Genomic DNA, 49700 nt, shown 5'->3' on the forward strand with positions numbered 1-49700 from the left:
ATTTTTTATAGTATAATATATAATATATTTTAACTTATTTATACGTATTACTATTATTTATATATTATTTTATGTATATTTAATAAAATAATCCGTATAATACTTTAATGATTGAAACAAGTGATATATTTAATTTGCTTCACAATGCAGTTGAGGCGAAAAATATCGGTAAGAAAATTTCACAAGCAAAAATGGCAGAAGAGCTTGGCGTGCCTATGAGGACATATCAAGATTGGAGGCTTGGCAACTCAAAGCCACAAGCTGCTGCTGCAGTTTGCAAACTTCTTTGTGAGCTTGACGACGATGAAATATTATTTGTTATCAATAAGATGAGAAAGTTGCTAGGAAAATAGATGGAAAATTTGACACAAAAAGAGAGAATAGACCTTGAGAGCGTGTTTGCAGCTATCTGCACTAAGAAAGAGCCTAAATTTTTAGGTTTCTATAAAGACTTTTACTCGAGTGCGATTTTAAAATTTTACGTAGTTAAAAACAGAATTAAAAAAATAAAAATCAAGAAAAATTAGTTTTATATTATTTGAGCAGAAAACAATTTTTGCTGCATTTAAAGGTTAATAATTTAGATAAATTCTCCTTAAATATTGACTTTATTTAAAGAGAATTTGCCGACTTATTTCTTACCAAATTTAGCTAGCGCTCTTTGGTAGTCCTCTTCGCTATCAATGCCGATACTTTGGCTCTCAACCTCTAGCATCGCTATCTTTTTGCCATTTTCTAGGGCGCGCAGCTGCTCGAGTTTCTCGGTATTTTCAAGGCTTGAAGGCATGAGCGCGCAAAACTCTTTTAGGCTTTTTACGCTGTATCCGTAGATACCAAGGTGAGCCTTGTAGCTTTTGCACTCGCTTCTGTTAAATGGTATCCTTGATCTTGAAAAATAAAGCGCATAGCCCCCGTGATCCGTCACCACTTTGACTAAATTTTTATCATCCGCAAACTCATCGTCCATCTTTTTATAGCAAGAAAACATAAAGGCTTTCCCTTTGTTTTGCTCGCAAAATGCCCTAAATTTAGCGATATTTTCAGGCTCGATAAATGGTTCATCAGCCTGAACATTTATGATGATCTCACTCTCGCTTAGCCCCAAAATTTGTGCCGCTTCGTTTATCCTATCAGTGCCACTTTGATGATCTTTGCTGGTTAGCACAGCTTTTATGCCGTGAGCCTTGGCGATACCAAGCACGCTTGGCTCATCCACCGCAACCGCCACATCGTCCACACCACTTACTCTAAGAGCCGTCGCCACAAACATCGGCACGCCGTTTATCTCTTTCAAAATTTTGTTACTAAACCTTGTTGAGGCAAGGCGAGCTGGGATGATTATCATCGCTCGATCCATTCTAGGACGCACTTTTCGATCTCGTCCTCTTTTATAATATTTTTGTGTAAAATTTTCGCACTAAATAGCGAGTTTATCGAGCTTGGCACGCTATCATTTAAGATTTTAGCGGTCTTTGCCAGCGCATCTTTTTCATCTTTCGTATCTTTGATCTGGCACGCTTTGATCATGCTTGGCGTAAATTTCACCCAGTGCGCAGTCGATGTGATGACATTTATGCGGCTAGCATCCACCATTTTAAAACAAGTAGCCGTATGCGGATCGATCGCGTAGCCGCTCTTTGCGAGCTTTGCGATATATGCCTCGCACTCTTCATCGTCGCACCAGCTAGCCTCAAAGTCCTCTTGTAGCGCTCCAAGCTCTTGCTTGCTAAGCTTATAAAATTTGTTTTTAGCTAGGCTTTGCATGAGTTCATTTGCTCTAACGCTACCAAATTTATCAAACAGCAAGCGCTCGACGTTTGAGCTTATCAAAATGTCCATAGCTGGGCTTATCGTCTTAACCAGCTTTTTATCTCTTAGGTCATAAATGCCGGTGGTAAAAAACTGCGTCAAGATGTTGTTTGCGTTTGAGGCGATCTTGATCTTGCCGATCTTTGCGCCCATTTTTTTAGCGTAATACGCCCCAAGAGCGTTGCCGAAATTTCCACTTGGCACTATGATGTCAAAGCTCTCGTTTGCCTTAAGCGCCTTTTGCTTTAGTAAATTTGCGTAGGCGTAGGAGTGGTAGATGATCTGAAAGAGAATTCTGCCAAAATTTACCGAGTTTGCCGCACTTAGTTTAAGACGCTTTTTCTTAAGCTCAGATTTAAATTTATCATTTGCAAGCAGCATCTTTAGCGCTCTTTGAGCGTCGTCAAAGTCACCTTTTATGCCAAAAACCTTTAAATTTTCACCCTGCATGGTCTGCATCTGCAGCTTTTGCACCTCGCTCGTGCCACCGTCTGGGTAGAGGCAGACGACCTTGATATTTTCATCATTTGCAAAGGTTTGAAGTGTCGCAGGGCCCGTGTCACCGCTAGTTGCACACATGATAAGGTATTTTTCGCCTCTTTCCTTTGCTAGCTGGCTAAGAAGTGAGCCAAAAGGCTGAAGCGCCATATCCTTAAATGCCCTAGTTGGGCCGTGATATAGCTCACTTACATATAAATTTTTATCTATTTTTTTAAAAATGACTGGGTGCTTTGGGTCATCAAAGCTTGCGTATCTCTTGACTGCCTTTTTGAAAAACGCCTCTGGCACATCAAATTTAAATAGTGATATGATATAAAGTGCGAGTTTCTCGTAGCTTAATTGTGAGAGCTCTTGCCACTTTGGTTTTGTTATTTTTGGAAGCTTTTTTGGCGCGTAAAGTCCGCCATGAGCGGAGCTTGGGCTAAGCATGGCTGTGCTTAAATTTACATTTTTTACCTTCTCATCTTTCACGCTTCTAGTTGGTGTTAGTCTCATTTTTTACCTTTTTTGGTTGATTTTTTTATCCATTTTTCGTATTTTTCAAATACCTCTTTTGGCTTAAGTGCTAAAATTTCTGGAGTTTCGTAGCTGTGGTGCTTTTTTATAAATTTAGCTACTTTTTTAAATTTAGCGTCCGTTTTTATGAGTAAAATTTGCTCTTTTTCATCACAAAGCTTCTCTTGCCAAAGATAAATGCTCTTTGCGCTAAAGCTACTCACACAAGCTGCAAGTCCCTTTTCCACGAGTTTTTTGCTTAGTTTTTTTGCCTCTTTTTTCTTTGCGACTGAGGTGATTAAAATTCTCATTTTGATCTAAATTTTCCTTTTAAAAAGTGGCTCATTATAACAAAATGGGCTTAAATTTGCTTCGCCAAAACCTTTTTAAACTCCTCGCTTAGCGTAACTTCAAGCGTGATAAGCGATACTCTCAGCCCAAAATCCTTTACCTTTACATAGTCCTTTTGCGTCATCAAAAGCGAGGTGGCGTCGTAGGTTTGTAAAATTTCGCTTAGCTCTTCTTTTGAAAAGTCGTAGTGATCAGGGAAAAAGACCTGTCCCACGCACTCGCCAAAAAATGCCTCAAGGCGCGCTGGGTTTGCTATGGCGGTTACTAGCACCATTTTTTCGCTTTTGTTTAAAATTTCGCTCTTTCTAAAGTGAGTTTGCCCCTCGCACGCTATAAAATCACCAAATTTATAAAAGCTAAATGGATATCTATAAGCCCCGCTTGGCAGGCAAAGCTTTAGCTTTGGCTCTGGGTTTGGACGCACCAAGATGTCAAATTTAGCTATGTCAAATTTAGAAAATCCATCATCCAGCAAGATATACTTTGCGCCATGCTCTTTGGCGTAGTTTATGGCTATTTTTCTATCTTCGCTTACGATCACATTTGCGTTTTTGATGCTTGTGGCATATATCATCGCCTCATCGCCACTTGCTGCTACGTCAAGTAAAATTTCGCCATCCCTAGCGACAACTTGCATGCCCTTGCTCTTTCTTTTATAGCCTCTAAGAATGATAAAAGCGCCTTCGAATTTCTTAGCGATAGCGACGCAAAGTGGGGTCTTGCCGCTTCCTCCAAGGGTTAAGTTTCCAACGCTTATTATCTTTATGCCTAGATCTTTTTTTTGCGCGCTAAATTTCTTACAAATAACGACTAGAGCGTAAATAAGACTTAACGGCAGAAGTAAAAAAGCTAGTAAAATTTGAAAGAAATTTGGGCGAAAGAAGTAGTCATTCGCCCAAGAGTGTAAAAGGATGTTAAATTTCTTAAACACGAGATTTAGAAATTTCTTTTACCGTGTTGCAGATGTATTGCACCTCTTCGTCGCTCAAACTATGATATATAGGTAGCGACAAGACTTGTTGATACGCTTTTAGAGCATTTGGGAAGTCATTTACTTTAAGCGAATATTTATTTTTATAATAGCTTAGCAAATGTATCGGTATGTAGTGCAGCGAAGTGTGAATTCCACGCTCCAAAAGCTCTCTAGCAAAGCTGTCGCGGTTTTTATTTATCTTGATAATGTACTGAGTGTAGATGTGCTCGCGTTTTTTGACTGGAGTTGTGATGTTGTGACACTCTTTAAGCTCTTTATCGTAAATTTCAGCGATCTTTTTTCTACGTTTTATAAGCTCGTCTGTCTTTTCAAGCTGAGCGATAGAAAATGCCGCATTTATCGAGTTTATATCATATTTTAAACCGATATCAACGACGTCGTAGATGTAGCTTAAACTACCAAATTTATCTATACCATTTACAAGGGCGTAGTTACGAAGTAGTTTTGCTTTTTTATAGACCTCTTCGTCATTTGTCGTGAAAAATCCAACTGTTGAGATAGGATTTTGCACGCGTGAGTTTGTCTGAAAGCATGATAAAAACGAGTCTGAACCAACTTTTTTGCCATTGTATGTTAGTCCTATGCCTCGATTTGCGTCATCTAAAACGACGATGCCGTATTTTTCGCAGATAGCCTTTATCTCATCAAGCCTAGCGCTTTGTCCAGCGATGTGTGAGATAAAAGCGCATTTTAGTTTTTTGTGATTTTGCTCTTTTAGCACCTTTTCAAGGGCTTCTGGGCTGATGTTAAAGTCCTCTTCATCGATATCAACAAAGATAGGCTCAGCATCAAAATGTCTAACAGCCTGAGCCACGCTAGGGAAGGCATTTACTGAACAGATGACCTTGTCACCGCGCTTTGTATCCATAGCGCTTAGAGCCAGATGATGCGCTGCTGCGATGTTGTTTGTAGTGACAACAAATTTAGCACCAAAGTATTCTTTTAGCTTTTCTTCAAATTTAGCAACCGTATCAGTAGCATTTTCAGAACGCAAAGCCTCCCCTATGAGCTCACTTTCGCGCTCAGTGATAGTTGGTTTGTAAAACGGAATTTCTCTCATCTTTAATCCTTTAAATTTTCACTATCAACGGCATTTGTCGTTTAAACCTGTTTGACACAACTCTATTTTCTATATCCAAGACCGCTTTTAATCCAAACTTTTTGATGGCTTGCTCCTTGTTATTTTCTAAATTTTGTAAAATCTCGTCGATAACAGCATAGCTGTAACCTATGTCGCCCTCGTCACTTTGCCCATCCCAAAGATCGGCTGAAGGTGCCTTATTTATAAAATTTTTATCAAGCCCAAGATATTTTGCAAATTCAAAAATTTCACTCTTATAAAGCTCTCCGATAGGATTTATCGCGCACGCCAAATCCCCAAATATCGTGCCATAACCAAGCATAAGCTCACTTTTGTTGCTTGTGCCGATGACTAGAGCGTTTATACTAGATGAATAATCATAAAGCAAGCTCATTCTAACTCTAGCTGCTAAATTCCCTTTTCTTAAATTGCTTAAATTTACATCTATCGTTTCGTAAAAGGCATTTAAAATGCCCTCTATGGATAAAACCTTATATTTTATGTTTAGTTTTTCACATAAATTTAAAGCATCGTCCATATTTTCTTTGTTTGATGACGCTGTTGGCATGATGAGTGCATGAGTTTCATCTGGTTTTGCTCTCGCACAAAGTGTCGCAATCACAGCAGAATCAATACCGCCGCTTACGCCTAATAGTAGTTTTTTACCTTTAGTTTTATCTTTTAAGCTAAAAACTAAAGTTTCTTCTATTTTTTGATACCCCTTCATTGTCCCTTTGCCTAAAATTGCTTCCTTTTGCAAAAATTATACTAATTAAATTTAAAATTTTTCTTTAAGTTTAAGTAAAAAGATGTAAATATTTAAGAAATGATAAATTTGAGGTAAGAAATGAGAGTAATACACAAAAGTTTTGGAGATTTTGGCACTAATTGTTACATTGTTACAAAAAATGATTCATCTTTAGTAATAGATCCAGGAGATGGGGCAAAAGAATGGGTTTTACAAAATGCTAAAAATTTAAAAGCCATCCTTTGTACTCATGGGCATTTTGATCATATTTTTGATGCTGGAAAATTAAAAGATGAGCTAGAAATTCCAGTTTATATTAACAAATTTGATACTTTCATGTGTGAGAGTGATATTTTTGGTTATATGAAAAGTACTTTTACTCCAGATGTTTTAGTTGATAATGATGAAAATTTTAACATTGATGATTTTTGCATCAAATTTCATCATTTTCCAGGACATACACCAGGCTGCTCGATGATAGAGATAGATGACACGATGTTTAGTGGGGATTTTTTATTTAGAGGAAGCATAGGACGCTGGGATTTTCCTTTTTCAGACAAAAATGAAATGTTAAAAAGCCTAGAAAAGTGTAAAAATTTAAAAGGCAACTTCACGCTTTATCCAGGACACGGAGAAGGCAGTACACTAAAGGCCGAGCAAAATAATATTGATTATTGGATAGATATAGTAAAAAATAGCTAAAAATTTCGTTGGTATTAATTTCAAATTTCAAGCTTCTAGAATACACTTAATCACTATTAAAAATTTATATTTTTTATAAAGCTAAGAGTCAATCAAAAAAGATAGATAAATTTTGTATGGGGTCTATTTAAATTTTAAAAAATCCGAGCGAAAGCTCGCTCGGATAAAGGTTTTAGAAGCTATATTTTGCTTCAAATCTTATACGATTTTGTTTAAAGCTTTCGCTATCTTTTTTATCTTTAGCAGCTGCATACCAAGTTAGGAAATTAAGTTTTTTGCTATATTTGTAGCTAGCTTGTGTATACCACTCATTTCTTTTTGCTCTCTCTTTATCAAGAGCATAGCTTGTGCCTTTACCTTGAGTATAGCCAGCACCAAGACCAAATTTATCTATATCATATCCAGCATTAACAAACCAGTAATCGTTGTCGCCTTTGATATTATTGTAGTATTGTTTACCATCACCACTCATTACACTATTTAGTATTTTAGCTGGGTTGATTAGCTGACCATTTGCATCGATTGAAGTAAATGCGATTTTACCACTATTTCTAGCATCATTATCTTTATTTTTAGCGTCAAATTCTAAGTAGCCAGCATTAAATTTAGCACCAAATAGTTTTGTTCCGGCTTGAACAGCCCAAAAATCAGCATCAGCTACTTTTTTGTGATCTGAATCGCTATAAACATATTGACCTTTTAGATTTAGGTTTATATCGTCGGTTACATTAAAACTAAATGCTGCCTCAGCACCATAAAGTGTAGCTATTTCTTGTAGATTTGCAATAGCTGCCTTAAATGATACTGGATCATAGCTACCAACTGCACCTAAATAATAAAGATTAGCAGGAGCGTCATGGAATTTTGTACCATTCGTTACTTCTTTTAGGAAAGGTCCATCTACTTCATCACTATTGTTTTCTATGGCATCATAAGCAGCAGCTGTTAAAGTAAGACCAGATACATCTGTACTTACCACTTTTAGACCAGTAGCTGCTATATCACCATCATCATAGAAAGTTTTGATAAGTTGTTTACCAGCTGTAATAGTAGTGTTAGATACTTTGTATCCTAGATACATCTCATATACACCAAAAGAATTTGTTGTATTTGTTTTATCTGTACCAGTTGCTACTTTATCGCCTGAATCATCAGTAGCAGCATATCTTAGTGTCAATACACCAAAGAAATTATCATCAATAGCGGCTTTAAATGATGTTTGCATTCTAAAAGCATGGCCTGCATTATTACCCTTTACAGTACCAGCTGTAGTTTTCTTAGTGCTATCATTTGTATAACGATATCTTGCAAATCCTGAAAGATCTACATTTTTTATAGCTTCTTCAAGTGGAGTTGCACTTGCAACGCTTGAAAATGCACCTAAAGCAACCAAAGCAGCTAAGCTAACTTTTGTAAGTTTCATCTAAATCTCCTTTTGATAAAAAGTTTTGAAAGGATATTATCATAGAAAATTAATTTTATTGCTTAATTTTCCTTAAAATTTTAAAAAATGTTACCAATTATTTACCAAAATAGGATAATGAGATAAAGATTGTCTTTTTAAAATTTCGTTTTATTTGGGATTAAAAATCAAAAGTTTTTACTTTCTTTTAGCTATTAGCCTTAGCTTCTTCCCGCTCTTTTTTCTGCCTTATAGCAGCTTCTTTTTGGATATTTTTTTGTTGAGCCAAGAAGATATGCTCATCAAGTGTGACAAGTTGAAATACTCCTTCAAAAATTTTTATATCTTTAACATATCCAAGCACTTTTACTTCCCTTTTTCTGCTCTCTTCAAACCTTGCTTGTGCGTCAAATTCGACCACATCACCAAGCTTGAGCGGTCCAAAGAAATTTATCCTAGCACCGATACTAACGCAAAATTCTTCATTAATAGCTAAAAGCGCAGCATGATTTGCGCCCATAAAAATAAATCCACTATGAATAAGCCCCTCAGTGTCGCACACCATATCATCTGTAGTAAAAAATCTAGTCTTTGCATGGTTTTTTTCAAGCAAAAATGCCGTTCCGCTAAAATTTAGCTTTGTAAGTGGAGCGGTTTTGATCTCATTTCTTAATGGGTTTTCATCTTCTGGTAAGATTATTTGCGATTCGTCTTTTACATCATAGATATTTTCTTCTGCCATTTTTATCCTTAAATTTTAACTCTAACATATGCTCTTTTTGGCGCTGGGTAGCCCTCGATGGTTTTTGTGCTGTCATCTGGATCTAAGAAATTTCCAAGACTCTCACCATCTATCCACTGCGTTTTTCGCTGCTCATTTAGATCAGTGGCCTTTGTTTCAAGTAGAGTAAAATCCCTAAACTTAGCTCTCTCGCACCAGTTTTGAAGTGCCGAGAGTGTCGGTACAAAGTAGATATTTGAAATTTTTGAGTATCTATCTTTCGGACTCAGCGCAAAGTCGCCATCCATATCTATATACATTGTATCTAAATATAGCTCGCCTCCAGGATTCAAAGCCATTTTTAGCTCTTTTAGCATCTTGATAGGATCACTTCTGTGATATATCACTCCAAGACAAAAAATCGTATCAAATTTAGCTCCATACTCAGGCAAGTTCTCAACGCCAAGAAGCTCATAAGTGATATTTGAGCGGATAAATTTGTTTAAAAATTTAAACTGCAAATATGTATGCACACTAGGATCAAAGCCGGTTATGCTTTTTGGGGCATATTCAAGCATCTTAAACATATAATAGCCATTATTACAACCCACATCAGCCAAGCTTTTGCCAGCTAAATTTAGGTGTGGGGTGAGGATATTAAATTTAATAAAACTTTGCCACTCGCTATCTATATATATATCATCAATTTCAAATGGCCCTTTTCGCCAAGGCTTTAGGCTAAGGGCGAGGTCATAAATTTCATCTTTTTTAGCTTGGTCTAAATTTTTAAATTTCACATTTACACTATCTTTTAGCTCAAGCTCGCAGTCAAAATTTGCTAATTTTTCTATCCTATTATAAATTTGCTTTTGCTGCTCGTTAAATTTGCTAAGATCCACGCTATTTCCAGTCGACGATGTTGTGCGGACACTCTTTTTGGTAGGTGCCAGTCGCGTCATAATACTCTTTACAATCATTATAATATTGCGTCGAAACTCCTCGCTCGTTCATATAAAGACAACCATTGCAAAATAGCGCTATAAAGCCTAAAAATATAATCTTTTTCATGTGGCGGATTTTATCATAAATAAAATTTTTATGCTAGAATAGCAGGCAGTTTTAGAGCCAAGTTTGGCTAAGATTAAGCAAAAAAGGCATTTTATGCAAAGAAGAGATTTTTTTAAATTCAGTAGTTTTTTAGGCGCAGCAAGTCTGCTTCCAAGTGTCACTCTAGCTAGCGATGAGCCAGCAAATCCAGTTGTTAGAAATTTCGATGTAATTTTCAAACACCAGCTGCTCGAAAAGGGCAAAAGCTCAAGAATTTGGTTGCCACTCCCACTAAGCACCACTTATCAGCAACTAACCCAAGACTACGTCATAAACACAACCGCTAAAAACGTCTATATTTCAGATACGCTAATACCTACAATGTATGCTGATTTTGAAGAAAACGAGCCAAGACCTATCTTAAATGTGCAGTTTAAGATCCAAACAACAGAGCGCAATACCGACTTTAGTAAGGTAAATTTCGATCCAAATGAGAAGGTCGATCCTGCTGTTTTGGAATTTTTAAAACCAACTTCACACATCCCAACTGACGGCGTCGTAAGAGCAAAAGCGCTAGAGATTATCGGCAATACTAAAGGCGATTTGGAGCGTGCAAAGGCTATTTATACTTGGGTTGCAAACACTATGCAGCGTGATAATAGCGTCCTTGGATGTGGCACGGGCGATGTTAGAGCGATCCTGGAAAGTGGCAAGCTAGTTGGTAAATGCACCGACATAAACTCAGTTTTTGTGGGACTTTGCAGATCAGTTGGCATCCCTGCAAGAGAAATTTTTGGCATTAGAGTTGGTCAGTCTAGATTTTCAGACCAAATGGGCAGCGCAAAAGACGGCATAGCTAAAATTTCAGGCGGACAGCACTGCAGGGCTGAGTTTTACTTAAAAGGATATGGTTGGATACCAGTTGATCCAGCAGACGTTACAAAGGTAAGACTTGGCGAGAAATTAACAAACGATGACGCTAAGATCGTAGCTGTTAGGGATTATTGCTTTGGCAACTGGGAGATGTGCTGGATAGGCTTTAACTACGGACGTGACTTTATCTTAAAACCAGAGCCTGAGCAAACTCCGCTAAATAACTTTGGTTACCCATACGCTGAAGTTGATGGCAACACACAAAACTACTATTCGCCAAAAGAATTTAGCTACGACTACGTTTCGACAGAGCTAAAATGAGAGCCTTTTGGCTTATACTCACATCCATAGGTAGTGCTATAGGTGCTACCTTATGCTGCTTGCCAGCACTTCTTTTTTTGCTTTTTGGCACATCTTTTTCTTTTTTATCTTGGACACAAAATTTATACGAGTACCGTGCCCCTTTAAGCGTTATAGCCGTCATTTGCTTTGTGATTTCAGGTGTAGCTTTATTTTACAAGCCAAAAAGCTGCGACCTAAGCTATAAAAAGAAAAAATGGATACTTATATATATTCTTTTTGGGGTAATTTTGCTTTTACTCCTTACATATCCAGAGCTTTTAGGAGAAATTTATGCGTAAAATTTTAGTTTTAACCCTTCTTGCACTTAGTTGCTACGCTGATAAAAAGATAGAAATTTCAGTACCTAGCATGCACTGTCCGCTTTGCACAGCGATAGTAAGAAAGGCCGCACTTAGCGTTGAGGGCGTCAAAAAGGCAGATGTTTCGCTAAAAGAGCGAAAAGCTGTCGTTGTAGCAGATGATAATGTCGATGAAAAAGAGCTTTTAAAGGCGGTCGATGCGACTGGCTATAAGGGCGAGATAAAATAAATTTATGGAGGCAAATATGTCAAAGAGCGAAATTCTAACGAAATTTGAGACACTTGCAGCGATACCGCACTGCAGTTACGATACTGATAAGATGCGTGATTTTTTAGCTAGTTATGCAAAAGATAAGGGCTGTGAGGTCGTGGTCGATAGCTTTGGCAACGTTCATGCATATAAGGGCAAGCCAAAAATTTGCTTGCAAAGCCACTACGATATGGTCTGCATGGGCGATGCGCCAAAGATCGAGATCGTTTATGGCGATGATGGCTACATGAGGGCTAAAAACTCATCTTTGGGTGCTGATAACGGCATAGGCGTAGCTATAATGATGCAGATGATAAGCGAATTTGATGATATAGAGTGCCTATTTACAAATAACGAAGAAGTTGGCATGATCGGAGCTGCTGGCTTTAGCGGTGATCTAAAAGCCAATAAGCTTTTAAATTTAGACAGCGAAGAAGACGATAGAGTCACTATTGGCTGTGCTGGCGGTGTAAATTTATTTGCTACTATCGCACTAAATAGTAAAAAAACAAAGGAGAGCACGCTTTATGAAGTAAAAGTAAGCGGTCTACCTGGCGGACACTCTGGCAACGAGATACATAAAAATATCCCAAATGCGATCAAGGTTTTGGCGGCATTTGTAACAAAAAATGGCTGCAAGCTTGTTAAATTTGAAGGTGGCGAACGAAGCAACTCTATCCCAAGTAGCGCAACTGCGCTTGTGCTAAGCGATAAAGAGCTAAAGAGCGAGTGTGAAAATTTAAGCGTGAAAAAGCTTGGCACGGGTGAAGAAATTTTAGAAAATGGCGAGAAAATTTTAGCTTTAATTAACTCATTTTCACAAGGCGTAAGAGCCTATAACTGCGAGCTAGGCATACCGCAAGATAGCGTAAACCTCTCACTTGCAAAGATCAAAGATGATGGCGTGCTTGAAGTGGAGTTTTTTGCAAGGTCAATGAGCAAAGATGGACTAAATAGGATGGAATTTGAAATTTCTGAGCTTGCAAAAGCGCTTGACTTTAGCGTCATTGCAAAAGATAGGAATCCTGCTTGGAAGCCTATAAATGATAAATTTGCAAACGATATCTTAGAAGAGCTAAAAATTTATAAGCCAAATGCAAGGATAACAGCTGTGCATGCTGGACTTGAATGCGGCGTGCTTTTGGAGAAAAAAGCGGGTCTTAGCGCTTGCTCAATAGGACCAAATATCCACTCACCTCACTCAACAAGAGAGTGCTGTGAGATTGAATCTGCGCTTTTTATAGAAAAAGTCGTTCGCGGTATCGTTAAAAAATATAACTCATAAAAAATAAAATTTGCTAGAAATTTCTAGCAAATTTTATATCTCAAAGCATCTAAGCCAAATTTGCCCGCAAGTACGAGCAAATTTAGATTATTTTTCAAACTCATAAACGATCTTGCCACTTTTTATAGTAGTAGTCGCCGCACCTTTTAGCTTTTTACCAAAGAGTGGAGAGTTTATTGATTTTGAGCGGTTTATCTTTTCGTCATAAACATACTCGATCTCAGGATCTATCACTGCTATATCAGCTAGCATGCCAACTGCCAGCCTGCCTTTATCTTTTAAATTTAGCATCCTAGCCGCATTTGTCGAGGTTAGCTCCACCATGCGCTCTAGGCTTATAATGCCCTCATTTACGAGCTTTAGCGTAAGTGGCACAAGGGTTTGAAGTCCGATGATACCAAATGGTGCCTTGTCAAATTCCACTATCTTTTCATCTGTGTGGTGTGGCGCATGGTCGGTGGCGATAACGTCTATAAGGCCGCTTTTTAGCGCCTCTCTCACCGCTTTTACGTCGCTTATCTCACGAAGTGGCGGTGACATTTTGAAATTTGTATCATAGGCATTTTTCAAAATTTCATCGTCGCTAAAGCTAAAGTGGTGAGGTGTTGCCTCACAAGTGATGTTTATGCCCTCTTTTTTGCCCATTTCGATGATCTTTAGCGAGTACTCAGAGCTTACATGAGCGATATGGATGTGTGCTTTAGTAAGCTTTGCTAGTAGCATGTCACGGCTCACTGCGATCTCCTCTTTCTCCCTTGCCATGCCACGAAGCCCAAGGATCGCCGAGACCTTGCCCTCGTGCATGACGCCCTGCCTGCAAAGCGAGCAATCCTCTGAGTGACTTATACAAAAGCTACCAAACATACTTGAATACTCAAGTGCTGCTCTCATCACGCTTGAGCTAGTCACTGGTAGGCCATCATCACTAAATGCAACTGCGCCAGCTTCTATAAGATCGCCCATTTCAACGATCTCATTGCCACCAAGTCCTTTGCTGATGGCTGCTATTGGCAAAAGATCGATCAGTCCGCAGTTTTTAGCCTTTTCTATCATTGCCCTTGTGATTGAGGCGTTGTCATTTACTGGGTTTGTGTTAGCCATGCAAAGGCAGGTGGTCACTCCTCCAGCTACGGCTGCCTGCGAGCCTGAGATGATGTCGTCTTTGTACTCTTGACCAGGATCGCGAAAGTGCACGTGCATATCGATAAGTCCTGGCATGACTAGCTTGTTTGTAGCGTCGATGACCTTATCAGCCTCAAATTTCTCACTTCCGATTTTGGCTATTTTGCCGTTTTCTATTAGGATATTTGCCTTAAATTTCTCGTCGCTATTTACGATAGTGCCGTTAATTATTGCTATTTTCATCGTTAGCCCCTATTTTTTGCAAGCGTATTTAGTATCGCCATTCTTATAGCAACGCCGTTTTCAACTTGATTTAGTATGACTGAGTGCGTGCCATCAGCCACGTCAGAGTTTAGCTCTACACCCCTATTTATCGGTCCTGGATGCAGTACGATCGCGTCGGGTTTTGCTAGCTTTATCCTATTTTTATTTAGTCCAAAGAATTTTGAGTACTCCCTCGAGCTCGGAAATGCCACGTCTGCACCGCCGCGCTCTAGCTGGATGCGAAGCATGATGATGACATCACTGCCCTCGCAGGCTTCTTCCATATTTTTGCAAATTTGAGACTCAAAGACCTCAGCATCTTTTGGCATCATCATCCTTGGCGCAAAGAGCTTTAAATTTATGCCAAATTTCTTCATCGCCCAGATGTCAGACCTTGCCACGCGGCTTCTAGCGATATCGCCGATGATCGCCACGTTTAGGTTTTTATCCAAAATTTTGCCATGCTCTCTTAACGTAAAAAGATCAAGTAAGGCTTGGCTTGGGTGCTCATTTGTGCCGTCTCCTGCATTTACGACGCTAGCCTCTGTTCTATCAGCTGCAAATTTTGCTGCTCCAGAGCTTGGGTGACGAAGCACGATGATGTCACTTCTCATAGCAGCCATGTTATTCATCGTGTCATTTAGGCTCTCGCCTTTTGTCACGCTTGAGCTTGATGAGCTGAAATTTATCGTATCAGCTCCAAGCCTCTTTGCTGCGATCTCAAAGGATGTCCTCGTTCTTGTCGAGTTTTCATAAAATGCGTTGATCGTGGTCTTTCCACGAAGATAGTCATTTTTTTTCACTTGGCTTAAATTTAGCTCCTTAAACTCTTTCGCCGCCTCTAAAAAATATAAAATTTCTTCTTTGCTAAGCTCTCTAGTTCCTATCAAATCTTTATGTTTGTAGCCCATTTTAAGCCTCTTAAATTTATTTTGTCACAAAGTCGCAAGCTGGTTGGTAGCCGTTATCACAAGCTTTTTTAAATAAAGCCTTTGCTTTTTCTTCGTTCTTTGCTTCGTTTGCGTCTTTATCTTTTACAAGGCCATAAGCGATCATTTCACCTAGTTTTTCGCAAGCCATGCCCTCATTTTCGTCACACATTTTTGTAAAAATTTTCTCAGCCTGGACTCTATCTTTTGCCACGCCGTCGCCGTTAAATAGCATGATTGCATTCATTGTGCAAGCTTTTTTCTCGCCCTCTCCACAAGCCTTATTAAAATAAAGATAAGCTTCATTAAAATTTTTCTTTGCATAAAGCTCGTTTGCTTTGTCTAAATTTTCATTTGCCATAGCATTTAACGCAAAAACCGCTGCCACTAAAACTAAAATTTTCTTCATTTTCTTTCCTTACTTAAATAATTTTGAATGATGTTTTTTCATATATTCAACTATCTCTATGACCTCGTCGCTACCGCTAGCGTCAGAATTTTCTAACGCATCATCGATGCACTCGACATAAAGATTTGCCGCCTCTTCAAGCTTGTCTTTTTTCACTCCAGCATAGTAAAACATCGCCTCAAGCACCATACTAAGCTCATAGCTAAGTTCTTCTACGCTTACCTCTTCTTCTTTCATATTTCCTCCTGTGTTTTTTTGGTTATTATATCTGCTATCTGTGCTTTAATTGGCTCGTAGCTAAAGCCATCTTTGAAATTTGCGAATAGCCCACCACTAGCGTTCACGTGGCCGCCTCCGCCAACTAGGTGCTTTGCCATGGCGCTAACGTCAAGCTTGCCATTTGCGCGAAAGCTTAGTGTTTTTTTATTTGTCACATCGATAAAGAAGTCAAATTCAGGATTTGCCACCAAAAAGTCGTTGCCGATAACCGAAACATTGCCAATATTGTAGGTTAAAATTCCTTTATGATCTTTATAGTTTATGCTAAATTTCTCTTTATTTTCACTAAGTTTTTTTACGACGTAGTTTGAGATTAGATTGCTTAGCGTGTCGTCTTTATCCTCTTTGAAAAATGACTTCTTAATAGCATGCACCTGCATATCAAGGCCGATATAGTCGTTTTTTTCGTTAAAAAATTTGCTTGCTTCTTTTAGGATGTGATCCATATAGAGGTTGTTTTCAGCTTCAAACATCACTTTATTTATCTCTTTAGCATTTGCCACAAGCCCCAAGCAGACCTTTCCCATCTCAAAATTTTTATCATCTTTTAGCCAGATATCTACGGCATTTACGACGTCACTAAAAATTTCAAGCTCTTTGTTTTTGCCAAAAATTCCTGCAAAAAAATCATAAGTGATCTTTGTAGCGCACCTTGAGCTATCTAAAAAATACCATGGATAGGCACTCGCACACTCTGCACCGCTTTGGTGATGATCTAGCAAAAATAGCTTTATATTTTTACCCCTTATCATATCTTCAAAGCTCTCACACTGAGCTAGGCTTAAATTTAGATCAGTGATCAAGATGATGTTTTTATCATCATTTGAAGCATCTATCTCAGCTAAAATTTGAGCAAATTTATCATCTATCTCCCTGCCGTAGTTTGAGTTTAGAAATTTCACATCTTTGAAGTAAAAATTTGTTATGTATTGCGCGCCGTATCCGTCAAGATCAGTGTGTGAGAGGTGATAAATTTTCATCGTTTTCCTTTATAAATTTTCTATTTCTATGACGCCAACCGTTTCAAATGGCGTATTTGCCGAAATCTCAGCAAAACTTAGCACCACGATGTCGATGGCAAAATTTGCGCAGATATTTGCTATAAATTTTCTTAGGCTTGGTTCCACGCAAAGAACCATTTCGCCATGCTGACTCATCGGACGTTTCTCTTTTTCATGCCTTAGAGCCTGAACGATCGATGAAGTTTGAGCCACATTTATCATCAGGTGATACGCGCCGTCTTTATACTGCACCGCGTCCATAAGCTTTTGCTGCACAGCACTATCTAAAATGTAAAAATTTAGTTGTCCTTTCTCATCGACATAAAGCGAAGTGATGACACGTGAGAGCGCTGCGCGTACGTGCTCGATGATCATATCTAGGTTTTTACTAACCTCGGCGATGTCGCTAATTGATTCAAGTATGCTAAGCAGATCTTTGATCGGGATATTATCTTTAAGCAGCGCTTTTAAAACCTTTTGGATCAAATTTATAGGTGCGATCCTTAGCGTATCCTCGACCACAACTGGGTAGTCGATCTTTAGTTTGTCTAATAAATTTTGCGTCTCTTGGCGAGTTAGAAGCTCGGCTGCGTTTTGCTTGATAAGCTCACTCATGTGCGTTGAGATGACGCTTGCAGGATCAACTATCGTGTAGCCGCTAAGTATGGCGTCCTCTTTGACGCTAGCATCGATCCAGAGTGCGTCCAGCCCAAAAGCTGGCTCTTTTGTCGGAATTCCCTCGATATCTTCGCTAACTAGACCACTATCCATCGCTAGAAATTTATCAGCATAAATTTCACCCTGACCGATCACGATGCCTTTTAGCTTAAAGCGGTATTCGTTTGGCGGTAATTGAAGGTTATCGCGGATCCTTATCTTTGGCATCAAAAAGCCAAGACTTGAAGCGATATTTCGCCTCATGGCGCGAATTCTCTCGATTAGATCCACATCAGCTAGCTTTAACAAGCCATATCCAAGGTCAAGCTCTAAAATTTCAAGCTTTAAGATGTCGTTTATCTTAGTCTCTTCTTCTCTTGCGATCTCTTCGTCGCTCTTCTTTGGCACCTTAGTAGTGGCACCACTAGCAGCTGCCCCTGCTCCACCTTGCGTAGCGGCTCCAGCTTTTTTAGAAGCAGCTTTATCTTTTGGCGTAAGGTTTAAATTTAATCCACCATCTTTGGTCTGCTTGATGATGTAGCCAAGCCCCAAAAACAGTAATGCAATAAATCCAAGAGATAATGTCGGAAGTCCAGGAACAAGAGCAAACATGAATAGTATGAAGCCCACTATTAGTAAGGTTTTATAGTCTCCCAAGAGTTGATTTAGAGTGCCTTCTGCAAAGTCCTCATCGTCTTTGCTAGCCCTTGTGATGATGATAGCAGTTGCTGTTGATGTGATAAGTCCTGGGATCTGACTAACAAGACCGTCACCGATAGTTAGGATCGTATAATACTGGGCCGATGTAGCCATATCAAGGCCGTGTTGAAATGAGCCGATAGCAAAGCCGCCGATGATGTTGATGATAGTGATGATGATTCCAGCTACGGCGTCACCTTTTATAAATTTGGACGAACCATCCATCGCGCCGTAAAAATTTGCCTCGCCGATGATGGCTTGGCGTCTTTCACGTGCTGTTTTTTCATCAATCAAACCTGCGTTTAAGTCCGCATCTATCGCCATTTGCTTACCAGGCATCGCATCAAGTGTAAAACGCGCTTGCACCTCGCTCACACGGGTTGAGCCCTTTGTTACGACCATGAAATTTATGAGTACTAAGATACAAAAGACGATGGTGCCGATAACGAAGTTGCCGCCAACTACAAAATTTCCAAAGCTTGAGATGATCTCACTAACCGCTTCTGGGCCGTTGTGACCTTCGCTTAAGATCATACGCGTGGTTGCGATGTTTAGCGAGAGGCGAAAAAGCGTAACGATAAGAATTAGTGTCGGAAATGTACTAAGATCGGTTGGTTTTGGCACATAAATCGAAATTAAAATTATAAGAACAGAAATAGAAATAGAAAGTGCCAGAAAAAAGTCAAGCACCGCGCTTGGAAGCGGTACGATGATGATAGCAAGGATGGCAACAATGATACCAACAATGCTAAGACTTTTAAACTTAACAATTGGCGCAAGAAACGGCGCAACAAGAGTTAAGATGCTATTTTTTTGCTTTGCCAACTTTACTTCTTAACGATGTCACTTAGTTTTATCGCATCAAGCATCTCGTCGATCTTGCCTTGAAGACCGCTAAACATCGACCAAATTTGACAGCTCGAGGCTTTGTTTGACGGGCAGCCATCCGCAGAAGATGAGCACTCAAAGACGTTAAGTTCACGTTTTTCAGCGCACTCTATTATCTTTTTTATGCTTAAATTTTTAGGTTCGTTATTTAGCGCGAAACCGCCATTTGCCCCTTTAAACGACTTTAAAATTCCATCTTTTGCAAGATTTTGTAAAATTTTGGCTAAAAAGCTTTTTGAAATTTTAAGTTCATTTGAGATCGTATCAACATCAACTGGAGATGATTTTTGAGATATTAAAATAAGTGAAAGTAGAGCGTATTCGCTTGCCTTTGTAAAAAGCATTTATCTTCCTTAGGTCTTTAAATAGCCCTAATTTTATTAAATTTTTACTGCATTTTTCATTAATTTTTAAAAAGCGTAGTTTTATCTAACTTTATGTTTTAAATGCTATAATCGCTCTTCCAAAATTCACCAATCAGGAGGTCATTATGGCTTTGGATTCGGCTAAAAAAGCTCAAATAGTTGCGAAATTCGCTAGAAAAGAGGGAGATACAGGCTCTCCAGAAGTTCAAATAGCTCTTTTAACAGCTAGAATAACTGAACTTACAGAACACCTTAAAATTTTCAAAAAAGACTTTTCATCACGCTTAGGTCTTTTGAAACTAGTTGGTCAAAGAAAAAGACTTTTAAAGTATCTTAAAAACAAAGACTATACTACATATTCAAAACTAATCTCTGAGCTTGGCTTAAGAGATAAATAATCCATCGGAGAGCGATCTGCTCTCCTTATTAAATTTCCTTCATCCATATTTTTATTCAAAAATTTACAGTCTATTTTAAAATTTTTCCATCTTTAGTATTAATTTATCTACTCACAATATGACTAACCTTTTTAAATAAAGTAAAATTAGAATTAATTTATTCATTTTATATAAAAAGCTAAATCTCTATATCTTTATTTCTTTTATAATAAATTTATCAATTTTAAATAAATTTTAAAATCCCTAGATAATTGACTTTAGTAGAACTATATTAATTTTAACTTAGAATATAAATTTATTTTTAATAATAAAGAATTTTTATTAAAGATTAAGAATTCGGCTAGTAATATTACTCATATAGAAATATGCAAATATTGCATAGTAAAGGAGAAAATGATGAAAGAGGGCAAAGTCATCTGTCCTTATTGTGGGACGGGCTGTCAAGTAACCTTGCATGTGGAAAATAACGTCGTTCGTGCTGCAACTGGCGTTGAAGACAATCCGGTTAATCAAGGAAATTTATGCTTAAAAGGCTTTTATGGCTGGGATTACGTTGCAAGTCCAGATAGACTCACAAAACCACTTATCAGAAAGAAAAATGGCGTATTTTCAAAGGATGGTGATTTTGAGGAAGCCAGCTGGGACGAGGCACTTGATCTTGTCGTAGAGAAAATGAAAGAAACCAAAGCAAAATATGGCCCAGACGCATTAGCCGGAAATTTCTCAGCACGTTGCACACTTGAGGACAACTACGTTGCTCAAAAACTAATGCGTGCTGTAATTGGCACAAATAACGTCGATCACTGTGCTAGAATTTGACACGCTCCGACAGTAGCAGGACTTGCTAAAACAATCGGAAACGGAGCTGCCACAAATAGCTTTACAGAGATTGGCACTTATAGTAACTGTATATTAATGATAGGCTCAAACCCAGAAAATGGCCACCCAATAGCAGCTATGCACATCCAAAGAGCACTAAACCGCGGTGCGAAACTGATCGTTATTGATCCTATTAAGACTGAGTTTGCAAGCAGAGCTGACATCCACTTGCAGCTAGAGCCTGAGCACAACATCCCTGTTATCAACGCACTTCTTTACACTATCATCGAAGAAGGCCTTGTAAATGAGGAATTTGTAAGAGATCACACAATCGGCATTGAGTATGTCAAAGAGGCTGTAAAAGACTATGCTCCAGAGGTTGTAGCTAAATATACAAGGCTAAATCCAGAGGATATCAGAGCGGCTGCTAGAATGTACGCTACCACAAAGCCAGCTGTCATCACTCACGGCATGGGTGTAACTCACTTTAACCACGGCGTTGGCGGAGTTTGCGATGTGTCAAATTTATTCTTGATCACTGGCAACATCTGTGAGCTTGGCACAGGCGACTTACCACTAAGAGGTCAAGAGAATGTTCAAGGCTGCTGTGATATGGGCGTTTTGCCAAATATCTTCCCAAATCTTGGCTCAGTCACTGATCCAGAACAAAGAGCTTGGTTTGAAAAAATGTGGCACCTAGAACCTGGATTTTTGAGCTCAAAAATAGGCGTTCATAAAACCGAAGTACCTGATGCGATCCTTGATGGCAAGGTTCATTTCTTCTGGACTATTGGCGAAAATCCAGTCATCTCTGAGCCAAATACAAACCACTTCTTAAAAGGTATCGCTCATGTTGATTTCTACGTCGTGCAAGATCTATTCTTAACCGAGACTTCACTAAAAGCTGACGTCATACTTCCAGGCGTTGCAAGTAGCGAGAAAGAAGGACTTTATACAAACGCAGAGCGCCGCGTACAGCACAACGAAGCAGTCATCACACCTCCAGGAGATGCTAGACAAGACTGGTGGATCGTTTGCGAGATCGCACGCCGTTTAGGAGCAACTGAGGGCTTTAACTTCAACTCACCAGAAGAAATTTGGGAAGAAGTTAGAAAATGCGATCCAAGACGATATGGTGGCATGAGTTATTACCGTATCAAAAAGTATCACGGACTTCACTGGCCATGTCCAAACGAAGATGATATGGGCGGTCAGAGCTTGTATCTTGATAAGAAATTTTTCACACCTGATGGCAAGGGTCGTTTTGTGCCATGCCTCTTTGTGGATAAGGCCGATAAGATCGAGAGCGCAAAACTTGAGTTTGCTAAGAAGATGAATATGTCGCCTGAGTATCCTATCATGGCTGGCTCAGTCGATGAAAAGACTGACGATGAGTATCCGATACAGCTTCTAACCACTAGAAAAGTCTATCAATACACCGTTGGCACTATGACAAGACGCTCACGAGCGATCGAAGAGGGTGGAGATAGTATCGGACCTATCGCCGAGATGAATCCAGCACTTGCGGCAAGATATGACTTAAAACAAGGCGACTTCATCAAAGCATGGAGTAGATACGGCTACATCGTCGTAAAAGCCGAAGTAACAGACATCGTGCCTGACGGCATCATCCAGATGACTTTCCACTACTGGGAGAGCTCTTGCAATGAGCTAACAAGCAGCGGTTGGGACTACATCAGCAAGACTCCGACATTTAAAGCAGCTATTCAGATCAAAAAGATCGATGAAGAAGAATTTTTACGAGTTCGCGAACTAAAACGCATAAAATTCCAAACTTCAAAGATCATCTATGATGACTTCCACCATCACGGAAACGCAGCGATAAATGAGTAAATTTAGCGGGTAACTCCCGCTAAATTTCTTTACTACTAAATTTCATAATCCAAAAATTTCGACACTGCAAAGCCAAAAAATCTAAATTTTAACTTCACTATTTGTGATTAAATTTTATATTTAAATACAAAAGCAGATATTTTTAAATTTATTTAAACGCCAAAAAACTCATAAAATTTCCCCACTTAAATGTGCTCTCGACTCGCTTAAAGCCAGCGTTTAGGGCTAAATTCCTATTTTCTTCTTCGGTGTATGGCACCAGCACATTTTCAAGCGCCTCTCTCTTTTGAGCGATCTCGTAGCGTGAGTAGCCTTGCGCCTGCTTGTAGTCTTCATAAATTTCTATGACGCTTTTAGTAAGCTTTTTATCTTCAAAGATGATCTTTTCACTAAACAAAAAAACTCCATTTTTATTTAGTCCGTTATAAATTTTTTGCACCAGATCAGCCCTTTTTGGCGGTCTGATAAACTGCAAAGTATAGTTTGCCAAAACCGCGTCAAAGCCCACTAGCTCACACTTTAAAATATCATCAAGCAAAAATTTTATCTTTGCCCCATAAGCCTTTGCCTTATTTTTGGCATTTGCTAGCATCGCCTCAGAGTTATCCACGCCACTTAGCACGAGGTCATTTCTAAGATTATTTAGTAAAAGTAAGCTATTTGCCGTCGAGCAGCCAAGGTCGCATACACTTGCATCTTTTGGCAAAATTTTAGCAAGCAGCTTTGCATTTAAATTTGAACTAACGTCGTAAAATGGCACCGAGCGCGAGATCATATCGTCAAAAACGCTCGCCACAAAGTCATCAAATTCAAACTGCTTGCTTATAGGCTCCTTAAAAATTTCATCTCTCATATGCCAGCTCCGTATCCGTCAAAGTATCTCATCGTCTCTCCAAAAAAGAGATCGCACACGCCCACGCACTGTCTAGCCTCGTTTATATCACGCTTTATCTGCTCTTTTAGCTCGCCAAGATTATTAAATTTTTTATTATCTCTTAAGCGTTTTATGAAGCAAACGGCAACGTGCTTCGTCACTTTTGGCGCTACCTCGTCTAAGATGTGTGTCTCGACACTAAAATTTCCATCCGTACTAAGTCTGTTGCCTATAAAAGTAACCGAGCCATAGGTATATGAGCCCATCCTCGTTCTTGTCGCATAGACGCCCTCGCGCGGCAAAAGATAGCTTTTTATATCTAAATTTAGCGTAGCAACCAGCTCTTTTGCGCCGATGCCCTGCCCTTTTATCACGTTGCCCTCGATCGAGTACTCCCTGCCTATTAGCCTGTTTGCCTCATCGATGTTGCCTTGGCGTATCAGCTCTCTGATGGATGAGCTATGCACACCCATGCCGTCATAACAAACCTCATCAACAACGACTACCTCGCCATCAAAAATTCTTTTCAGATCGTGCTTGTCCCATGCTCTGTTTCTGCCAAATCTAAAATCAAAGCCAACAACGATCTTTTTTAAATTTTTAAAATCCCTCTTCAAAAGTGCGATAAATTCCTCGCCGCTAAGCCCTTTTATACTCTCAAAATCATATAAGAAGCAAGGATAGTTTGAGTACTCCGCTCGCTTTAGCTTTGGCGTTATGTTTGCCTTATTTTTGTCGATGACAACAAGCCCGCCAAACTCGCCAAGCTGCTTTAAAAGCTGCTTGTGCCCTCTATGCACGCCGTCAAAATGCCCGATCGCAACAGCAGTGATATTATCTTTTGTTAAAAGCGTAGAAAAATTCGGCATTTCCCTCTTTCCCTCTTACTTCGCACTCTTTGCAAACTATCATTTTAAATCCTAAGCTATTAGCCATCACTTCAAATCTCTTCATCGCTAAATTTATAGCTTTCATATCAGTGACGACACCTTTTTTATTTCGTTTTACACCGACGCCCACTTCAAACTGCGGTTTAAAAAGCGTTATGATAAGCGAATTCTCGCTTGCTAGCTCGCCAATGGCTGGTAAAATTTCAGCCAAAGAGATAAAGCTCACGTCACAAGTTATGAGATCAAATTTATTTTGATGCGATTTTACAAACTCCCTGACATCAGTTTTTTCATAAATTTTTACTCGCTCATCGCTTCTTAGGCTAGCATCTAGCTGATCAGTGCCCACATCTACGCCAGTCACGCTCTTTACGCCACGCTCAAGCAAAATTTGCATAAAGCCGCCAGTTGAGCTGCCGATATCAAGTGCGTTTTTGCCAGCTAGGTCAAATTTCATCGCCTCCAAAAAGCTCTTTAGCTTCAAAGCGCCTCGCCCAACGTAAATTTCATCAAGCAGTGAAATTTTAGCCTCGCTAACCTCGCTTGAGACCTTAATGCAAATCTCTCCGTCCGCTAGCACCTTGCCAGATTTTATTAGCTCGCTCGCCTTATTTCTACTTATGTTTAAAACGCTTGCGACGTAGTTATCAAACCTCAAGTTTTAGCCTCTCATATTCGCTCTCATCGATCACCAGCACTCCTAGCTCATTTGCTTTGTCAAGCTTGCTGCCAGCCTCCTCGCCAGCTAGGACAAAGTCCGTTTTTTTAGAAACTGAGCCAGAAACCTTTGCGCCAAAGCTCTCAAGCTCGGCTTTTATCTCATCTCTTGGGCGACTTAGCGTGCCAGTTATAACGACCGTCTTGCCACTTAGCGCGTTTGAGATGCTCTGCACCTGCGTCACGCTTGGCTGCACGATCTGACTTAAAGCTAAAATTTCATCTCTATTTACCTCGGCAAAATCGGTTAAACTATTTGCCATCTCCGCGCCAAAGCCCTCAAGCGAGGTTAGCTCATCAAAGCTAGCATCAAGCCAGCTTAGTCCAAAGCTACTTGCTAGCTTTTTAGCCGCCACTTCGCCGATGTGCTCGCAGCCAAGGCCCGTGATAAAGCGCGATAGCTCCGCACCTTTGCTAGCCTCTATCGCATTTAAAAGGTTATTTACCTTTTTCTCTTTAAAGCCCTCAAGCGCCATGAGATCATCAAATTTAAGGCTGTAAATGTCTTTTATGCAGGAAATTAGCCCCTTGTCAAATAGCAAATTTACGATCGCGTCGCCAAGGCCGTCGATATTTAGGCATTTTTTCGATGCGTAGTGAATTATTGAGCCCACCACTCTTGCCCTGCAGCTTAAATTTTGACACTTTACAAAGACCCCTTCATCAAGCAGGTGTGAGCCGCAAACTGGGCAAAATTTAGGCCTCTCAATCGCTTGCTCGCTGCCATCTCGCCTATCTTTAAAAACCTTTGTGATCTTTGGTATCACATCTCCTGAGCGGATGATGCCGATGTAGTCGTTTTTCATAACGCCAAGGCGCTCTATCTCGTCAAAGTTGTGAAGGGTGGCGGATTTTACATTGGCTCCGTCTATATTTACCTCATCAAGCACGCCAACAGGCGTTACTACGCCGCTTCTGCCAACCTGAAGTGCGACATCTTTTAGCCTAGTCACCTTTTCTATGGCTGGAAATTTAAACGCCACCATAAATTTTGGAAATTTGACCGTGTAGCCTAGCTCTTCACAGCGCGCAAGGTCATTTACTCGTATCACCATGCCATCCATCATCACGCTCTTTGCCTCACGGCTGGCTAGTAGCTCATTATACGCAGCCTCAAGCTCATCTTTTTTTAAAATTTTAAAAAATTCATCCCTCTCAAAGCCAAGATCACGCACAAATTTCATTACCTCGCTGTGATCTTTTAGCCCAAGGCTCTGCTCGCCCACACCCCAAGGTATGAAAAGTAGCTTTCTTTTAGCAGTGACTGCGCTATCAAGCTGTCTTAGGCTTCCGGCAGCTGCATTTCTAGGGTTTGAAAGCGGTGCCTCGCCATTTTTTGCGCGCTCTGCGTTTAGAAGCTCAAAATCTTCTTTTTTTATAACGACCTCGCCCCTGATTTCAATTAGCCCTTTGTAATCAATGCTCTTTAAAACAGAATTTATCGTCTTTGCATTTTGTGTCACGTCTTCGCCTGTAACGCCATCACCCCTAGTAATCGCCCTAACCAAAACGCCGTTTTCATAAAGCAAATTTAAGCTCGCTCCATCAAATTTTGGCTCAGCAACAAAGACCAAATCTTCTTTCTCGCCACGCTTTAGCCACGCATCAAGCTCGGCTAGATCAAAAATATCTTCCATGCTCCACATGCGTTTGATGTGATTAGCCTTGCTAAAGCACTCTTTTACGGTGCCGCCCACGCGTTTTGTAGGTGAAAAGATAGAAATTTCGCTTGGATTTGCCTGCTCATAATCAAGCACCGCGTGATATAGCGCGTCGTATTCCTCGTCGCTTGCAAGTGGCTCGTCATCGTCGTAGTAGGCCTTTGCCCATGTATTTAGTGTATCTACCGCTTTTTCATACTCTTGTTTTGTCATTTTTGCTCCAAATTTACACCGCATTTTATCTTAAACATACTTTATAAATGATCCAAATTTAGCTCTCTTGCGTCACAAAGATGGACATTTTTATAGACCTTTGCTATCTCATCCCTCACCCTCATCAGCGCAAAGCCAAGTAAATTTTGCCCGCGCCACTTTATAGGATTGTGCGCATTTTGATCCTCAGCGCTCATACCTATGCCCCAAATTTTATCAACAGGGCTTGCCTCAACCAAAATTTTATCCTTTGTCGAAAGCAAAAACTCTCGCAAAGGGGCATTTTGGCTAAATTTTAGATAGCTCGCATTTAGCACGACGCTAAATTTGACCTCGTCCCAGACCTTAACGTCAAAGCCTCGCACCTGCCTACCAAGCGCCTTCATCTGCGCTGGATCTTTGGCAGATAAAATTTGCTCCAAAGCCTCTTTATCGCCAAAGCACTCAGCCTTTTTAGCCATCATATATTGCTCAGCGCAAACGTAATGAACCTCATCTTGCCAAAAGCTATAGGCGTACCACTGACTAAGGCAGCTTGCACTTAAATTTGCACTCTTTTGATGACCCCAAAATAATAGAAATTTACCCACCTTGCCAGCGTTATAGCGCTTTTTAAGCCATTTTAACTCATATCTAGGCTCGCGCTCCCAAAGGTCGGTGACAAAGTCGCCATTTACAAAAAATGTGCTCTCATCAGAGCCCAGCCTCTCATCCCAGTATCCACGCCACGTTGCAGGCTCAGCAAATAGCTGCTGATATTGACGCTGCTCATCTTGGCTGAGTGTTTTTAGCCAGTCATTAAATTTAAACTTATAATCCTCGCCAGCGCCCATCCTCCAGCCGATGGAAAATGGATCCATACTTGGAAATTTGATCCAAGGTGGCGGAAGTAAATTTCTCATCTGGCCTCTTTTATCAAAATTTAGCCTCGTCCTACCAAAGCGTGGCTTGACTCATCGCCTCATGCATATTAAAAAGCTGCTTATGCTCGGCCACGTCGTGTGTACGGATGATATGTGCGCCGTTTTCGAAGGCCTTTAAGTGTAGGTAAAGCGAGCCTGGCAGACGATCTTTGACCTCGCTTGGGTAGTAGTGGTTTATGACTGATTTGCGGCTCGCACCAACTAATAGTGGGCAGTCAAATTTTAAAAAATGTTCCAAATGCTTAATAAGCAGTAAATTTTGTTCAGCCGTCTTGCCAAAGCCAATACCCACATCAAACACTAGCTTTTTGGCGCCAAGCTCTCTAGCCAGGGCTATCTTTTGCTCAAAAAAGTCTGCTATCTCGCCGATTAGGTCGTTATATTTTGGTGCAACCTGCATGGTGGCTGGATTGCCTTGCATATGCATCATGCAAAACTCAGCATCGTATCGCGCCGCAAGCGTGGCAAGTGAGGCGTTTGCCGTGATATCATTTATCATTTTAAAGCCGTGATTTAGGGCAAATTCAAGGCAATAAGGATCAAAGCTATCAAGGCTAAATTTCGCCTTTTCGTGCAAATTTAGCTTGTAAATTTCCTCTACGATATCTTTTATGCGCCTAAATTCCTCTTCGCGACCGCAGTACTGGCTCCCTGGCCTTGAGCTAACGCCGCCAAGATCGATATAGTCTGCACCTGCTTCGATCATGGCTTCGATTTTCGCTATGCCATTTTGCGTATTTATGCGGCTTTGTTCGTTAAAGCTATCTGTATTTATATTTGCAACGCCCATTATAAGAGGCTTTGTTGGCTTTATAAATTTTGTCTCTAAAAAGGCTGCTAAATTTTTAAGTCCAAAGTCTTGCAACTTCTCTTTTTTAGCTAGCTGGCTTAGCTGCGCGTTTGTCGCCATTAGTAAGGCTTTGTTTAGACTCTCACGACCCAAAATCGTATCTTTATGTGTCACAAGCTCAGCTCCAACACTAAGCGCATCTTGCTTTAGGATATTTGCCGCTGGGGTTTTTATCTCATCTATAAATATAAAATTTATCTCGCTCTTTTCATGCATAAGCTTCGCACCAGCAGGGCTTGGCGAGATGGCTTTACAAATTTCATCAAAGTTACTTTTATTATTTATCTTATAAAATTTCAACGTCGTCCTTTTTGAAATATAGTAAGCAGCAGTGGCGTTAGTACGGCGTGAGACTTGGCATTTAGATCAGCTAGCTTAATAAGTGAGAAAAAATAATCCATCTCATCGCCGCTAAATTTATACCCACTATCAACCGCCTTTGTCACGATAACGCCAACAAGTTCTTTTAGCTCGTTTTTGCCAAATTTCTGAGCTTGCTCGTCTGCGATCTTTTGATCGATAAAGCTTGTTAGCTCTTTTAGACTAAGAGCTTTTAAATTTAGATCAAGAGTTATCTTTGGCTTTTTGGTTAGATTATTTTCTATTAGCATTCTTGATCTAATCGTTGGTAGAAGTAAATTTTTACTCTGCGTTACTATTATAAATTTGATATTTCTTGGAGGCTCTTCTATGATCTTTAAAAGTGCGTTTTGAGCCTCTGTCCTAAAAGAATTAGCATGTATTACTAAAATTTTTTCATCTTTTTCGGCAATGTATGCTTCTGCGATGACCTCTTTTGCATTTTCTAGCAAAAAATCATCGCTTATAAAAAATCTTAGATTATTTGTGCCAAACTCGCTTTCAAGCTTGGCTTTTAAACTTTCAAAATCGCTTGTAACGACGATTTTATTAAGCATTTAGAGTATCACCTTAGCAAAGAGCGCCGCATCGATGCTTTTATCAAAAATTTTGCAAAGGCTTATTAGTTTAATGTCTAAATTTTCATCGCTTGAGCTAAGAGTAAAGCTATTTTGTGCTTGCTCGTCAAATAGCCACATATAGCTATCCTCATCGCTTTTGGCCAAATTTGCATATCTATCAAGGCTCTTTCCGATATAAAAAAACAAGTATCCATTTGGAAAAGCAAGACTTAGCATATCTTTTAGTAGCTGCTTTTGCTCATTGGTCTCTATCTCATCAAGCGATGGATAGAGCGATCTTAGGCTAAAAAAAGGCAAAAATGGCCTGATGCTTTTTGAATGGTTCATCTTTTTTAAAAGATAAGTTTCAAACCATCTTCGCTCTTCATCACTTATAGTTATAAAAGCCCTTCCTTCAAGTAAAAATTTAAGCCTAGAGGCTAGTAAAGGCGTCCATTCGACACGCCTTTCCTCCATCCAGCTCATCAAAGGGCCTTCGTCCCTAATAGCCTTTAACGTCCACTGAATAAAATCTTGCATTATTTATCTAGCTTATAAGCATCATGAAGTACGCGAACTGCTAGTTCACCATATTTTTGATCAACGATCATTGAAATTTTTATCTCACTTGTTGAGATCATTTGGATATTTATACCCTCTTTTGCAAGCGTTTCAAATGCTAAACATGCTACACCGCTATGGCTCTTCATGCCGACACCAATAACTGAAACTTTCACAATCGCATCATCAAATTCTATATGTTTTGCAGCTGAGAGCTTTTGCATAGTCTCTTTTGCTAGTTCAAGCTCATTTTGTGGCACTGTAAAGCCTAAATTTGTAGTACCGTCATGTCCTACGTTTTGGATTATCATATCTACGTTTATATTTTCATGAGCTAAAGCTGTAAAAATTTCTGCTGCAATGCCAGGCTTATCAACTACGCCTCTTAGTGTTACTCTTGCTTGATTTTTATCTAGTGCTATTCCGCTTACTAAAACTGCTTCCATATTGTCATCTTCCTTTGCTATTAATGTACCTTCATTGTGATTAAAGCTACTTCTTGTAATGAGTTTTACATTTAGTTTTTTTGCCAGCTCGACTGAGCGATTTTGCAGTACCTTTGCGCCAGCAGAAGCGAGCTCTAGCATCTCATCATAGCTTATCTTCTCAAGTTTTTTTGCCTTTTTTTCTATCCTTGGATCAGTCGTATAAACGCCATCAACATCGGTAAAAATTTCGCATAGATCAGCATCAAGCGCCCCTGCTAATGCAACTGCGCTAAGATCACTGCCACCTCTACCAAGGGTTGTGATATTGCCTTTTTCATCTATACCTTGAAAGCCAGCCACAACTACGATTTTGCCAGCTTTTAGCTCGGCTTTTAGCCTAGCAGTCTCTATCCTCTCGATCCTTGCTTTTGTATGAATATCATCAGTAATAATGCCTGCCATCGCACCTGTCATACCCACACATGCATAGCCTTTTGCATTAAGTGCGATCGTTAAAAGCGCGGTCGTTACTTGCTCTCCAGAGCTTAAAAGCATATCAGTGGCAACGCCATCTGGGTGTTTTGAAAAATACTCACTATATTCAACCAATTGATTTGTAACTCCGCTCATCGCAGAAACTACCACAACTACGTCTGCACCGCTATTTTTTGTCTCAATGACTCTATTTGCCACAGCTTCGATGCGTTCAAGTGTTCCTACGCTAGTTCCGCCAAATTTTTGAACGATCAACATCAAAAATATCCTTTCTCTTTAAAATAACTCAAAACCTTTTCATAAATAGGCTTTTTAAAGTGATTTATTCCCTCTAAACTTCTACCAAAATCTACAAATTTATACTCGCTAAACTCTGGATGCTCTGTCTTTAAATTTATGCTGGCACCATTTTTAAGTCTAACCAAAAAATATTTTTGCGTCTGTCCATCAAATGGATAAAATTTCTTTGCCGCGTTTGCTGGAAAGTCGTAGCTTAGCCACTGCGGATACTCATCTAAGATATCGATTTTATCAGTTCCGATCTCTTCTTTAAGCTCCCTTTTTAAGGCCTGCTTTGGACTCTCACCTTCATCTATTCCACCTTGAGGAAACTGCCAAATATCGTCCATATCTACCCTTTTTGCGACTAAAATTTCACATTTAAATGGATACAAGCTAGACAAAATAACAGCTGCCACATTTGGTCTGTATTTTTTTTGCATGATTTTTCCAAAAATTTTATTTGGGATAATAACTAAAAAGAGTTAAGAGATAGATAAATAAGACTACTTTTTACGCCGTTTGTAGTAAATCACACAGCCGCTAAAAAGTAGCACGCCCACTCCACAAGAAGCCATAAAAAAGATAAATTTTCCAGCCTCTCCGAATATATATCCAGCGTGCAAATCAAGCATAAATTTATAAATTTCAAAAGATTTTGGCATGGTGTTTTTTAAAATTTCTCCACTTGCCGTATCGACTACAAGTCTAACGCCATCACTCTCACTAGCACCTTTTGGCAAGTAAAAGATCATAAATTTTACGCCATCTTTATTGAGAATAAAATTTAAAGCGTCAAACTCATTTCCAAATTTTAAAGTAAAAATTTCATAAGCTTTTCGAAGATTTTCTACCTTTTGCTCATCATTTAGACTAAAGCCATTTTTGCTAGTAAAATTTGGCTTTTTAAATACCTTTTGCTCGCCACAAATTTGATTTATAACCTTAGCAAAGCTCTCATAAGAAAAGTATAGACCGCTAACACAGATAATAAGCAAAATGGATCCCAAATAAAGCCCTAAAAATCCATGCAACGAATATAAAAATGCAAATTTCTTTGCCTTTAGATTTAGCTTAAAGGCGCTAATAAATTTGCTTCTAAATCTCCAAAATTGTATAAACGCTCCAGTTAGTAAAATCGCAAGTAGTGCAAGCGTTGAAATCGCCACTATCTCACTTGCAAATTTAGATAAATTTTCATTTTTAAATAGAGCTAGTCCTAGATTTTTATGTAAATTTAAAGCTAGCCCTATAAATTTTTCTACACTATTTTCAGAGACTACCTCGCCCGTATAAGGATCTACGAAAAATGACTTAAACTCGCCACTTTCGCTTGTGCCACTTACCACATAAGCTCTATTTGCCTCGCCTTTTATCTTTATATAACTAAGGTTAAAATTTGGCCAAGTCTTACTAAAGACCTTTAAAATTTCATCTATTTTTAAAGCACTTTTATTAGTTGCCGCGCCTATCTCATCTTTGCTAAAGGCCTCAATTATCTCATCATGGTACGAAATAATCGCTCCACTAATTGAGATTATCAAAAGTGGCAAAGCAAAGATAAGAGCTAAAATTAAGTGAAATTTCCGCCAAATTTTAAACATTTTAAAACTTTAGATTAAAGCCAAGTTCGATCTTTTGCCCATCGGCTATTAAGATATCATATCCGTTTGATCTTGTCGTAAAAAACTCATTAAAGAGATTATAAACGCTTAAGTTTAGGCTGAAATTTTTAGTTACATTGTAGTTTATGCCAAGATCTGCGATAACGTAAGCTCTCATATCATTAGCATAGTTAAAAGAGTTTTTAGTTCTACCATAGTAATTTATCTGTGACCAGAAATTTAGCCATCTATTTAGCTCGTAGTTCGCTCCAAATTTAAATGTATGAAGCGGATAGTTGTTTAAGGTTTTACCAGCTTCTGGTCCATCTTTTTGTTTTGATTTTGTATAAACATAGCTTTGATTTAGTCTAAGAGTATTTGTCACCTGCCACTCATTTGTTAGCTCAACTCCGTAAATTTCAGCCTTGCCGATATTTATACTCTCCCAAATACCATTTGGATAAATTTTGCCTTTGTGTCTGCAAACACTGCCTCTTGAGCAGATAGGGTTATAGCTTAACATATCTTCAAAACTTGTGTAAAAGCCAGTTAAAGACGTTTCAAAACCTTCATTATTATTATAAACGCCACCAAATTCATAACTTACGCTTGTCTCTGGCTTAAGGCTGCTTCTACCAAGCTGTGCTCCGCGTCCTCCAGCAAATGGCAACGCAAGATCTTGTGTGCGTTGCTTGATGTCAGGCGTCGCATAACCTGTGCTAACTCCACCCTTTAAGGCGAAAAAGTCGTTTAAGCTATAGATGCCATAAATTCTTGGTGAAACGTGCGAGCCATAGTGTTCATCGTAGTTATAACGAATACCAGTACTTAAGATAAAGTCTTTTATAAGGCGATAATCATCTTCAGCATAGACCGAATAATCATACCTTTTTACATTCGCAGCGTCCGCTGTGGTTGCCTTTTCATCTAGCTTTTCTTTTTTAGCATTTAGGCCTAAAGTAAAGGCGTTATTATCAGTAAAATATGAGCCTTTTGTATCAAAATTTAGAGTCTTTAGCGTCAAATTTTGTTGTGCTATCTCTTTTATCTTGCCATAAGATAAATAGCTTTGAAGCAAGATATTATCAAGCCTTGCTTCGTGGCTTAAATTTATCACATCGCCCTTTATCCTCTCACTAGCAACTGAGTTAGTGCCAGTTGATAGTGTTTTGCCTTTAGTTCTTTTATATTTCACATCGCTTCTTGCAAGCTCAAGCGTAAGATCATTATTTTCATTTGGCTTCAAAAATAGCTTCGCACCAAAATTTCTATCCTTTTGCTCTCTGTTTGCATAAGAAATTTTATCTTCTGATTTATTTAAATTTTTACCATAAACAGAAACACTTAAAACATCGTCAATTAGTCCAGAGTGTAAATAAAGACTATTGTAAAACTCGCCACTTATATTTTTATTTCTAGCAAATTTATAGCTTGAGCCAAGATTTGCGCCAAATTCATTACTAAACTCATCTGTAATGATATTTATAACTCCGCCTAGCGCGTCACTTCCATAAAGCGAGCTCATAGGTCCACGTATCACTTCGATACGGCTTATCGCACTTGCTGGCGGGATGAAACTATATGAGCCTCCAACGCTTCTAAGGCCTTTATAGGCATTATCACCTGGTACTGGCATGCCATTTACTAAAATTTTAGTAAATCTTGGAGAGAATCCACGTATAGAAATTCCTCGTCTATTTGCCGCTTCGGGAGTCGTTCCAAAAAGACTTGGGATATCCTTTGTCATACTCTCGATATCTTTATGATTTTTCTTTTCTAATGCCTCTTTGGTTATAACGCTAAGCGTAGCTGGTGCGTCTTTGATATTTTGCTCAAATCCTGTCGCACTCACTACTTTAACTTCTGGTAGAACCTTATCTTCATTTGCAAAAAGCGGTAAATTTATAAAAATTGCCGCACAAATAGAAATTTTTAATGCACTTTTCACAAAAACTCCTTATAAAAATTTAATGCACATTTTACTAAAATTAAATAATCGTTATCAATATCATACGTAACGCTAAAGGGATTAAATTTAACGCTTGAGGGATAAAATGATAAATTTAGACAAAAAATATGGAACGAGCAAGATATCTCAAAAGGAAAAACAAGTAAGCGTGGAGTTTTTCAAACAAAGCAGTGGCATCAGCTATCTAAAAAGTGAAATTTTATGTAATGGCAGGATAAAAAGAGATCGGCACAAGTCTAAAAAATACCTATTTTTAATGTTTAATGAGGATAAAAACGATCTTTGCTTTAAGCTTGATAGAAAAGAGTATATTTTAAATAAAGATGAATTTTGTATTGGACTTGTTAATGACGATTTCAAAGGTGTCTTTGAGTATCAAAATAAATTTTATAAGACCAAAACACTGCTTTTTAACGAAAGCTACGCAAATAAGCTTGAGATATTTGCCGGACTTAGATTTGATGATAAATTTGAGCTATTAAAATATAAAAAAGATTTAGCTCAAATTTGCGTTTTAAATGAACTTGATACGACAAATTTATATGAAGGCGCGATGAGGGAAATTTTTACCGAGTCAAAAATTTTAGAGCTTATTTATAAAAGTAAAATACGAAAAGAGAGCGAAATTTCACTTAGCAGTGACGAAGAAAAGACTCTTTTAAAAGCTAAAACGATCTTATTAAGCCGTATGCAAAATCCTCCAAGCATCAAGGAGCTAGCCCATCTTTGTGGCACAAATGACTTTTGGCTAAAGAAAAATTTTAAGCTATTTTTCAAAGATACGATCTATCAGCTCTTAGCAAAAGAGCGCCTAAAGCTGGCTTTTACTCTTTTAGAGCAAAACTATATCAGCATAAAAGAAGCTGCAAATATCGTAGGCTACGCAAATACTGCACATTTTGCAAAAATTTTTAAGATAAATTTTGGCTTTTTGCCAAGCAAACTCTTAAAGACCAAAAGCTACTTTTAAACTGCTATAAATGCCAAATTTCTTATAATCGCCAAAATTTTAAAGAGAGAAATTTGCAAGTTTATATCCATGTGCCATTTTGCGAAAGCAAATGTCCTTACTGTGCTTTTGGCTCAAGTGACGACGAATTTAACAAGGTTAGCGCATATTTTAAGGCACTTTGCTTTGATCTAAATTTTCAGCTACAAAGCCAAAACGTAAAAGAAATCTCAACCATCTTTTTTGGTGGCGGCACACCAAGCGCGGTAAATGCTAAATTTTATGATGAAATTTTTAGCATTTTAACGCCTCTTTGCACGCGAGAAACCGAGATCACACTTGAAGCAAACCCAAACTCAGCAAGTCTTACTTGGCTAAAGCATGTTAAAAATTTAGGCGCAAATCGCATAAGCTTTGGCGCTCAAAGTTTTTTTGAAGATAAGCTAAAATTTCTTGGGCGCATTCACAGCAGGGAGCAAATTTTTAAAGCAGTTGAAAATGCCCAGACAGCTGGCTTTAGCAATATAAATTTAGACCTCATCTACGACACCAAATTTGACACTAAAAAACGCCTTTTGGCTGAAACTGAAAATTTAAAAAGTCTTGCTATCACGCATCTAAGCGCCTACTCGCTCACTCTTGAAGAAAACACCCCATTTGCTGGTAAAAAAAGTTATAAAAAAGATAGCGACAGCCTGGCTAAATTTATGATAGAACAAATTGGGCTTGCTGGCTTTGGGCAGTATGAAATTTCAAATTACGGGCAAATTTGCAAGCACAATCTTGGCTACTGGCAAGGCAAAAACTATCTTGGCGTGGGTGCTTTTAGCGTGGGCTTTGTGGATGGCATCAGATACTACGCCAAAAATAGTGTAGATGCCTACATCTCGCAACCAACTTACAGAGAAAAAGAAATTTTAAACGAGAGTGAGCTAGTAAGAGAGCATATATTTTTAGGGCTTAGAAGCATGGTTGGCGTGGAGGCTGGACGCTTAAGTGAGGCTCAGATAAAAAGAGCAAATTTTCTTGTAGAAAATGAAAAACTGCTCTTTAAAAATGGCAAATTTTACAATCCAAATTTCTTACTAAGCGACGAAATCGCACTCTTTATCGAGGGCTAAATTTATAAAATTTTGAGCAAAGTCAAGATAAAATACAAAGCTTAAATAAAATTTAATAGAGGCAAAAAATGTTTGGAATGAGTTTTTCTGAAATCTTAGTTATCGCCATTATTGCAGTGTTAGTTTTAGGTCCTGACAAGCTGCCAAGCGCGATGGTTCAGATTGCAAAATTTCTAAAAATGTTTAAAAAAGGCATAAACGACGCAAAATCAACATTTGATCAAGAAATGAAGATAGCTGAGCTAAAAGAAGATGCTCAAAAATATAAAGAAAGCATAACTAAAAGTACGCAAAGTGTGCGCAAAAAGCTTACTTTTGAAGAGCTTGACGAGATCAAAAAAAGCGCAAATGATATCACAAACGATATACAAAATGTCGTAAGCGACACCAAAAAAACGGTAGAAAATATACAAAATCCAACAAATTTAGTTAAAGATGCGATCTTAAACGATAAAAAAGAGGCATAATGTTTGAAGAGCTAAGACCCCATTTAATCGAACTTAGAAAGAGACTTTTTATAAGCATAGTAAGCGTTTTTGTCTGCTTTGGCGTCTGCTTTACGTTTTGGAACCCACTGCTTGCATGGATGAGCGAACCACTAAAACAGGTATTGCCAGCTGGCTCAAATATCATATTTACTCAAATTCAAGAGCCATTTTTTACAGCGATGAAAGTTGCATTTTTTGCTGGTGTCGTGATCGCGCTACCTATCATTTTTTGGCAGTTTTGGCTATTTGTCGCACCTGGGCTTTATGACAATGAAAAAAAATATGTGATCCCATTTGTCATCTCAGCTTCATTTATGTTTGCGTGCGGGGCGGCGTTTTGTTACTACGTGGTCATCCCACTTGGCTTTGCATTTTTGGTAAATTTTGGTGGCCAGCTCTTTACGGCATTACCAAGCATTGGCGAGTATGTTGGCTTTTTTGCAAAACTACTAATTGGCTTTGGAATTTCATTTGAGCTACCAGTCATTACATTTTTCTTAGCAAAGATCGGACTTGTCGATGACAAGATGCTAAAAGATTACTTCAGATACGCTGTTGTTATCATCTTTATCTTTGCAGCCATCGTTACACCACCTGATGTAATAAGTCAAGTCTTAATGGCACTGCCACTCATCGGACTTTATGGAATTTCAATAATCGTCGCTAAAAGAGCTAACAAGAGCGACGATGAAGACGAAAAAGAAGAACAAGACAGCGACGTAGCAAGCGATGAGTAATATAAACGACATCTCAAGTTATGATTATTTTTTGCCTGAAGAGCTCATCGCAAAAGAGCCAGTTTTGCCAAAAGAAGAGGCAAGATTGCTTGTCTATTTTAAAAATACAAAAGAGATAAAACACTACAAATTTAAAGATCTCTCCAGCCTCATCCCAGAGGACGCAGCGGTCATTTTTAATAACACAAAAGTTATCAAAGCTCGCATTTTAGGACAAAAAGAAAGCGGTGGGGCTTGCGAAGTAATGCTAAATCAGCCCATAGGCGAAAATAAATTTAGCGTCTATATAAGAGGCAAAGTAAGCGCTGGTAGCATTTTAAATTTTCCTGATAACCTAAAAGTAAATGTGCTTGAGCTAAATGACGATGGCACAAGGGTGGTAAATTTTACGCAAAATGGCGTTTTGCTTGATAATGTTCACCTTTTTAGTGAGCTTGAAAAGATTGGTCACGTCCCGCTTCCGCCATACATTAAAAGAGCTGATACAAAGGATGACGAGAGCTGGTATCAAAGCATATTTGCCAAAAATAGCGGTGCAGTGGCAGCTCCGACAGCTAGCCTTCATATAAGTGAACAAATGTTAGAGCAGATAAAAGCAAAGCATGAAGTCGCCTACATTACGCTTCATGTTGGTGCTGGGACATTTAAAGGTGTGGAGTGCCAAAATATAAATGACCACAAAATGCACTCAGAAATTTACGAGCTAAGCGAGCAAGCTCAAGAGATTATAAATTCTAATAAACCAATCCTTGGCGTTGGCACGACGGTTACTAGATGTGTTGAAGAATTTGCAAGAAGCAAGCAAGCAAGCGGCTTTTGCAAGCTATTTTTAAACCTAAATAATAAGCCTATCAGGCAAAACTACCTTCTTACAAATTTTCATCTACCAAAATCAACTCTAATAATGCTAGTAACCAGCTTTATAGGGCTTGAAGAGACGATGAAAATTTATAAAACGGCAGTTGATGAAAAGTATAGATTTTACTCATACGGCGACGGGATGTTGATAATATGAAAGATAAGCCTATCGATATCATAAACAGAATGGAAATTTTTCTTAGTACCATATACCAAGATGCGCAAGATACTAAAAATTCCATCATTTTTAGCTACGATCCAAGTTATCCAAGGCTTTTAAAATTTGATGCTACAAATTTTATAAAAACACTTGAAAATATTTGCAAATTTTTCCTTTACTCTACCGAATATGCAGACATTTACATTCTCTTTCAGCTTAAAAATTATAGTCCCAAATCTGTACATTTTGACATTAAGATAAAATCTAGCCATAGCGTAATGAGGCCAAGTCATTACTATCTCAGCAAGATAAATGACTATCTAAAAAAAGCAAATGAATCTATGATCTCTCATAATGATGGAGAATTTTTAATATCTTTTAGCGCGGCACTAACGGGCGATAGAGCCATCCAAAGACAAATAAATATCAAAAATCAAACAAATACAAATATCTTAGTTGCTTGCGATGACGATGCTTTGTTTGACACCATTAGTGCTCAGATAAATTTTTTAGATCTAAAAGTTATCGGCAAAAACGACATTGGCAATCTAATGAGACATATAAAAGATTCTATTTTTACCCCATTTGTTATTTTTATCGATAGTAAAATTTTAAAAAATGAAGCGATGTTAGAGGATATACTTGAGTTTAAAAATATTAAGAATTTTCGTATCGTAGCCATTTGCAAAAACGATGAGTCGGCTAACGATCTGCCAAATCATGTCACGGTATTAAAGCAGCCTTTTAGCACAGATAGCTTTCAGCTAGCTTTTAAAAATTCGCTTGAGAAATAGACCGATTTTTACTTTTTAATTTATCCCAAGATATCTTTTTAAAATAATAGTGGCTGAAATGCTATCTAGCCTACCATCTCGTCTTGTATTGGTGTAAATTTCACTAGCTTCGCTGCTGCTAAAGGCCTCATCTTGATAGACAATATTTGCCTTTACATCAAGAAGTGAGACAAAATGCTCGATGCGTCTTCTCATCTCATCTTCGCTACTACCACCGATTGGCACGCCCACCACTAGCGTATCTGGGGCATATTCATTTACCTTTTGGCTCACATCTCTTGCGGCTTGGTTTCTATTTTTTCTAAGCACTGGCTCAAGCGGAGTCACGATCTCGCCAAAACCAAAAGCAAGCCCTATTCGCTTTAGCCCAACATCAATAGCCATAAATTTCTCTCTCATAGCAAGCTCTTTACTCTTAGATTTGAAATTTCAACTAGACCTTCAAGCTCGTACTCATAGATGATATCGCCAAATTTTGCTAAAACTTCATCAAGACTTACACCATTTTTACAAAATTTTAAGATCTCGTCACTAGTTTTTTCTTGCTCTTTTATTTCGCCAAAAAGTGAAGCAAATTTATGATAGTCATCAATAAGCTCGGCTTTTTTATTTGCAAGCAAAAAATTTGTCCCATCGCTTTCGCCCATGCGTTGTGGCAGTACATAAACTGGGATTTTAAGCTCGTTTGCAAGCCTCGCACTTTGCATAGAGCCACTTTTAAGATCAGCTTGCGCGACAACTAGAGCTTCACAAAGCCCCACAACTATGCGGTTTCGCTCCAAAAATCTATAAGCAAGTGGCGGCTCACCTTCATCATACTCACTAAGAGCCAAGGCTTTGGCGTAAATTTCATTTATTGCCACTTTATTTTGGCTTGGATAGATGGTGTCAAGCCCGCTCGCAAAAATGCCAATCGTTCGTGGCATAGCAGCTTTATGAGCTGCGATATCAACGCCGATTGCTCCACCACTTACCACACAGACGTTTGCACTTTTTAGTACTGCGCAAAGTGCTGTGACGCACTCTTTTGTATAAACACTTGCTTTTCTTGAGCCAACAACTGCGATCTTTGGTAAGGATAAAAGCGAAGTATCTCCGATAAAATTTAGCTGTTTTGGTGGATTTTTTAGTCTTTTTAACGGCTCTGGGATAAAGTCGAGTCTCATAAAATATCTTTTAAATAAACCACATCAACATCTTTTAAAAGATTATTTTTACTCTCTTTTATAACCGAGATCGTATTTTTCTTTGGATGCCCGATGGCGATCGCATAGCCTCTTTTTTTAGCCAAATTTACAGCAGCCACAAGCTCACGCCTAACAGCACTAGCCGATGGATCGTCGTCTAAAAATATATCCCTTGAAATGTATGGCTGATTATGTTTTTTTGCAGCTCTTGCTACTGCGGTTTGGGCGATAGTTTTGCTATCAACAAAGACAAAGCCCTGCTCTATCAGCGCCCTATAAGCCTTATCCATAGCGTCAAAATCGCTTGTAAAGCGTGATCCTGTGTGGTTGTTTGTATATTTTGCACGCGGGAAGTCTTTGCGTATCTTTTTTATCTTTTCGTGCATGCTCTCAAAACTCTCGTTGATCGTAAGAGTGCCTATCTCTGGACTATCAAAGTGTTTTGCTTGCATCGGAAGATGTATCATATAAAACTCAAATGTTCTTGCGATATTTGGCGTATCTGGATGAGTCTTTGTCGCTGGAAAAATAGACGGCGTGATTTTTAAGCCAAGCGACTTTATCATACTCGCATGTTCAAATGTCGCCACATCGTCTATTATGATAACGAGCTTTGCACGTCCTTTTATGCTAGCGTTTGGCGTAAAAGGTACCGCTTCAAAGCTATCTTTTTTTATATTTTTTTCTTCGTATTTTATTTTTTCTATCTTTTTGGTAGTTAAATTTTCAGCTTTTTTAGTTGGCTCGACTTTTGTGTTCTCGCTTTTAAATTTCTCTTTTTTTTCTATTTCAGTGCTTTTATTTTGATCGACTTTTACTTCAAAATTTTGAGATTTTAACTCGGTTTTTTGTTCAGTTTTTGAGCTATAAAATGGCTCTATCTTTTGTTCATTTTCTATTACGCTAGGTTCTGTGTTTTTATAACTTGCAAGTAAATTTTTAGTATCGTTTTGCTCTTTTTTTATCTCTTCTTTTTTGGCTTCACTCTTTACTTCAGCTATCTTTTTTTGCTCTTTTGGCTCAACTTTTGAATTTAAAACAAGCTCACTTTTATGCTTAGGATCGGTAAAAATTTTACTTAAATTTTCATCTTCATCAAATTTTAGAGGGTATTTTCTCTTCTCGTATTCTTGTTTTTTTTCTTTGCTAGCAACCTTTGTCTCAGCTTTTTTTAGAATTTGCTTCTCTATCTTTGGCTCATTTGCTTTGCTTATCTGTTCTGCACTATTATTTTTTATACTAAGGGCTACGCTAAGTGCTATTATCAAAATAGCTGCGATAATGCCGATACCAAGATAGGTTTTGTTGTTAGAGCGACCTGCGCTCTTTTTTGTAGGTCGCTTCTTTGTAGTCTTTTTTTCGCTCAAGGCTTAGTTTTTATTTTGATCTATAAGTTTGCCGTTAGTTATCCAAGGCATCATCGCGCGAAGTTTTTTGCCAGTTTGATTTAGCAAGCTTCTCTCAGCTATACCGCGTTCAGCGTTCATTCTAACGTAACCCGCTTTTCTCTCAAGTATGAAGTCTTTTGCAAATTTGCCATTTTGAATTTCTTTTAAAACTTCCTTCATAGCTTTTCTGCTCTCTTCGCCAACTACTCTTACGCCGCTTACGTAGTCGCCGTATTCAGCTGTGTTTGAGATAGAGTAGCGCATATCAGCCATGCCACCTTGATACATTAGATCAACGATTAGTTTTAGCTCGTGCAAGCATTCAAAATAGGCCATCTCAGGCTCATATCCAGCCTCTACAAGCGTATCAAAACCAGCATTTACTAGCGCGCAAAGACCACCACAAAGTACTGCTTGTTCACCAAACAAATCTGTTTCAGTTTCATCTTTAAATGTTGTCTCAATGATGCCGGTTCTGCCGCCGCCTATACCGCAAGCATAGCTTAGAGCGATCTCTTTTGCCTTTCCACTTGCATTTTGCTCAACAGCGATAAGATCAGGTATACCTCCGCCTCTTACGAATTCGCTTCTGACTGTATGTCCTGGAGCTTTTGGAGCGATCATAATGACATCTATATTTGCTGGAGCTTTTATCTGGCCAAAATGAACGTTAAATCCATGTCCAAATGCGATAGCAGCATGATCTTTTAAATTTGGCTCGATCTCATTTTTATAAATTTCAGCTTGAAGCTCATCTGGAGTTAAAATCATAACCACATCAGCGCCCTTTGTAGCTTCGCTTACGGTTTTTACCTCAAAGCCTTTTGCTTCAGCTTTTGCCCAGCTTTTGCCACCTTTTGAAAGGCCAATCACAACGCTTACACCGTTATCTCTTAAATTTTCAGCATGTGCATGACCTTGTGAGCCAAAGCCGATGATTGCTACTTTTTTACTTTGAATAAGGCTTAAATCGCAGTCTTTATCATAATAAACATTTATAGCCATTGTTACTCCTATTATTAAAATTTGGCAAAATTATAACTTTAGCCAGCAAAAATTCGGCTGAAATATATAGAAACTCTTTTTAAGTTTTATGATAATTTATTTTGATAAAATACGCTGAAATTTCAAAAAAAGAGATAACTCAATGAATGAATCAGTTTTTAAAAAAATCAAAGCACTTCCACCATTAGATGACACAGTTATACAAATTCAACGCTTACATGCGGACGAAAATAGCTCAATAAGTGATCTTACAAAAGTGGTCGAAAAGGATCCGATGCTAACAGCAAATATCTTGCGTTCAGCAAACTCTCCACTTTATGGGTTTTCTCAAGAGATCACAACCATCGCAAGAGCTATTTCTCTTTTTGGTATGGCTACTATTCGAGGTTTTGCGCTTTCAAGTACGATTAAAAAGAGCTTTTCTATAAATTTAGAGCCTTATGGCATTACTACACAAGATTTTTTAAATATCTCGATAATACAAAATGCACTGATGTACAATTGGCATTCTAAAGTTAATCCTAAAAGCTTGGAAATTCTCTCTCCAGCTTCATTTATGCTTGAGATTGGCAAGATAGTTCTTGCTCATGAATTAGCCGAAAATAAACAAGACGTCGAATTTAGAGAAAAACTTAAAAATATATCTAGTCCAATCGATCTTGCCCTATTTGAAACAGAAATTTTAGATATGTCAAATGAAGAAGTTACAGCTAAAATTTTTGAACAATGGAACCTTGAGACGGAGCTTAGTAGCTCAATACTCTATTCAAATAATCCAGAAGAGGCACCAGATCATATAAAAGACTATGCAAAAGCCCTAAAGGTGATAAAAACAGCTGTAAATATCTTTAATCAACTTGATGATATAAGCATACAAAATACCCTACCTCTTCTTGACGAATACGGCTTTGGACATGATACGTTTTTAATGGCTGTCGCTAAAGTCAAAGATAATTTGTGAAAGAATTTCTAACCTCACTACTAGTTGGCATCAAGGAAAAAGAAGTTTCAAACGAAGATAAAGAGATTTTACGAAATCTCTTAAATCTTGGTGCCGTAAGCTCCCATAAAGATAAATTTTACCTAAACAATGGCTACGTCTGCGGCAAGCTAGACATCAGTCAAAATGCAACTGGCTTTATCATGCCATTTGACAAACGCTTCAAGCAAGATATCATCGTAGAAAATAAAAATTTAAACAACTCTCACCTTGGCGATATCGTGTTAGCAAAGCTTTTGCCGCTTAAGAAAAAACGCCAAAGCGCTAAAATAGTAATGAGCCTAAAGCTTGCCAATGAGACAAGCGTGGTCTATATAAAACGCTTTGGAGCAGCCATTTTAGGTGTAAATTTAAAAACTGGACTAAGCACTACCTTAAAAGCGACGCAAAAAAGCCTAAAGATGCTCCCACTTGGGACGCTACTTAAGGTAAACAACCTAAATAACGAAATAGTCGAGGTTTTAGGAAATTTAGAAGATCCTCTGAGTGATGAGAAAATTTCGCTTGCTATTTATAATAAAAACGATAAATTTAGCGAGGCTTGCGAGCTTGAAGCAAAGGCTTTTGGCGACGAAGTCGATGCTAGTATGTATCCAAACAGAATTGATCTAAGAAATCTAGAGTTTTGCACGATCGATCCGGTTGACGCCAAAGACTTTGATGACGCCATATATTTTGATGAGAAAAAGCGCGAAATTTACGTTGCTATTGCCGATGTGAGCGAGTACGTGACTGCATATAGTGCCATTGATAGCGAGGCTAAAAAAAGAGGCTTTTCTATCTACTTTCCACACATTTCAGTGCCGATGCTGCCGCGCGCGCTTAGTGAAAATATCTGCTCGCTAAAGCCAAATGTACCGCGCCTTGCATTTTGTTTTAAAATTTCACTTGATGCGAATAATGAGGTAAAAAAAGAGGAGCTTTTTGAGACGATCATCCTTTCAAAAAGGCGCTTTAACTACGACGAGATCGATGAAATTTTAGAGGGCAAGAGAGAGTGTGAAATTTCATGGATCAAGCCACTTTTTAAACTCACCACAAAGCTTCGCAAAAAAAGACTTTTGCATGCATTTGACTTCAGGACAAAAGAGCTTAGAATGAGCCTTGATGACAATGGTCAAATTTTACAAACTAGATTTGAAAGTGACTCTGACTCACACAGGCTAGTCGAGGACTGCATGCTTTTAGCAAATAAAGCTGCCGCAAAGCTCATCACAAAGGGCGTTTTTAGAAACCACGCTTCGCCTGATTTTAAAAAGATAGATACCTTACTTGAAGATTTGCAACTTTTGGGGCTTGACTTTACCTACGAGAGTGACCTTGCAAATTTGATAAGAAAGATCCAAATAAAAGCCGATGAACTGGGCAACCGCGAAGAGATAGATAAACTCATCATCAAGTCTCAAAAAAAAGCTGAGTACTCAAGTGAAAATTTAGGCCACTTTGGGCTTGGATTTGATAGATACACACACTTTACAAGCCCTATTAGACGCTACTCTGACCTTATTTTACATAGGCTCTTAAAGGCTAAAATTTCAAAAGATGACAAGCTTTACAACTTTTTGCTTTTAAACATCCAAAGCACCTGCGCAAATTTAAGCGAGCTTGAAAGAGAGGCCGACAAGGTAGCCTACGACTTTATGGATAGGAAATTCGCACGCTGGGCAGCAACAAACATTGGCAAAGAGGTGCGTTGCTACGTGAGCGAAAACCAAAATGTCTTGGTTGCCAAGCTTGATGATCATTTTGTTGGAGCTAGGATTTTTATAACAGGATACAGCGCAAATTTACTTCAAAAGCTCGTTGTAAAGATCACAGAGGCTGATATCGCGAGCGCTAAAATTTTTGCAAAAGTGGTAAGAAAGATCGATGTATAGAAAAGATTTGGAGCTAAATTTAGCAAATGCAAATTTAAGCAACTACTTCCTGCTTTTTGGAGCAGATGAGTTTCAGATCGAGCTTTTTGGCAAGGAAATTTTGAGCTTTTACTCAAGCGAAGATGCAAATTTATTAAGTCTTTACTTTGACGAGTACAACTACGCGCAAGCAAGCTCTCATCTAAGCGAACAGTCACTTTTTGGTGGTAAAAATATCCTTTATGTAAAAAGTGACAAAAAGATCCCAGCAAAAGAGCTAAAAGAGCTCATCTCGCTTTGCTCAAAAAGCCAGGACAACTACTTTTTGTTTGAGCTTTATGAGGCCGATATGAAACTAGTTTTTGATACGCAAAAGGCTTTTGGGACAAATTTTGCGAGATTTTTTAAGCCATCAACTCCAGATGAAGCGATAAATTTACTAGCCAAAAACTCAGCCAAAATAGGTCTAAACATAACCAAAAACGCACTTTATGAACTTTACTTTACGCATAATGAAAATTTATACCTTGCAGCAAGCGAGCTAACAAAGCTAAAGAGCCTAAACACCCACATCGAACAAGATGATGTAAAAAAGCTGGTTTTTGGACTTGGCGGAATAAATTTTGATGATTTTTTTAACAAATTTATGGCTCTAAAAGACATAAAAAACGACTTTTTTACCTATCTAGAAGATCCAAATTTTAATGAAATTTTACTTCTAAATTCGCTTTACAAAGCATTTTTTAGACTATTTAAAATTTACTCTTATATAAAGATAAATGGCCGATTAAATTTAGATGAGGCAATTGGTTATCAACCGCCTGTAAATGTCGCAAATTTATTAAAAGCAAATAGTCTAAAACTAAATTTAAACGCCTATTTAGAGATATTTAAAACGCTAAATTTAGCCGAGTTAGAGCTAAAAACAAATACAAAAATGGATAAAGAAATTTTTGTATTATCAACCATTTTAAATTTACAATATCTCATATCAACAGCAAATATTAAGTAACTTTAAGCTAAAATCCACCCTTGCTTAAAGCAAAATCCTTGCTCACAAAGTGAGCTAAATATCCATAAGGAGAAGAAATGAAACATTACGAGCTTTTATTTATTCTTAAGCCGACATTAACGGAAGAGGAAGTTAAAGCTAAAGTTGACTTCGTAAAAGAAGTTATAACAAAAAATGGTGGCGAGATCGCTACTGTCGTTGAGATGGGTACTAGAAAACTAGCTTATACCATCAAAAAATACGAGCGTGGAACATACTTTGTTATCTATTACAAAGCACCACCAGCGCTTCTTGCAGAGCTTACGAGAAATGTAAGGATCACTGAAGATATAATAAGATTTTTAAGCGTTAAATATGAAAATAAACGCGAAATCGCAGCTTGGGAAAGACTTTGCAAAGGTATCAAACAAACTATAAAAAAAGAGCCTCGTGAGCCAAGAGCACCGCGTGAGCCAAGAGTTGAAAAAGTAGACGAGCAAACTTTTACAGAAGAATAATCAAGGATCAAAAATGTTCAATAAAGTAGTACTAGTTGGGAATTTAACAAGAGATATCGAGCTAAGATACACTACTAGTGGATCTGCTATAGGAAATTCCGGTATTGCTGTTACTAGAAAATTTAATACTAACGGCGAAAAACGTGAAGAGACATGCTTTATTGACATATCATTCTTTGGCAAATCAGCTGAGATAGCAAATCAATATTTAAGCAAAGGCTCTAAGCTTCTGATTGAAGGAAGATTAAAATTTGATCAATGGACCGACAACAATGGACAAAACCGTTCAAAGCACTCAATCGTAGTTGAAAATATGGAGATGCTTGGCGGAAATAGCGGAGCTAATGGACAAAGTCAAGGTGGATTTAATCAAAATAGTTCGTACTCACAACAACGAAATAATGGTTCAACTAATAGCTATGGCAATGGTGGATATCAAAATTCAGCACCACAAAGACAGCAAATGCAACCACAAAATAAAAAAGTACAAGAAGAGTACTATGAGGAAAAAATCCCTGATATAAACATTGACGCCGATAATTTTGATGGCGACAACGAAATACCGTTTTAATTTAAAGGATAGAAAATGGCAGAAAAAAGAAAATATTCACGCAAATATTGTAAATTTACAGAAGCAAAAATTGATTTTATAGATTATAAAGATACTTCTCTTTTAAAGTATTGTTTATCAGAGAGATTTAAAATAATGCCAAGGCGTTTAACTGGCACATCAAAAAGACATCAAGAAATGGTAGAAAAAGCGATCAAAAGAGCTCGTCATGCAGCTATTATACCTTACATAGTAGATCGCAAAGATGTAGTTTCAAATCCTTTTGATGGACTATAATTATTTAATTTATTAAACCCCTATTAATGGGGTTTAATCCTAATCTTAAATATCCTAGATTTATGTTCTTATAGATTTTTATTTATTGACTGCAGTTTAAAATATTTTTCAAGTACTATCTATAATTTTGGTTTAACTTACACGAGACAATTAGAATTTATTCAGGTGGATATCTCAAATATATGCTGTCTTTAAATAACTCTATAGCATCAATTTATTAGTTCAAAATAATTTATTTAGCCATATATACAATCAATATCGTTGATCTATATTATTCACAATTTTTACCACGAATCACGCATCATCTATCGTATAGCAATAGCTGTCCACATAATACTAAAAGACAAGGTACTTAAATGTAAATAAACTTTATTCAATAAATCCAATATTCATCCATTTGGTGTTCATATATCTTGCAAGTGGTATTTATCATGTATTTTTCAAATCAACTGATACCAAACCAACCTAACCATGCAACAATGTTAACTAAAAACAAATTTTAAGCATCCTTTTCTTGACATGCAATAATGTTTTTTGTATAATCTCATTTCTTTTTTAAACAAATGTCTTGCTAGCTCAGTCGGTAGAGCATCTCACTTTTAATGAGGGGGCCGTTGGTTCGAATCCAACGCAGGACACCATTTTTGGGTTTATGACCCTTTCGTCTAGTGGCTCAGGACTCTACTTTCTCTGTGTAGAAACAGAGGTTCAAATCCTCTAAGGGTCGCCAGATATTTTTTAAATTTTAGGTCGCTTAGCTCAGTTGGTAGAGCGCCACCCTTACAAGGTGGATGTCATAAGTTCGAGTCTTA

54 protein-coding genes and 2 tRNA genes are annotated in these 49700 nt (G+C 38.3%); 23 read left to right on the forward strand and 33 right to left on the reverse strand.

The genetic code is table 11. The annotated features are described in order from the left end of the window. The first annotated feature begins 107 nt into the window (after positions 1-107). Positions 108-353, forward strand: coding sequence for a helix-turn-helix domain-containing protein (locus tag F3H00_RS08715; RefSeq protein WP_072594609.1), 246 nt, complete (start codon positions 108-110; stop codon positions 351-353). Next, positions 354-527, forward strand: a complete 174-nt coding sequence (locus F3H00_RS10385; RefSeq protein ID WP_187424108.1) for a hypothetical protein — start codon at positions 354-356, stop codon at positions 525-527. A 104-nt stretch (positions 528-631) separates the two neighbouring features. Here F3H00_RS10385 and kdsB read toward each other — a convergent pair whose 3' ends face one another. The 6 genes from kdsB to F3H00_RS08745 are packed head-to-tail and all read right to left on the reverse strand — an operon-like array spanning position 632 to position 5958. Continuing rightward, positions 632-1345: a 3-deoxy-manno-octulosonate cytidylyltransferase gene (kdsB, locus tag F3H00_RS08720; protein WP_148800015.1), complete on the reverse strand. Its 714-nt coding sequence runs from the start codon at positions 1343-1345 to the stop codon at positions 632-634. Further along, complete coding sequence (gene thrC / locus F3H00_RS08725; protein ID WP_148799875.1) at positions 1342-2805, reverse strand: threonine synthase; 1464 nt, start codon at positions 2803-2805, stop codon at positions 1342-1344. The genes kdsB and thrC overlap by 4 nt, the downstream gene beginning before the upstream one ends. Next, positions 2802-3116, reverse strand: coding sequence for a divalent-cation tolerance protein CutA (cutA, locus tag F3H00_RS10800; protein ID WP_148799877.1), 315 nt, complete (start codon positions 3114-3116; stop codon positions 2802-2804). The genes thrC and cutA overlap by 4 nt, the downstream gene beginning before the upstream one ends. Positions 3117-3166: 50 nt before the next feature. Then, positions 3167-4087 carry a tetraacyldisaccharide 4'-kinase gene (locus F3H00_RS08735; RefSeq protein ID WP_148799879.1) on the reverse strand — a complete coding sequence of 307 codons (921 nt, stop codon included), beginning with the start codon at positions 4085-4087 and terminating at the stop codon, positions 3167-3169. Beyond that, a complete protein-coding gene (locus tag F3H00_RS08740) occupies positions 4080-5210 on the reverse strand; it encodes a DegT/DnrJ/EryC1/StrS family aminotransferase (RefSeq protein WP_107832774.1) in 1131 nt (376 codons plus the stop codon). Before F3H00_RS08740 ends, F3H00_RS08735 begins: the two co-directional genes overlap by 8 nt. A gap of 10 nt (positions 5211-5220) precedes the next feature. Then, a complete protein-coding gene (locus F3H00_RS08745; protein ID WP_149703815.1) occupies positions 5221-5958 on the reverse strand; it encodes an NAD+ synthase in 738 nt (245 codons plus the stop codon). A 120-nt stretch (positions 5959-6078) separates the two neighbouring features. On the opposite strand from F3H00_RS08745, the gene F3H00_RS08750 reads away from it, so the two are divergent. Then, a complete protein-coding gene (locus F3H00_RS08750) occupies positions 6079-6681 on the forward strand; it encodes an MBL fold metallo-hydrolase (protein ID WP_148799881.1) in 603 nt (200 codons plus the stop codon). 172 nt (positions 6682-6853) lie between these two features. On the opposite strand, the gene F3H00_RS08755 is transcribed toward F3H00_RS08750, so the two are convergent. The 4 genes from F3H00_RS08755 to F3H00_RS10390 all read right to left on the reverse strand — a co-directional run bounded on the left by F3H00_RS08755 (position 6854) and on the right by F3H00_RS10390 (position 9872). Continuing rightward, positions 6854-8104, reverse strand: a complete 1251-nt coding sequence (locus tag F3H00_RS08755; RefSeq protein ID WP_148799883.1) for a porin — start codon at positions 8102-8104, stop codon at positions 6854-6856. A 187-nt stretch (positions 8105-8291) separates the two neighbouring features. Next, positions 8292-8825, reverse strand: a complete 534-nt coding sequence (locus F3H00_RS08760; protein WP_148799885.1) for a PaaI family thioesterase — start codon at positions 8823-8825, stop codon at positions 8292-8294. A gap of 8 nt (positions 8826-8833) precedes the next feature. Next, the gene (gene cmoB, locus F3H00_RS08765) at positions 8834-9703 is read right to left on the reverse strand and encodes a tRNA 5-methoxyuridine(34)/uridine 5-oxyacetic acid(34) synthase CmoB (RefSeq protein ID WP_262367373.1); all 870 of its coding nucleotides are present in this window, start codon (positions 9701-9703) and stop codon (positions 8834-8836) included. Between the two features lies 1 nt (position 9704). After that, entirely contained in the window at positions 9705-9872 is a 168-nt protein-coding gene (locus tag F3H00_RS10390) for a hypothetical protein (protein WP_002942642.1), read from the reverse strand. A gap of 93 nt (positions 9873-9965) precedes the next feature. On the opposite strand from F3H00_RS10390, the gene F3H00_RS08770 reads away from it, so the two are divergent. Genes F3H00_RS08770 through F3H00_RS08785 form a run of 4 tightly spaced genes read left to right on the forward strand, consistent with a single transcriptional unit; the run spans position 9966 to position 12921 of the window. After that, the gene (locus F3H00_RS08770) at positions 9966-11045 is read left to right on the forward strand and encodes a transglutaminase-like domain-containing protein (RefSeq protein ID WP_148799889.1); all 1080 of its coding nucleotides are present in this window, start codon (positions 9966-9968) and stop codon (positions 11043-11045) included. Next, on the forward strand, positions 11042-11365 hold the full coding sequence (locus F3H00_RS08775; protein ID WP_148799891.1) for an aryl sulfotransferase: 324 nt from the start codon (positions 11042-11044) through the stop codon (positions 11363-11365). Before F3H00_RS08770 ends, F3H00_RS08775 begins: the two co-directional genes overlap by 4 nt. Further along, entirely contained in the window at positions 11358-11615 is a 258-nt protein-coding gene (locus F3H00_RS08780; protein ID WP_148799893.1) for a heavy-metal-associated domain-containing protein, read from the forward strand. Before F3H00_RS08775 ends, F3H00_RS08780 begins: the two co-directional genes overlap by 8 nt. Before the next feature lie 16 nt (positions 11616-11631). Next, a complete protein-coding gene (locus tag F3H00_RS08785) occupies positions 11632-12921 on the forward strand; it encodes a M28 family peptidase (protein WP_148799895.1) in 1290 nt (429 codons plus the stop codon). An 87-nt stretch (positions 12922-13008) separates the two neighbouring features. On the opposite strand, the gene F3H00_RS08790 is transcribed toward F3H00_RS08785, so the two are convergent. From F3H00_RS08790 to F3H00_RS08820, 7 genes are read right to left on the reverse strand one after another with little or no spacing between them, the layout of a single operon-like run. Continuing rightward, positions 13009-14286, reverse strand: a complete 1278-nt coding sequence (locus F3H00_RS08790; protein ID WP_148799897.1) for a dihydroorotase — start codon at positions 14284-14286, stop codon at positions 13009-13011. A 2-nt stretch (positions 14287-14288) separates the two neighbouring features. Next, positions 14289-15218, reverse strand: coding sequence for an aspartate carbamoyltransferase catalytic subunit (locus F3H00_RS08795; RefSeq protein WP_107691716.1), 930 nt, complete (start codon positions 15216-15218; stop codon positions 14289-14291). 16 nt (positions 15219-15234) lie between these two features. Further along, positions 15235-15645, reverse strand: a complete 411-nt coding sequence (locus F3H00_RS08800; RefSeq protein ID WP_085658258.1) for a tetratricopeptide repeat protein — start codon at positions 15643-15645, stop codon at positions 15235-15237. A gap of 9 nt (positions 15646-15654) precedes the next feature. Continuing rightward, positions 15655-15882 carry a hypothetical protein gene (locus tag F3H00_RS08805; protein ID WP_021089755.1) on the reverse strand — a complete coding sequence of 76 codons (228 nt, stop codon included), beginning with the start codon at positions 15880-15882 and terminating at the stop codon, positions 15655-15657. Beyond that, positions 15879-16904 (reverse strand): DHH family phosphoesterase, encoded by a 1026-nt coding sequence (locus F3H00_RS08810; RefSeq protein WP_148799901.1) that lies wholly within the window; start codon positions 16902-16904, stop codon positions 15879-15881. The genes F3H00_RS08805 and F3H00_RS08810 overlap by 4 nt, the downstream gene beginning before the upstream one ends. 9 nt (positions 16905-16913) lie before the next feature. After that, positions 16914-19106 (reverse strand): flagellar biosynthesis protein FlhA, encoded by a 2193-nt coding sequence (gene flhA, locus F3H00_RS08815; RefSeq protein ID WP_148799903.1) that lies wholly within the window; start codon positions 19104-19106, stop codon positions 16914-16916. A gap of 2 nt (positions 19107-19108) precedes the next feature. Beyond that, entirely contained in the window at positions 19109-19513 is a 405-nt protein-coding gene (locus F3H00_RS08820) for an RrF2 family transcriptional regulator (protein WP_103628736.1), read from the reverse strand. 146 nt (positions 19514-19659) lie between these two features. On the opposite strand from F3H00_RS08820, the gene rpsO reads away from it, so the two are divergent. After that, a complete protein-coding gene (rpsO, locus tag F3H00_RS08825; protein ID WP_004317763.1) occupies positions 19660-19932 on the forward strand; it encodes a 30S ribosomal protein S15 in 273 nt (90 codons plus the stop codon). Positions 19933-20325: 393 nt separating this feature from the next. Further along, complete coding sequence (locus tag F3H00_RS10805) at positions 20326-22605, forward strand: molybdopterin oxidoreductase family protein (RefSeq protein ID WP_316345717.1); 2280 nt, start codon at positions 20326-20328, stop codon at positions 22603-22605. A 148-nt stretch (positions 22606-22753) separates the two neighbouring features. Here F3H00_RS10805 and cmoA read toward each other — a convergent pair whose 3' ends face one another. The 12 genes from cmoA to F3H00_RS08895 all read right to left on the reverse strand — a co-directional run bounded on the left by cmoA (position 22754) and on the right by F3H00_RS08895 (position 34968). Further along, on the reverse strand, positions 22754-23458 hold the full coding sequence (cmoA, locus tag F3H00_RS08840; protein WP_148799907.1) for a carboxy-S-adenosyl-L-methionine synthase CmoA: 705 nt from the start codon (positions 23456-23458) through the stop codon (positions 22754-22756). Further along, positions 23455-24348, reverse strand: a complete 894-nt coding sequence (locus F3H00_RS08845) for a bifunctional riboflavin kinase/FAD synthetase (protein ID WP_148799909.1) — start codon at positions 24346-24348, stop codon at positions 23455-23457. Before F3H00_RS08845 ends, cmoA begins: the two co-directional genes overlap by 4 nt. Next, on the reverse strand, positions 24314-25027 hold the full coding sequence (tlyA, locus tag F3H00_RS08850) for a 23S rRNA (cytidine-2'-O)-methyltransferase TlyA (protein ID WP_148799911.1): 714 nt from the start codon (positions 25025-25027) through the stop codon (positions 24314-24316). The genes F3H00_RS08845 and tlyA overlap by 35 nt, the downstream gene beginning before the upstream one ends. Next, a complete protein-coding gene (ligA, locus tag F3H00_RS08855) occupies positions 25017-26960 on the reverse strand; it encodes an NAD-dependent DNA ligase LigA (protein WP_149703816.1) in 1944 nt (647 codons plus the stop codon). Before ligA ends, tlyA begins: the two co-directional genes overlap by 11 nt. A 41-nt stretch (positions 26961-27001) precedes the next feature. After that, positions 27002-27862 carry a riboflavin biosynthesis intermediates N-glycosidase gene (gene ybiA, locus F3H00_RS08860; protein ID WP_149703817.1) on the reverse strand — a complete coding sequence of 287 codons (861 nt, stop codon included), beginning with the start codon at positions 27860-27862 and terminating at the stop codon, positions 27002-27004. 31 nt (positions 27863-27893) lie between these two features. After that, on the reverse strand, positions 27894-29033 hold the full coding sequence (gene folP / locus F3H00_RS08865) for a dihydropteroate synthase (RefSeq protein ID WP_148799917.1): 1140 nt from the start codon (positions 29031-29033) through the stop codon (positions 27894-27896). Further along, positions 29030-29650 (reverse strand): DNA polymerase III subunit delta', encoded by a 621-nt coding sequence (locus F3H00_RS08870; protein WP_148799919.1) that lies wholly within the window; start codon positions 29648-29650, stop codon positions 29030-29032. The genes folP and F3H00_RS08870 overlap by 4 nt, the downstream gene beginning before the upstream one ends. Beyond that, the gene (locus tag F3H00_RS08875; RefSeq protein WP_087583908.1) at positions 29651-30193 is read right to left on the reverse strand and encodes a HobA family DNA replication regulator; all 543 of its coding nucleotides are present in this window, start codon (positions 30191-30193) and stop codon (positions 29651-29653) included. After that, entirely contained in the window at positions 30193-31395 is a 1203-nt protein-coding gene (locus F3H00_RS08880) for an aspartate kinase (protein WP_021091541.1), read from the reverse strand. The genes F3H00_RS08875 and F3H00_RS08880 overlap by 1 nt, the downstream gene beginning before the upstream one ends. Continuing rightward, a complete protein-coding gene (locus F3H00_RS08885; protein ID WP_021091471.1) occupies positions 31395-31859 on the reverse strand; it encodes an RNA pyrophosphohydrolase in 465 nt (154 codons plus the stop codon). The genes F3H00_RS08880 and F3H00_RS08885 overlap by 1 nt, the downstream gene beginning before the upstream one ends. A gap of 63 nt (positions 31860-31922) precedes the next feature. Further along, positions 31923-33020 carry a PepSY-associated TM helix domain-containing protein gene (locus F3H00_RS08890; protein ID WP_148799920.1) on the reverse strand — a complete coding sequence of 366 codons (1098 nt, stop codon included), beginning with the start codon at positions 33018-33020 and terminating at the stop codon, positions 31923-31925. Position 33021: 1 nt separating this feature from the next. Continuing rightward, entirely contained in the window at positions 33022-34968 is a 1947-nt protein-coding gene (locus F3H00_RS08895) for a TonB-dependent receptor domain-containing protein (RefSeq protein ID WP_148799922.1), read from the reverse strand. 106 nt (positions 34969-35074) lie between these two features. Here F3H00_RS08895 and F3H00_RS08900 point away from each other — a divergent pair, with 106 nt between their 5' ends. The 6 genes from F3H00_RS08900 to F3H00_RS08930 all read left to right on the forward strand — a co-directional run bounded on the left by F3H00_RS08900 (position 35075) and on the right by F3H00_RS08930 (position 40096). Then, positions 35075-35959 carry an AraC family transcriptional regulator gene (locus F3H00_RS08900; protein ID WP_148799924.1) on the forward strand — a complete coding sequence of 295 codons (885 nt, stop codon included), beginning with the start codon at positions 35075-35077 and terminating at the stop codon, positions 35957-35959. 53 nt (positions 35960-36012) lie between these two features. After that, complete coding sequence (hemW, locus tag F3H00_RS08905) at positions 36013-37059, forward strand: radical SAM family heme chaperone HemW (RefSeq protein ID WP_148799926.1); 1047 nt, start codon at positions 36013-36015, stop codon at positions 37057-37059. A gap of 68 nt (positions 37060-37127) precedes the next feature. Continuing rightward, the gene (tatB, locus tag F3H00_RS08915; RefSeq protein ID WP_087577664.1) at positions 37128-37526 is read left to right on the forward strand and encodes a Sec-independent protein translocase protein TatB; all 399 of its coding nucleotides are present in this window, start codon (positions 37128-37130) and stop codon (positions 37524-37526) included. Beyond that, the gene (gene tatC / locus F3H00_RS08920) at positions 37526-38284 is read left to right on the forward strand and encodes a twin-arginine translocase subunit TatC (RefSeq protein WP_103625068.1); all 759 of its coding nucleotides are present in this window, start codon (positions 37526-37528) and stop codon (positions 38282-38284) included. Before tatB ends, tatC begins: the two co-directional genes overlap by 1 nt. Next, positions 38277-39299, forward strand: a complete 1023-nt coding sequence (gene queA, locus F3H00_RS08925; protein WP_103625069.1) for a tRNA preQ1(34) S-adenosylmethionine ribosyltransferase-isomerase QueA — start codon at positions 38277-38279, stop codon at positions 39297-39299. Before tatC ends, queA begins: the two co-directional genes overlap by 8 nt. Then, positions 39296-40096, forward strand: coding sequence for a hypothetical protein (locus tag F3H00_RS08930; protein ID WP_103625070.1), 801 nt, complete (start codon positions 39296-39298; stop codon positions 40094-40096). Before queA ends, F3H00_RS08930 begins: the two co-directional genes overlap by 4 nt. Positions 40097-40111: 15 nt before the next feature. Here the strand turns inward: F3H00_RS08930 and ruvX are convergent, their stop codons facing one another. The 4 genes from ruvX to ilvC are packed head-to-tail and all read right to left on the reverse strand — an operon-like array spanning position 40112 to position 43676. Beyond that, positions 40112-40495 (reverse strand): Holliday junction resolvase RuvX, encoded by a 384-nt coding sequence (gene ruvX / locus F3H00_RS08935; protein ID WP_103579911.1) that lies wholly within the window; start codon positions 40493-40495, stop codon positions 40112-40114. Next, positions 40492-41262 (reverse strand): DNA-processing protein DprA, encoded by a 771-nt coding sequence (locus tag F3H00_RS08940; protein ID WP_103625071.1) that lies wholly within the window; start codon positions 41260-41262, stop codon positions 40492-40494. The genes ruvX and F3H00_RS08940 overlap by 4 nt, the downstream gene beginning before the upstream one ends. Further along, on the reverse strand, positions 41259-42650 hold the full coding sequence (locus F3H00_RS08945) for a divergent polysaccharide deacetylase family protein (RefSeq protein ID WP_103625072.1): 1392 nt from the start codon (positions 42648-42650) through the stop codon (positions 41259-41261). The genes F3H00_RS08940 and F3H00_RS08945 overlap by 4 nt, the downstream gene beginning before the upstream one ends. Before the next feature lie 3 nt (positions 42651-42653). Next, positions 42654-43676, reverse strand: coding sequence for a ketol-acid reductoisomerase (gene ilvC / locus F3H00_RS08950; RefSeq protein ID WP_054196937.1), 1023 nt, complete (start codon positions 43674-43676; stop codon positions 42654-42656). A gap of 142 nt (positions 43677-43818) precedes the next feature. Between ilvC and F3H00_RS08955 the strand changes: the two genes are divergently transcribed. The 8 genes from F3H00_RS08955 (at position 43819) to F3H00_RS08990 (ending at position 49618) form a co-directional block, all read left to right on the forward strand. Then, entirely contained in the window at positions 43819-44637 is an 819-nt protein-coding gene (locus F3H00_RS08955; protein WP_021091523.1) for an HDOD domain-containing protein, read from the forward strand. Beyond that, positions 44634-46553, forward strand: a complete 1920-nt coding sequence (locus tag F3H00_RS08960; protein WP_148799930.1) for an RNB domain-containing ribonuclease — start codon at positions 44634-44636, stop codon at positions 46551-46553. Before F3H00_RS08955 ends, F3H00_RS08960 begins: the two co-directional genes overlap by 4 nt. Continuing rightward, complete coding sequence (gene holA, locus F3H00_RS08965; protein WP_148799932.1) at positions 46546-47544, forward strand: DNA polymerase III subunit delta; 999 nt, start codon at positions 46546-46548, stop codon at positions 47542-47544. The genes F3H00_RS08960 and holA overlap by 8 nt, the downstream gene beginning before the upstream one ends. Before the next feature lie 77 nt (positions 47545-47621). Then, positions 47622-48041 (forward strand): 30S ribosomal protein S6, encoded by a 420-nt coding sequence (gene rpsF, locus F3H00_RS08970; RefSeq protein ID WP_021091458.1) that lies wholly within the window; start codon positions 47622-47624, stop codon positions 48039-48041. Positions 48042-48054: 13 nt separating this feature from the next. Further along, positions 48055-48612, forward strand: coding sequence for a single-stranded DNA-binding protein (locus tag F3H00_RS08975; protein ID WP_103600191.1), 558 nt, complete (start codon positions 48055-48057; stop codon positions 48610-48612). Positions 48613-48627: 15 nt separating this feature from the next. After that, complete coding sequence (gene rpsR / locus F3H00_RS08980; RefSeq protein WP_021091467.1) at positions 48628-48888, forward strand: 30S ribosomal protein S18; 261 nt, start codon at positions 48628-48630, stop codon at positions 48886-48888. A gap of 565 nt (positions 48889-49453) precedes the next feature. Beyond that, a tRNA-Lys gene (locus F3H00_RS08985) sits at positions 49454-49529 on the forward strand. Between the two features lie 13 nt (positions 49530-49542). Then, positions 49543-49618: transfer RNA gene (locus F3H00_RS08990), tRNA-Glu, on the forward strand. Positions 49619-49700: the final 82 nt, after the last annotated feature.

Source organism: Campylobacter concisus, from assembly GCF_902460845.1.
Lineage (GTDB): Bacteria > Campylobacterota > Campylobacteria > Campylobacterales > Campylobacteraceae > Campylobacter_A > Campylobacter_A concisus_X.

What these genes read in the sequence shown, in the direction of transcription:
- F3H00_RS08750 (WP_148799881.1), top strand. Translation starts at nt 6,079, where the DNA reads ATGAGAGTAATACACAAAAGTTTTGGAGATTTTGGCACTAATTGTTAC.
- F3H00_RS08715 (WP_072594609.1), top strand. Translation starts at nt 108, where the DNA reads ATGATTGAAACAAGTGATATATTTAATTTGCTTCACAATGCAGTTGAG.
- F3H00_RS08800 (WP_085658258.1), bottom strand. Translation starts at nt 15,645, where the DNA reads ATGAAGAAAATTTTAGTTTTAGTGGCAGCGGTTTTTGCGTTAAATGCT.
- F3H00_RS08900 (WP_148799924.1), top strand. Translation starts at nt 35,075, where the DNA reads ATGATAAATTTAGACAAAAAATATGGAACGAGCAAGATATCTCAAAAG.
- F3H00_RS08740 (WP_107832774.1), bottom strand. Translation starts at nt 5,210, where the DNA reads ATGAGAGAAATTCCGTTTTACAAACCAACTATCACTGAGCGCGAAAGT.
- F3H00_RS08760 (WP_148799885.1), bottom strand. Translation starts at nt 8,825, where the DNA reads ATGGCAGAAGAAAATATCTATGATGTAAAAGACGAATCGCAAATAATC.
- F3H00_RS08975 (WP_103600191.1), top strand. Translation starts at nt 48,055, where the DNA reads ATGTTCAATAAAGTAGTACTAGTTGGGAATTTAACAAGAGATATCGAG.
- F3H00_RS08845 (WP_148799909.1), bottom strand. Translation starts at nt 24,348, where the DNA reads ATGCCGAATTTTTCTACGCTTTTAACAAAAGATAATATCACTGCTGTT.
- F3H00_RS08820 (WP_103628736.1), bottom strand. Translation starts at nt 19,513, where the DNA reads ATGCTTTTTACAAAGGCAAGCGAATACGCTCTACTTTCACTTATTTTA.
- cutA (WP_148799877.1), bottom strand. Translation starts at nt 3,116, where the DNA reads ATGAGAATTTTAATCACCTCAGTCGCAAAGAAAAAAGAGGCAAAAAAA.
- F3H00_RS08870 (WP_148799919.1), bottom strand. Translation starts at nt 29,650, where the DNA reads ATGCTTAATAAAATCGTCGTTACAAGCGATTTTGAAAGTTTAAAAGCC.
- F3H00_RS08930 (WP_103625070.1), top strand. Translation starts at nt 39,296, where the DNA reads ATGAAAGATAAGCCTATCGATATCATAAACAGAATGGAAATTTTTCTT.
- F3H00_RS08805 (WP_021089755.1), bottom strand. Translation starts at nt 15,882, where the DNA reads ATGAAAGAAGAAGAGGTAAGCGTAGAAGAACTTAGCTATGAGCTTAGT.
- rpsR (WP_021091467.1), top strand. Translation starts at nt 48,628, where the DNA reads ATGGCAGAAAAAAGAAAATATTCACGCAAATATTGTAAATTTACAGAA.
- ybiA (WP_149703817.1), bottom strand. Translation starts at nt 27,862, where the DNA reads ATGAGAAATTTACTTCCGCCACCTTGGATCAAATTTCCAAGTATGGAT.
- tatB (WP_087577664.1), top strand. Translation starts at nt 37,128, where the DNA reads ATGTTTGGAATGAGTTTTTCTGAAATCTTAGTTATCGCCATTATTGCA.
- kdsB (WP_148800015.1), bottom strand. Translation starts at nt 1,345, where the DNA reads ATGATAATCATCCCAGCTCGCCTTGCCTCAACAAGGTTTAGTAACAAA.
- F3H00_RS08955 (WP_021091523.1), top strand. Translation starts at nt 43,819, where the DNA reads ATGAATGAATCAGTTTTTAAAAAAATCAAAGCACTTCCACCATTAGAT.
- F3H00_RS08785 (WP_148799895.1), top strand. Translation starts at nt 11,632, where the DNA reads ATGTCAAAGAGCGAAATTCTAACGAAATTTGAGACACTTGCAGCGATA.
- rpsF (WP_021091458.1), top strand. Translation starts at nt 47,622, where the DNA reads ATGAAACATTACGAGCTTTTATTTATTCTTAAGCCGACATTAACGGAA.
- F3H00_RS08890 (WP_148799920.1), bottom strand. Translation starts at nt 33,020, where the DNA reads ATGTTTAAAATTTGGCGGAAATTTCACTTAATTTTAGCTCTTATCTTT.
- holA (WP_148799932.1), top strand. Translation starts at nt 46,546, where the DNA reads ATGTATAGAAAAGATTTGGAGCTAAATTTAGCAAATGCAAATTTAAGC.
- ruvX (WP_103579911.1), bottom strand. Translation starts at nt 40,495, where the DNA reads ATGAGAGAGAAATTTATGGCTATTGATGTTGGGCTAAAGCGAATAGGG.
- thrC (WP_148799875.1), bottom strand. Translation starts at nt 2,805, where the DNA reads ATGAGACTAACACCAACTAGAAGCGTGAAAGATGAGAAGGTAAAAAAT.
- F3H00_RS08810 (WP_148799901.1), bottom strand. Translation starts at nt 16,904, where the DNA reads ATGAAAATTTATCACCTCTCACACACTGATCTTGACGGATACGGCGCG.
- F3H00_RS08940 (WP_103625071.1), bottom strand. Translation starts at nt 41,262, where the DNA reads ATGAGACTCGACTTTATCCCAGAGCCGTTAAAAAGACTAAAAAATCCA.
- ligA (WP_149703816.1), bottom strand. Translation starts at nt 26,960, where the DNA reads ATGACAAAACAAGAGTATGAAAAAGCGGTAGATACACTAAATACATGG.
- rpsO (WP_004317763.1), top strand. Translation starts at nt 19,660, where the DNA reads ATGGCTTTGGATTCGGCTAAAAAAGCTCAAATAGTTGCGAAATTCGCT.
- F3H00_RS10385 (WP_187424108.1), top strand. Translation starts at nt 354, where the DNA reads ATGGAAAATTTGACACAAAAAGAGAGAATAGACCTTGAGAGCGTGTTT.
- F3H00_RS08770 (WP_148799889.1), top strand. Translation starts at nt 9,966, where the DNA reads ATGCAAAGAAGAGATTTTTTTAAATTCAGTAGTTTTTTAGGCGCAGCA.
- ilvC (WP_054196937.1), bottom strand. Translation starts at nt 43,676, where the DNA reads ATGGCTATAAATGTTTATTATGATAAAGACTGCGATTTAAGCCTTATT.
- F3H00_RS08880 (WP_021091541.1), bottom strand. Translation starts at nt 31,395, where the DNA reads ATGTTGATCGTTCAAAAATTTGGCGGAACTAGCGTAGGAACACTTGAA.
- F3H00_RS08790 (WP_148799897.1), bottom strand. Translation starts at nt 14,286, where the DNA reads ATGAAAATAGCAATAATTAACGGCACTATCGTAAATAGCGACGAGAAA.
- F3H00_RS08755 (WP_148799883.1), bottom strand. Translation starts at nt 8,104, where the DNA reads ATGAAACTTACAAAAGTTAGCTTAGCTGCTTTGGTTGCTTTAGGTGCA.
- cmoA (WP_148799907.1), bottom strand. Translation starts at nt 23,458, where the DNA reads ATGAGAGATGAAATTTTTAAGGAGCCTATAAGCAAGCAGTTTGAATTT.
- queA (WP_103625069.1), top strand. Translation starts at nt 38,277, where the DNA reads ATGAGTAATATAAACGACATCTCAAGTTATGATTATTTTTTGCCTGAA.
- F3H00_RS08875 (WP_087583908.1), bottom strand. Translation starts at nt 30,193, where the DNA reads ATGCAAGATTTTATTCAGTGGACGTTAAAGGCTATTAGGGACGAAGGC.
- F3H00_RS08885 (WP_021091471.1), bottom strand. Translation starts at nt 31,859, where the DNA reads ATGCAAAAAAAATACAGACCAAATGTGGCAGCTGTTATTTTGTCTAGC.
- F3H00_RS10390 (WP_002942642.1), bottom strand. Translation starts at nt 9,872, where the DNA reads ATGAAAAAGATTATATTTTTAGGCTTTATAGCGCTATTTTGCAATGGT.
- F3H00_RS08780 (WP_148799893.1), top strand. Translation starts at nt 11,358, where the DNA reads ATGCGTAAAATTTTAGTTTTAACCCTTCTTGCACTTAGTTGCTACGCT.
- F3H00_RS08795 (WP_107691716.1), bottom strand. Translation starts at nt 15,218, where the DNA reads ATGGGCTACAAACATAAAGATTTGATAGGAACTAGAGAGCTTAGCAAA.
- F3H00_RS08745 (WP_149703815.1), bottom strand. Translation starts at nt 5,958, where the DNA reads ATGAAGGGGTATCAAAAAATAGAAGAAACTTTAGTTTTTAGCTTAAAA.
- F3H00_RS08775 (WP_148799891.1), top strand. Translation starts at nt 11,042, where the DNA reads ATGAGAGCCTTTTGGCTTATACTCACATCCATAGGTAGTGCTATAGGT.
- tatC (WP_103625068.1), top strand. Translation starts at nt 37,526, where the DNA reads ATGTTTGAAGAGCTAAGACCCCATTTAATCGAACTTAGAAAGAGACTT.